The following is a 57,671-nucleotide window of genomic DNA, read 5'->3' on the forward strand; positions in this document are numbered from 1 at the left end:
CCGGAGTGGACGCATCACTGGTGTTCGGGTTGTCATGCCAATGGCACTGCCCGGTAGCTAAATGCGGAAGAGATAAGTGCTGAAAGCATCTAAGCACGAAACTTGCCCCGAGATGAGTTCTCCCTGAGACTTAGAGTCTCCTGAAGGAACGTTGAAGACGACGACGTTGATAGGCCGGGTGTGTAAGCGCAGCGATGCGTTGAGCTAACCGGTACTAATGAACCGTGAGGCTTAACCTTACAACGCCGAAGATGTTTTGGCGATTTGAGAGACAATATTCAGCTTAGATTCAGAGTCCGAAGGATTTTGCGCTGAGACAAGGCGGCAAACGCAGCGACGGAAGGAGCATACACGGGTATGTGACTGACGCTCGCCAGAGCAGCCAACGCAGTATCAGCGCAAAAGACACAGGACAGAGCACAAAGAATTTGCCTGGCGGCCGTAGCGCGGTGGTCCCACCTGACCCCATGCCGAACTCAGAAGTGAAACGCCGTAGCGCCGATGGTAGTGTGGGGTCTCCCCATGCGAGAGTAGGGAACTGCCAGGCATCAAATAAAGCAAAGGGCTCAGTCGAAAGACTGGGCCTTTTGCTTTTTGTCGTCTAAGCCCATCCTGACGAATGGGCTTTTTCGTTAAGGATAATAAAAAATGGTTAGGGATGCGGTCAGATCTGGCTGACTAAGTGTTGTTGCCCCATATTTTCAATATGCCACAACATTTTTGCTTTCAGATACCTTCATATTCTGTTGTCTGAATGCTGAGGAGAGGAAACTTTACCCCTGGCAGTTCGATTAAAAGGTGGCAAATTAATGAAAGGGTTGCCACTGGTTGAGATCTTACTTTAGCTTCTGGAGTAAAACTAACGGATTGTGACTGATAGAACAACGCCTACCTGTTGTACTGCTATCAGTAACAGGCAACTTCATGAGTTATACGGTAATCATGGGTATGATTTTGATAAAAATAATTTATATCATTCACTTCGGGCGGTAACTAAAAGAGCCAATGCTGTGGCGATGCAAGGCAAAAGCTATTCTCAGACATGGTCTTTAAGAACAACATCATTGCTTGAAACTAAATAATAATATTAATTTAATATATAAAATACAATGGGTTACCTTATGGTGTTATTATTTTTTAGTTCTGATAGTGAATGAATATATAGGGAAAAGTCTTAATGTTGAATGTGAATACGGTGTGGCTTATTTTAAGTATAATTATTTAGTTACGATAATATAATTATATTAACAAATGGCGACAATACCCTCGCTTAATGTAGAACAATGGCGTAATGGCTGGACTTTTTCAGACAAATGTCTTAGTGTCCTTAACACTTTGTTAACTCGATCGGATTCAGGTTAATTCAAATCTGATAAAACATAGGAAGCATCACCTGTATGGCGGTGAATCCGATAACGTCTTTTGACGACTGATGTATGTCACCGGCTGGCAATATGAGAATATAGAATATAAATGAAAATTTTGATCAACTGTCCTCCTCTGCGCCAACTGATAATTTATATTCAGGAGCGTTTCACCTTTCTGGTTTTGCTCTGCTGGCCTGCGATTATCTGGCTGGTCTGCCGGGTGCTGGTATGGCTGACGGATGGCGTTATGACTCTGCTGGGAAAGCCTGTAGATCACTCATTTACCGTGTATCTTCAGCCCTTTATGACGCTAAATACGTTGCTGCGAATCTCAGTCAGTTGGGTGCTACTGTTGTTTATCTTATTCAGCATGGCAATGGGGTTCACCTGGCTGCTGCGCCGCTTTATGAACCGTAATAAATAACGCAGATACCACTACCTGATATTGCAATAACGGTACTGGCTCATGCCATTGCACCGATGGTCTTACGAAAGCGCAGTAGCGCAATCGTAAAAAACACACTACCAATAGCCAGAAGCGTCAGAAACTGCGGCCAGACTATTGCGAAATCCGCACTCCGATACAGAATCGCTTGCGCGAGGCTGACAAAATGGGTTGTCGGCATGGTGAGCATGATGTCCTGCACCGCCTGCGGCATACTTTCCCGCGGCGTTGATCCCCCTGAGAGCATCTGCAACGGTAAAAGGACCAGAATCATCAACAAACCCAGTTGCGGCATTGAACGCGCCACCGTCCCCATAAAAATGCCAATCGAGGTGGTGGCAAACAGACTCAGGGCCACCCCCAGCATAAACAGCGGTACGGAACCTTCAATCGGCACTTGAAGAACCCCCTGAACCATCAATATCAGGGATAGACCGGAAACGACCAGCACGACCAGCCCCATTGACCATATTTTCGCCAGCATAATCTCAAACGGCGTGACCGGCATAACTAACAGATGTTCCACGGTGCCGTGTTCACGCTCGCGTATCAGCGCCGAACCGGTAAGAACAATCGCCAGCATGGTGATATTGTTGATAATCGCCATTACCGCACCGAAACGTTCTTGTTCAAGGTTCGGATTAAAACGCATCCTGACGTTCAGCTCAACCGGCAGCGAGCTGTTATTCCGATAGCGAGCGACAAAGCTATTTACCTCACCAGTGACGATATTCTGAATATAGCTATTACCGGTAAACGCCTGACTCATTCGCGTAGCGTCAACGTTAACCTGTAGCTCTGGCTGGCGTCCGGCCAGCACATCGTGCTGAAATTCGGGCGGAATATTAATGGCGAAAGTGTAGCGCCCGGCATCCAGGCCCGCGTCCATTTCATCAGCGGTAATGAGTTCAGGCGGTAAAAACCAGGGCCGATAAAAGCCGTTAATAATACGCGATGAGAGCTGGGATTTATCCATATCAGCGATGGCGATAGGGGCTAAATGCAACGATCCGGGCATCACGGTGGCGGAGGAGTATACCGAGACGGTAAAAGCGAATACGATTAATGTCAGCATTGCTTTATCGCCTAGCAGACTGCGTAGCTCTTTCACGCCCAGATTATAAATATTGCGTAATCCGCGCATCATCCCTCCTGTTTTTTCAGCAGCCATACGCTCAGGCCAAGCACCAGCGGAACAGCAATGAGCAGAGGTATAAAGGACATCCATAGATCTGTCAGATTCAGCGCCTTCGAAAACGTCCCCCGCACAATCGTCAGAAAGTGGCTGGTTGGATAAATTTGACCAATCCAGCGGCCTGGCCCTTCCAGCGAGGCAACGGGATCGATCATTCCTGAAAACTGCGTCGCCGGGATAAGCGTGATGATCGCGGTGCCAAAAATCGCCGCAATCTGGCTTTTCATAAAGGTTGAGATCAGCAGGCCGAGCCCGGTAGCAATAGTGATATAGAGCAGCGCGGCCAGCATGAGAGTCAAAAAGCTCCCTTTATGCGGCACGCCAAAGACAAATACCGACAGCCCGCAAAGCAGAAAGAAGTTGAACATCCCCAGAGCGATATACGGCATCTGTTTACCCAGCAGAAATTCGCTACGGGTGGTTGGCGTCACGTATAAATTAATTATTGAGCCAAGCTCTTTTTCGCGAACGACGCTAAGCGCGCTGAGCATCGCCGGGATCATCATCAATAGCAGTGGAATAACCGCCGGGACAATGGCTGGCAGACTCTTCACATCCGGGTTATAGCGGTAACGGGTTTCGATGGAAATCAGAGAAGTATCGCGCTTGGGGCTCGACTGACGAGCAGCCATTTCCTGTAGCCAGGCCAGATGCATTGCCTGCACGTAGCCGCGTATTGTTTCCGCCCGGTTTGGCATCGCACCATCCACCCACACGCCAATTTGCACCGGCGTACCCCGGGCGATATTGCGGCCGAAATTGGGCGGAATCTCGATAGCCACCGCCAGTTCGCCGTCGCGCATTCGTCTGTCCAGTTCGCTATAACTTTGCAACGGCGCTTGTTCAATAAAGTAGCGTGAGCCGGTGATATTTTGCGACCAGCGTTGGCTACTGATGGTCTGGTCACGGTCGAGCACCGCGAATCGCAGATCTTCAACGTCCATACTGATCCCATAGCCCATAATAAACATCAGGATCACGGTGCCGAGCAATGCCAGGATCGATCGTACCGGATCGCGGCGTAACTCAAGCGCCTCGCGGCGACTGTAGCTAAACAGGCGGGACAAGCTAAATGCCTGACGCGGTTGCGGCATTTCGTTTTTAAGTGCATTAACAGGACCCTGTGCGCGCTCAACCTCTGGTGGCCGGGCGGCGTCTGCTGCCTCCCGTAGCCAGGCGATAAACGCTGCTTCGAGGCTATCCGTTCCACGCTGTTCGACCAGTGCCTGCGGCGTATTACTGGCTAACACCTTCCCGGCATGCATAAGCGAAATGCGATCGCAGCGTTCCGCTTCGTTCATAAAGTGGGTGGAGATAAAAATCGTCACCCGATCCTGACGGGCTAAATCGACCATCAGTTGCCAGAACATATCCCGGGCAATGGGATCGACGCCGGAGGTCGGTTCATCAAGAATTAACATTTCCGGGCGGTGAATCACCGCTACCGCCAGTGATAATCGTTGACGAATCCCCAATGGCAGTGAGGCGGGCAGAGTATCCACAACGTCTTCCAGCATAAAGCGCCGGCTCATCTCAGCAACCCGATCGGGGATCTCGATATCCGGAATATGGAACAGGCGAGCATGCAGTTCGAGGTTTTGCCGGACGGTCAGCTCGCTATAGAGGGAAAAGGATTGCGACATATAGCCGACACGACGACGGGTTTCGATGTCCTTAGGATCCACTGGCTGGCCAAACAGCCACGCTTCGCCTTCGCTGGCCGGTAGCAGCCCGGTCAGCATTTTCATGGTCGTGGATTTACCGCAGCCGTTAGAACCGAGGAAACCGAAAATTTCGCCACGGGCGATGCGAAAGTTAACATGATCAACGGCGATAAAATTACCGAAGCGCATCGTCAGATCGCGAGCTTCAATTGCAATGTCATTCTCCCCGGCGTTGCGCGGCGGAATGAGCACCTCTTTATGCGCCCGGCGCTGCGTCTCCGGCAACAGAGCAATAAAGGCCTGCTCCAGCGTCCGGCTCTCCGTTTGGGCTTTTAATTCTTCGGCGCTGCCGGTCGCCAGTATCTCTCCCGCATTCATCGCGACCAGCCAGTCAAAACGTTCCGCCTCTTCCATATAGGCGGTGGCGACCAGTACGCTCATTTCCGGCTGACGCTGGCGAATGCTGTCGATCAAATCCCAGAATTGTGCCCGGGAGAGGGGATCGACCCCGGTAGTGGGTTCATCAAGGATCAACAACTGCGGATCGTGAATAAGCGCGCAGCAGAGACCAAGCTTTTGCTTCATCCCTCCGGAGAGTTTCCCTGCCGGACGGTCGCGAAACGGCGTCAGCCCCGTGCTGTGCAGCAACGCATTGATCCGGCTTTCGCGTTCGGCCTTGTCATGACCGAATAAGCGGGCAAAGAACTCAATGTTTTCGTATACCGACAAGGAATGATAGAGATTCTTCCCCAGTCCCTGAGGCATCCAGGCGATTTTGGGACACACATTCAGACGGTGACGCGCATCGTGCATGTCACCGCCGAGAACCATGACGCTACCATGCTCAATCACTCGCGCACCGGAAATCAGCGATAGCAGGCTGGATTTACCCACGCCATCAGGCCCGATCAGCCCCACCATACCGCGGGCGGGAATATTCAGCGTAATGTCCTTTAGGGCGACGGTGGCGCCAAAGTGCTGACTCACATTTTCCAGGCTGGCGACCGTTTTCATCGCGGCACCCTCACCGTCAATGCTTCGGGCCACGTCTGCTGGTTATCCAGCCTTACCCAGGCCATGCCGGGCAGGCCCGTTTTCACATACTCAAGATGCTGTACAAGTAATTCAGGCGGAATGCGGGCTTTGACGCGAAACATCAGCTTCAGCCTCTCGTCGCGGGTTTCTACCGTTTTTGGGGTAAATTGCGCTACGCTGGCGACAAAACTGATATTGGCCGGAATGACCAGATTCGGTGCGGCATCAAGGATAATCCGCGCTTCGCTGCCCAGCGCCAACAGACCTGCCTGTTCAGTGGGCAGGAAGAAGGTCATATAGACATCGGACAAGTCGACCATATTTAGCACCCGACCACCTGCTGCCAGCACTTCTCCCGGCTCAGCAACGCGATACTGAATACGGCCATCGCGCGGTGCTTTAAGTTCGCTATCGTCAATATCGGCGATGATTCGACGTTCGGTGGCCTGAGCTGCTTCGACCCGGGTTTTGGCCTGAATAATGTTGGTTCGCGCCGCCTCGATAGCCGCTCTGGCCGCTGACACTTGCGCTTTTGCTGATTCCAGCGCTGCCCTGGCGCTTTCCGCTGTCGCCCGATCGTCGTCAAGCTGTTGAGCGGAGACTGCGCCGCGTTGTGATAGCGTGCTGGAGCGAGCGTGGCGTTTGGCGGCGGAATTTAATTCGGCCTGGCGTTGCTTCACCACTGCTTCGGCGGCGCGCATTTCGCTTTGGCGCTGGTCGAGCAGCGCTTTGGCAGCGGCGATTGCGCTTTCCGCTTCCTTAATTTGTGCGGAGGCTTCCAGGCGCTGTTCGTTGAGTACCCGGATATCCATCCGGGCCAGGACTTCGCCCTGGCGGACAAACTGTCCCTCATTAACCCGAATCGTGGCGATACGTCCGGCGGTTTTTGTGGCGATGTCGACTTCGGTCGCCTCAATTCTGCCATTGCTGCTGGCAAAACCTGCCGGAACCCCTGGCGGGCGTAGCATCCACCATGCCGCGGCGGCTATCACCATCAGTAAAGCCGCAGTGAATCCAACCCAACGCCGTTTGATTTTGTCCATACACGACTCGCTTTGTTCCATTTGCTGAGTGGCGCGTGTTTCTTCTTCGCATAGTGAAGTACTGTCTCTTCAGAGAAGTGAGGAATGAAGGGAAGGGCCAGTCGGCGCAGGGGGGCTGAGGAACTGCTAACCGGTCAGAAGGAGGTGCGATTAATGTGGTCATCATCAGCAATCCTCGCCTTAAATGAAACACGCATATTTTTTCTACCGTCAAGGCAAGACTAGCACCCGCAATAAATATGTCCATATGCAAAGCATGGACTTGTTGCAAGGTTAACAGAAAAACAGCAGAAGAAACCGGGAGCCAATATTCCCCATGATATTTATTGAGATTACGGCTCCGGGCGTCAGTTCATTTTATCTTCGTATCGATAAGCAATGCCTTCATGGCTAATAACCAGAGGATATTATTGGTGGCTGGCTGGCTGGCTGGCTGGCTGGCTGGCTGGCGCATTTTTAATCTGGTTACCCTGGGTGAACTGTTGTATGATCTCCGGCCCTGAAAATACACTAACGCCTGGCGAGTGCTGTATTCAATGAAAGATGAAAGTCAAAAATATATTGCCCTTATTTTTAAGGAGTGGTTGCCGTTGTACGACAGCCTGACGCCGGAAGTGAAGTCGGTACTTAAAAATATTGCGGGGCAGCAGGCGGAAGCGTTAGCGACCCGTTTTTATGACTTTATTTTCCAGGATCCGGATATCGCACGGTATCTCACCTATGATTTAGTCCAGGAGCGGCTCAGTAGCTCGCTGGCCGGGTGGGTGAAAGACCTCCTGACATGTGAGAAAGCGGGCCTGCAGGCGCTGGCGGAACGGCAGTACCTGATCGGCAGCATTCATTCGCGCATCGGGATCCCGGCAGAGGCCGTACTGCGCGGCGCGCGTCAGTTGAAGGCCGGATTGATTGAAACTATCCGCGATAGCGCCATTGACCGTGAAACCAGCATCGCCGCCATCCACTACGCCAGCATGGCGATTAGTATGGCGATAGAGATGATGTGTCATGCTTATACTTTATCGCACTCTCGGGCGACAAAAAATGAAGAGGCTTACCGCCTGTATAGTCTGATGGATAACGTGCCGCTGGAATACGGAAAACAGCAGGCTTCACTCTCCGGATGGGAAAATACCGCTATTTTTAATATTGTCAGCGATAATAAAACGGATATTAACAGTACGTTATTGTCTGATTCGGAGTTTGGTTTGTGGTTCCGCCATAAATGCGTGCGTTATTTTAATAAAAATCCGCAAATGCAAGAAATCGCTGACTTAATTAACAAGGTGGATACTCTGTTATCCGCCTGGAAAGCCTCGGTGGAAGGCTCAGACTATAAAAATACCCAAAGTCTGTTACAGGGTATCCATATCCATTGTCAGCAGATTGGCAGCCAGCTCGCTGTTCTCTTTAGCAGTTTAACGCAGATGCAAGGTGGCAAAGATGCGCTGACCAGCCTGTTGAACCGCCGTTATCTGCCGGTGGTTCTCAAGCATGAAGTCGCCCTGGCGATGAATTATGAGTTGCCGATGACGGTGGCCATTATTGATATTGACCATTTCAAAGAGATCAATGATCACTGGGGCCATATGGTAGGCGACCGTGCGATCAAGCTCGTCGCGGAGCTCATCAGCGATAATATCCGCTCCAGCGACTATATCTTCCGCTACGGTGGCGAAGAGTTTCTGCTGGTGCTGGTGGAGACCGGTGCGGCGGAAGCTTTTACGATTCTCGATCGTCTGCGCCAGAAAATTAGCCAACTGGCGTTTGACGTTGGTGCGGAGAGCGAGGTTTCGCTTACCGTCAGCATTGGCTACGCCGCCCACACCGGTCATCCGGATTACAATCTGCTGCTGCGCGACGCCGACAGCGCATTGTATGTTGCCAAGCGCAATGGGCGCAACTGCGTGAAATTGCACGAAGGCGACAGCGGTCATTAATCCCGGTTTTCGTCTGCGCCCGGGGCGTTCAGAACAGCACCGGTAATCCAAGGCCGCGTTTCACTTCATACAGCGTCTGCTGTGTTAACTGATGCGCCCGCTTGCTTCCCTGGCGCAGCAGTTCCAGTAGCATACCTTTATCCTGAATACAGGTTGCCCGACGTTCACGCATCGGCGCCAGCAATGCCTGAAGACAGGACTCGAGTTCATTTTTGCATTGTCGGTCCCCCAGCCCTCCACGCTGATAGTGCGCTTTCATGTCTGCAACCAATGCCTTATCAGGATGAAAGGCGTCGAGATACGTGAAGACAACGTTACCTTTTGTCTGGCCGGGATCGGCGACCCGGAGATGATTGGGATCGGTATACATGGCGCTGACCGTACGATGAATCTCCTCTTCGCTGGCCGAAAGCGTGAGCGTATTTCCCAGCGATTTCGACATCTTGGCATTGCCGTCGATGCCGGGCAGACGGCTGACTTCGCTGAGGAGGGCTTTACAGTGCCGCAATATCGGTGTTGTCGTCAGGCTATTCATTTTGTGCACGATCTCGTTGGTCTGTTCAATCATTGGCAGTTGATCGTCGCCCACAGGCACCAGCTCGGCTTTGAAGGCGGTGATATCGGCGGCCTGACTAATGGGGTAGGCTAAAAATCCGACCGGCAGCGAACGGGAAAAGCCCTTCTGGGCGATTTCATTTTTAACCGTGGGATTACGCTCGACGCGGGAGACGGTGACGATATTCATGTACAGCGCGCTGAGTTCGGCCAGTGCCGGCAGGGCCGATTGCAGGCAGATGGTGGTTTTCTGCGGGTCGATGCCGACGGCCAGATAATCAGCCATCACTTCAAGAATATTGCTGCTGACTTTTTGTGGGTTATTACCGTTATCGGTGAGCCCTTGCAGGTCCGCAATCAGGATAAATTGTTGATGGTCATGCTGAAGCTGTACGCGCTGGCGCAGGGAGCCGACGTAATGGCCGAGGTGCAGTTGGCCGGTGGGACGATCGCCGGTAAGAATAGTTTGTGTGGTGGTCATGAGTCACTCCTTACGGTGTAATCAGGCCGAAAGGCGCCACTCAGAAACAGCAAAGCCGCCTTCCGGCGGCTTTGAATAGAGGAAACGTAATCATGCCGCCTGTTATACAGGCAGCCACCAACGACGCGAGTAGGCAACGACAACGTTTCTGTTCATAACGGTTATCCTGCCACGAAAAGTGAGGGCAGTAAAAGCAGTTTTTCACTTAGCGATAAACCGGCATCAGGTTAACGCTGGATAAAATATGAATTAGCGCGTTGACGCCGCCAAAGCATAAGATCAGCAGAATCATGGCATTACCGCCCCATACCCGATAGTTTGGGCTGCCGAAACGCCGACGTGAGGTACGCGCCAGCAGAGCAGGTACGATAGCTGCCCAGACGGTGGCGGCAAGACCAGCGAAGCCGATGGCATAGATAAAACCGTTTGGCCACAGCAGTCCGCCGACGATTGGCGGCAGAAAGGTGACCAGCGCGGTTTTAAAACGTCCCAGTCGACTATCGTTAAACTTAAACAGATCCGCCAGATAATCAAACAGGCCGAGAGTCACGCCAAGGAACGAACTGGCGACGGCGAAGTTGGAAAAAACGGTCAGGAGTAAATCCAGCGTCGAACTGTTCAGCAGACCGCTTAAGGTTTGCACCAGTACATCGATATTGCCGCCTTTCGCGGCGATATCGATAAACGCCGGGCGCGGAATATTGCCCATAGTGCCCACCAGCCAGATAATATACAGCACCAGTGCCATCAGCGTACCGAACAGCAGGCAGCGGCGAATGATGAGCGGGTCTTTACCGTAGTATTTCATCAGGCTGGGGACGTTGCCGTGATAGCCAAATGATGCCAGGCAGAACGGCAGCGTCATTAGAACATAAGGCAGATACGTCGCATTGGCTTCCGAGCGGTTGAACAGAATGGCGGGTTCAACATGCCACATCAGGCCGCCAAAGGTCATAAAGAAGGTTATAATTTTGGCACCCAGAACGATGGTGGTCATCCGGCATACCGCTCTGGTACTGAGCCAGACAATAAAGGCGACCACCAGCGCGAACCCCAGGCCGCCTAAGCGCGCTGGTACAGCGAGATTTATTTGCGCGAAAGTATGCTGAATAACTGAACCGCTGGCGGAAATATAGGCGTAGGTCAAAATATATAATACAAAAGCGACGGTCGCACCATTAATAATATTCCAACCGTTTCCCAGTAAATCTTTGGTAATTGTGTCGAAGCTGGCGCCAATATGATAATTCAGATTCGCTTCCAGGATCATTAATCCGGAGTGAAGCATACAAAACCAGGTTAATATGAGCGCCAGCAGCGACCAAAAAAACCAGGCTCCGGACATCACCACTGGTAAAGAGAACATACCCGCGCCAATAATTGTACCGCCAATGATCATCGCTCCGCCAATGAGCGATGGCGTATTTTTTGTAACCGATAATGTAGCCATAAGGTGTATTCCTCATGCGGCTATATTTATTAAATAACAGGCTGCGCAAACAGCTACCCGGACGCAACCCGAGTGATTGAGGGTATTGGTACTGACTTGTGATTAAAGGCGCTCCCGTTGCGGGAGCGCTATGGGGAGGTTATTTCACCGGCTTCAGTCTGGCGACGAAGTGGCGCAGTACCGGTGGTTCATAGGTGAAGGTCAAGCCCTTAATCGTTGCGGCACGGGCCTTAACGGCGAGCAGCGCGTCAGCGATATAGTCCATATGATCGTTAGTGTAGACGCGGCGCGGAATGGTCAGACGTAATAGCTCCATTGGCGACGACTTCTGCTTGCCGGTTTCCGGGTCGCGCCCCAGCAGCAGGGAACCAATTTCCACGCTGCGAATTCCGGCCTCCAGGTAGAGTTCGTTGTTTAAGGCGTGGGCCGGGAACTGCTCTGGCGGGATATGTGGTAGCAGTAGTTTGGCATCGACGAACACCGCATGGCCGCCGGTCGGATACTGAATCGGAATGCCGCTTTCACGCAGGCGTTCGCCAAGGTATTCCACCTGGTTAATACGATAAGCGAGATAGTCCTCGTTGGTCCCTTCTTCCAGGCCGATAGCCATTGCTTCCATATCACGTCCCGCCAGTCCGCCGTAAGTGACAAAGCCTTCCATCGGCACGCAGCGAATGCGCACTTCGTTGAATAACGCTACGTCATCGCGGAAGCAGCACAACCCGCCAATATTGACCATCGGGTCCTTCTTGGCGGACATGGTCAGCATATCGCCGTACTGGTACATCTCCAGAATAATCTCTTTCACCGACTTATCGGCATAGCCCTCTTCACGTTGTTTAATAAACCAGGCGTTTTCGCAGAAACGGGCTGAGTCGATCACCACCGGAATATTATTCTGACGAGCGATCTGATACACCTCGCGCATATTGGCCAGCGATACTGGCTGGCCGCCTGAGCTATTGCAGGTGACGGTCGTAATGATTGCCACCACGTTTTCCGCACCCTGCTCGGCGATGGTCGTTTTCAGCAAATCGATGTCAAAATTGCCTTTCCAGTCATACCAGGAGGTGGTGTCGAAGGCTTTCGGCGTCACCACGTTAATGGCTTTTGCACCGTTGAGTTCGACGTGAGCGGCGGTGGTATCGAAGTGGAAGTTAGAAATAAATACCGGATGCGCCGACTTGCGGCGGGCAATCAGGCTCGGGAACAGGATCTGCTCCGCGCCGCGTCCCTGATGGGTTGGAATGGTGTATGGATAGCCGATGATCTCTTTGACCTTTTCACACAGGTGCTGATAGTTGCGCGACCCGGCATAAGCTTCGTCGCCCATCATCAGCCCGGCCCACTGGTGGTCGCTCATGGCGCCGGTACCAGAGTCGGTTAACAGGTCAATATAAACATCCTGACTATTAAGCAAAAACGGATTGTAGCCCGCTTCTTCCAGGGCTTTCACGCGATCGTCAAAGGTGGTCATACGAATGTTTTCAACCATTTTAATGCGGAACGGTTCAGGGATACGTTTCATTTATTTTCTCCATGGGAATGCTGTGCCGCGTTTAGTTATCTGGCGACAAATAACAGGCGCGACAAATAACGACTAAACGCAGTAATAAATTAATTTTTCAGAGAGTAAGCAGCAGCGGAGAATTAACGAGGGAAGTCGTTGGTGATGCGGTGATCCAAATTATACCAGTCGTCCAGGCCACCCTGGGCGATGAGACGATAAATCGATTTAGGTATCATTACATCGTCCTCTTGTTGGTTAAAGGGTGTAATCAAAATAGGGAAAAAGGAAAAAATAACCGCGATTGAAATCACAAAATGTTATTTATCGATAAGCACAGTGACAAACTTTGACATTCATCGTGTTTCTAGCAGCTTTGATTATCTGGTTGGTTCGTTATGGTTTTTTATTTCTTTGATTGCGGTTGTATGTATTATTTAGTGTATATGTTCAAAAAATAATTCGGGTCGCCCTCGGCTACGGTGACCCGGCTCATCCCTGAGCCTTGCCTTTTTGAGGCCAGCACAAGCGTTGTGCAAACGGTTAATCGTTTTGTCCTGCAACTTGCAGAAAGATCACTTGTGGCTGAGATGAATGCTAAGGCCGCTTTCTCCCGGCGCCAGTTCCGGGCGCAGCGTTAACGACGGGATCAGATAGTCGCCCTGATTCTGGCGGCGGAAGGGAATCGGAGCGGTTTCGGATAACGTATCCAGCCGTCGGGCCAGTTCCTCGCACAATGTGGCGAAGCGTGAATCGTCTATTTTATTTGTACGGTAAAATACCAGCGGTGGCAGTACGTCGAAGCCAGGATAGAACAGGATTCCGTGCTGAATAGGGAACAGGATGTCGTCGATAGAGCCGTTAATCCCCCGAGACGAGTAGTGCTCCGCCCACCCTCCAGCGGTAACGATCAGCATCGCCCGTTTGCCCGCGAACGTCCCTTCACCGTAGCGATCGCCCCAGTGTTTTTCGTTGTGCTCGCCGACGCCGTAGGCAAACCCGTAAGCGTAGACCCGGTCAATCCAGCCTTTCATGATAGCGGGCATAGAAAACCACCACAGCGGAAACTGAAAAATCACCGTATCGGCCCACAGTAGCTTCTCTTGTTCGCGAACGATATCCTCGCGTTGTGTACCATGAGCGAAGGCGTATTGCGAATCCAGCGTCGCTCGCCAGCACGCCCCCACCGGCGGGGCGCTGCTGTCATCGGCATCAAATCCGGCCTTCCAGCGCATGGCGTAAAGATCGGAAACCTGAACTTCGTGACCGGCATTGTGCAGACGCTGCACGGCAAAATCTTTCAACGCGCCGTTAAGGGAACGCGGTTCAGGATGGGCATAAACCAGTAACACATTCATTGAGAGCACCTCTGAGCAATGGAGAACTGCAGAGTAGAGTGGCTGGCGTTATAGTAAAAATGAATTACTTTAATAACAGGTATAGTTATGTCTAATCTCCAGCGTCTGGATCTTAATCTGCTCCGCACTCTTGATGTCCTGCTCAGTGAAAATAATGTGACCCGTGCGGCGCAGCGCCTTAATTTGTCGCAGCCGTCGGTTAGCGTGCAACTGGCAAGGTTGCGTGAAATATTTGCCGATCCTCTGCTGCTGCCTGGGCCGCGGGGTATGCAGCCCACCGCTCGCGCCGATGAACTACGCGGTCCTCTGCGCGATGCGCTACTGGCGCTGGAGCTGGCAGTGACGCCAGCTCAGGGGTTTGATCCGCAGACAGCGGTGCAGACCTGGCGAGTGGCGGCGACGGACTATATGGCATCGGCAATTTTGCTACCGGTGATTAATGCGCTGCGAATTGCTTCCCCGCTCAGTCGTCTGGCGGTATACAGGCTGCAACCTTCCCGGCTGATACAGCAGGCGGAGCGAGATGAAGTGGATCTGTTTTTTCATACTCACGATGGCGCGCCGCCGGGACTACATCAGCGTTTGTTGTTTCGTGAGCGCTACGTGCTGGCGGGCAGAGTGGGGCATTGGGCTCTGCAATCTGCGTTAAGCCTGGAACAGTTCTGCCAGCTGGAACAGGTGATTGTCTCGCCGGAAGGCGGAGGATTCAGCGCCGCGACTGATAGCGCACTGGCCAACCTGGGGCTAACCCGCCGGGTTGTGCTTTCTGTGCCACATTTTCTGTTTATGCTGGAAACCCTGCGCAATAGCGAGCTGGTGGCGGTGCTGCCGGAACGGCTGGTCCGTGGCGCTGGCGGCCTGACGGTGGTCGAACCGCCGCTGGCGGTGGCGGGATTTGATATGCTGATGCTGTGGCATGAACGCTGGCACCGTGACCCGGCGCATCGGTGGCTACGTCAGCAAATCGTGATGTCATTAGAGGATAAGCCATGTTAAGCGGATTGAATCATCTGACCCTGGCAGTCAGCCAACTGGCACCAGCCATTATGTTTTATCAGCAGCTTCTGGGTATGAGATTGCACGCGACGTGGGATACCGGTGCGTATCTCTCCTGCGGCGATCTCTGGCTGTGTCTGTCGCTGGATCCGCAACGGCGCGTTCCCCCGCCGGAGGAAAGCGACTACACACATTATGCGTTTAGCATAGCGGAAGAGGATTTTGCCCGCTTTGCCGCCCGCCTCGAGGTTGCTGGCGTGGCGGTATGGAAGGTGAATAAAAGCGAAGGGGCATCGCACTACTTCCTCGATCCAGACGGTCACAAGCTGGAGTTGCACGTTGGCGATCTCGCCAGGCGTCTGGCGTCCTGCCGGGAGAAACCCTATAAGGGGATGGTGTTTTTTGGGGAGTGAATGGATGAAAACAACGTAGGGACAATATCAGAAAACATGGATTTGTTTCGCGTTGGCGGTGTTGATCTTTGGCCTGGCGCTTTTACTGACAGGAATGCTATGAAAGTGGAAATGAGGTCATTTGTATTATTAGCGCACGGAGGTGAACAGTGATCGAACTTGAACTGAGAAAATTGAGATGCTCACTATGGAGTGTATAAATACAAAGTATAAGTTGTACATTCCGACGTGATGTTGCGCTTAGGTTTTCAATTAAAGTATATGGTGTTAATAAATACTAACCTCAGGAAAAACTATTATTATTTGATGTTCAATAAACAGGATAAATATTCCTGCAGTCTGGTTGGTCAACTTACTGAACGTGGCATAAAACACTCTGCTTTAGTCAGCAAAAGATCATAAAAATCTTTGGCGCATTGTGACAGTTGGCGTTCTTTATCTGTTACCAGATAGATACCGCGCTGTAACGATAAATCACGGAATGGGACGATAGCAATGTCCTTATGTTGGAACTGAAACAACGTCAATCCCGTGACGATACTAACGCCATAGTTAGCCGCTACCAATCCCATCATGGTTGTCAACTGACGCACTTCCAGCACATAGTTAAAACTGTGTGGCGTCATCAGTTGATCAGTGTACTGGCGGATGCTGGTCCCTTGAGAGAATCCAACAAATGTGTATTGTGCAACTTCTGAAACATCTACATTCTGTCGTTGTGCCAGCGGATGAGTTCTGTGGCAAATAAGAAAAAAATCATCAGCAAACAGCATACGTGACCTAAAGGTTCCTGGAGAAGGTTGACCGGCCATCAACGCCAGATCAGCGTGTTTGTCCAGAATTGCTTTCAGGCAGCGATCCCATTGTGTATCCAGTAGTTCCACTTTAATATCAGGATGTTCATGGTGATGTTGAGCCAGCACCTGTGGCAACCATTCCACGGCCATAGACGGTAATAACGCGAGCACAATTTTGCCTTTATAACCAGTGGCATAAGTTCTAATTTCATTTTCTGCATCGTCATGGGATTGAATTAGTCGTCGCGCAACTTCGATAAAATGAATACCGTTGGCATTTAATTGCACCTTGCGGGTATCACGATCGAATAAGCGATAACCAATTTCGTCTTCAAGAGTAGCGATCAGTGCGCTAAAAGCAGGCTGTGAAAGGTTTATTTTATGCGCTGCACGAGTAAAACTTTGAGTTTCCGTTAAGGTAATGAATGCCCGTAATTGTCTAATGGATAAATTCATAACACCTCTATCTGAAATCAAACCTTCAACATTGTCGGATATTAAAATACTCATTTACTGCAAGTAACTTATTATGTTTTTATGATCGGTGCCTCATTTATTAAATCTTACTTGTCAGCAAGATGGAAGAGATAAAGATGATATTTTCAACACATGTCACATCCACGGAAGGTCAATAAGCGTAATTTTCTTCATGATTACACATAAAAAACATTTAGTTACCTATCCATATGAAATGCTTTACTAGTTATCTGTTTGACAAATAAAATGCATGCATTTTTATTTCAAATAAATCTATTCTGATTATGAGTTAGTCTGTTGTCATTCTGGATGGTAAAAAAGATCAGCCAACAATATCTGTTCTGGGATATGCGTTGATTCTGGTTTGTTATGAAAACGATATTTACTTACATCTTATTTAAATAAACGCAACAATCAACGGCGCAACGGTAATAAATAGAATAGAGAGGAGTGCTTTATGTTAGCGTTAATCGGTGTGCTTACCATTGCCACCCTTTTATTTTTCATCATGACCAAAAGAATGTCCCCTTTGGTAGCATTAATTGTCATTCCGATTGTCGGTGCATTGCTGGCAGGTTGTGGTACCGACACAGCAAAATATGTCGTTGATGGTATAACCAAACTGGCACCTATGGCAGCCATGTTTGTGTTTGCCATTTGTTTTTTTGGTGTGGTTACGGATGCGGGAATGTTTGATCCTATTATTCGCGGTATTTTGCGCATGGTAGGTACCAGCCCAGTTAGAATTATCATTGGTACCGGCGTTTTGGCTTTACTGGCTCACCTGGATGGTAATGGTGCGGTTACCTTCCTGATCACCATACCGGCCATGTTACCTCTGTTCAATAAACTGGGCATTGATAAGCGTATTCTGGTCGGCATCACTGCATTAAGCGCAGGTGTTAATTTTCTGCCCTGGACTGGCCCGATGATTCGCGCTTCTGCTGCGCTGAATATCTCCACCCACGATCTGTTCATTCCACTGATTCCGGCTCAGATTTGCGGTTTGGTCTTTATGGTGCTGATGGGCTACTACTGGGGTAAAAAAGAGGAAAAACGCCTCTGTCTGGCGAGGGGGAATTTACCTGATAGAGGCACTGCATCATTTAACGTACAAGAACATGTGAAGGAATTGACTGACGAGGAGAAAGCCTTACGTCGTCCGCATATGTTCTGGATTAACATCGTGTTAGTTTTGTGCGTGATTGGCACTATGGTGTTTACGAAGATATCCCCCACAGTCGCTTTTATGGTCGCACTGACCGTGGCGCTGATAGTGAACTACCCTAATGTAGAAATGCAGAAGGCGCGTATTAATGCTCACGCCAAAGCCGCATTGATGATGGCCAGTATCCTGTTCGCCGCAGGTGCTTTCACTGGCATCATGGGCGGTGCCGGGATGCTTAAAGCGATGTCCGAAGCGGCCGTTGGTTTTGTCCCGCCCTCACTGGCTTCTCATATTCCATTCGTTGTTGGTCTGATATCCATGCCACTCAGCCTGGTATTTGATCCGGACTCATATTACTTCGGCATCATGCCCGTGATCGCACACACCAGCGAAATGCTTGGCGTACCTGCCATCCAGGTTGCGCAGGCATCTGTATTGGGGCAAATGACGACTGGCTTTCCCATTAGCCCGTTGACGCCAGCCACCTTCCTGCTGGTTAGCCTGGCGGGCGTCGATTTAGCCGATCACCAGAAATTCTCAATTCCCGTGCTCTGGGCGGCTAGTGTCGTCATGACAATTGCCTGCGTCATCTTTGGTGTCTTCCCTCTTTAGTCAACCTCGTCGACAACGACATCGATATAAGAGTTGTTTTAAATACAGAAGGTAATGCTATGAAAACTATCCGTATTGGTTCCGGTGCAGGCTATGCCGGAGATCGCATCGAGCCCGCGCTTGAATTGGCTCAGAAAGGCGATATTCAGTATCTCGTTTTTGAATGTTTGGCTGAACGAACTATTGCTATTGGCCAAAAACACAAAAAGCAGAACCCGGAGATGGGTTACAACGAACTGTTGGCAGACAGAATGTATGCGATATTACCGACCTGCCTGGAAAAAGGTATCAAAATAATTACCAATATGGGTTCTGCAAACCCAACAGCGGCCGGAAAGCGTGTATTGGAAATCGCCCGGGAGTTAGGCGCGAAGCAGTTGAAAATCGCGGTGATTACTGGTGATGATGTTCATCCTGTGCTGATTCAAACCGATGCGATACTGGATGATATTGGAAAACCCGTATCATCATGTGGGAAAGAGATTCTCTCCGCTAACGCCTATATGGGCGCCGATGCAATGGTGCAAGCCCTGCGTGACGGCGCAGATATTATCATTGCTGGACGCGTCTCCGATCCGTCCTTGTTCCTGGCTCCGATGATGTATGAATTTAACTGGGCAGCGGACGACTGGGAACATCTGGGCAAGGGTACTTGTTTAGGACATTTGCTTGAATGCGCCGGACAGATTACCGGCGGCTATTATGCTGATCCGGGTTTCAAAGACATTCCGCATCTTGAACGCTTGGGTTTCCCTGTTGCGGAGATCGATGAAAATGGTGACGCGATTATCACTAAGGTGCAAGGCTCCGGTGGTCGTGTATGTGTTGATACCTGCAAGGAGCAGATGTTGTATGAAATCCACCGTCCCGACAGTTATATCACGCCGGATGTGGTTGCCGATTTCACTGCTGTTACTTTTACCCAGGTGGGTGAAGATTGTGTACGTGTTCAGGGAGCCACTGGCCGAGCCAGGACCGATACTTTGAAAGTATCGGTCGGTTATCTGGATGGCTTTATCGGAGAAGGCGAAATATCGTACGCTGGCCCAGGTGCTGTGGCACGTGGTCGTCTGGCGCTGGATGTCGTTAAAGGCCGTTTCGAGCTTTGCGGCTTTGTACCATATGAAGTACGTTTCGATCTTATCGGCATCGATGCTTTGCACGGTACCCGACTCTCTCAGAGCAGCGAACCATATGAAGTGCGCGCCCGCGTTGCGGCACGTTGCGCCACACGTGCTGAAGCGGTGAAAGTGGGTAACGAGGTCGAGACGTTGTATACCAACGGTCCGGCAGGCGGCGGCGGTGTGAATAAAGGCGTCAAAGAGATCCTGGCAATGGATTCCACACTACTAGCCCGCGATCGGGTTACCCCGATGATTAATTACCTGGAGATTAACTCATGAAACTGCGTGAAATCGCCCACTCCCGAACTGGTGATAAAGGCAATACCTCAAATATTTCGCTGATTGCTTACCGCACGGAAGATTATGAGAAAATTAAGAAAGCTATTACGGCTGAGAAAGTGAAAGCCTGGTTTGCCGATATTGTCACTGGCGACGTGGTGCGTTATGAATTGCCTGCGATTGGTGCGTTGAACTTTGTAATGTACGGTGCATTGGGGGGCGGCGTAACTCGCTCTCTGGCGCTGGATATGCATGGTAAAGGGCTGAGCGCTGCTATCCTTGATATGGATATTTGATACCCGCGATATCCGATCGCTGACAATGATATCTATACCCTAAATAATTCGAATTGCATAAAGGCGGCAAACGAGCGAGTCCCCAGTCACTTACTGAAGTAAGTGACTGGGTGAGTGAACGCAGTCAACGTACATGCAGCTTAAAGTATGACGGGTATATGGCACGCAATAAATGAATTAATATGGGCAGGTTTTCCTGCTTATATTAGGAAGTCATTATATCGGAAAGTACGTTGAAATTGTTGCCCGCTTTTGGTGAGGCAGCGTATTGTCCGTGTGAAGGAGTGACTAAATAATGAAAACCAAAATTATTGATGCGGGTTATTTCCATTCTTGCTTAAAGGATGGAATGACCATTATGTTCGGTGGCTTTATGGGTGTAGGTACTCCGGAATTATTAGTGCAGGAAATTATTAAATCCGGTGTCACCCATTTAACCCTGATAGGTAATGATACCGCTTTTCCCGATACCGGCGTTGGCCCATTAATAGCTAACGGTCAGGTAAAGAAAATCATCGTGTCACATATCGGGACTAACCCAGAGACGGGTAAGCGTATGCTCGCTGGTGAAGTGGATGTTGAGCTGGTGCCTCAAGGAACGCTTGCCGAGCGTATACGTTGTGGCGGCGCTGGGCTTGGTGGTTTTCTTACCCCAACTGGAGTGGGTACTGTAGTCGAAGAAAATAAACAGAAAATTACCATTAATAACACCACATACTTATTAGAGTTACCTTTACGTGCCGACCTGGCACTCATTCAGGCAAGCATCTCTGATACCAGTGGAAACCTTGTTTATCATCTCACTGCTCGTAATTTTAATCCTCTTATTGCTCTTGCTGCAAATACTGTAATTGCACAATGCGAGCAGGTTATTCCTGTCGGTCAATTAGCGCCGGAATGTATTGTGACGCCAGCAGCACTCGTTGATCATATATACATGGAGGAATATTAATGGACGCAAAATCGATTATTGCACGCCGCGTTGCCATGGAGTTAAAAGATGGGGATGTTGTCAATTTAGGGATCGGTTTACCCACTAAAGTGGCGAACTACGTACCAAATAATATTGAAGTCACCTTCCAGTCGGAAAATGGTTTTCTCGGTTTAGGTGCCACCACTGAAATCAATACTAATCTGGTCAATGCTGGTGGACAGCCTTGCGGCATGGTTCCGGGCGCAGCCATGTTTGATAGTGCATTTTCCTTTGCATTGATCCGTGGTGGTCATGTGGATGTATGCGTCCTCGGTGGCTTACAGGTGGACGAGCATGCCAACCTGGCTAATTGGGTTGTACCTGGAAAAATGATACCGGGCATGGGAGGAGCCATGGATCTGGTAGTGGGGGCCAGGAAAGTGATAATCGCACTTGAGCACTGCGCGAAGAATGGTACCCCGAAGCTACTGCACAAATGCACTTATCCGCTTACGGCGGTCAACAGAGTTAGCATGGTCATCACTGAACTGGCGGTATTTGAATTTATTGACCAACAAATGGTGCTGCGTGAAATTAGCCCGGAAATCACTCTTGACGAACTACGCCAGAAAACAGAAGCCAGGTTCATCCTCTCCGACAATCTGCAACTGTTAAAAGTCCACTGAGGAGAAAATGATGAATTTGAATAATTCTGTCGTTATTGTTAATGCCAAACGTACTGCTATTGGTAAATTTGCTGGTAGCCTGGCAAATATCCCAGCGGTGGAACTGGCTGCTGCCACGATTAAGGATGGGCTGTCGGCACTGCCTCAAGGTCTGCAGATCGACGAAGTTATCCTGGGTAACGTACTGAATGCCGGGCTGGGGCAAAATCCGGCGCACCAGGCGAGCCAGGCGGCAGGGCTTGGGTTTGAAACTCCCTCATTTACGGTTGGTAAAGTGTGTGGTTCTGGCCTGAAGGCCGTGGCCCTTGGGGCCCAGTCCATTGCCGCTGGTGATAATCAGGTTTGCATTACTGGTGGTATGGAAAACATGAGCGCCGCCCCTTACCTGTTGAAAAAAGCGCGCCAGGGATACCGTATGGGCGATGGAAAACTGGTGGATTCGATGATAACGGATGGCCTGTGGTGCGCCTTCAATGATTATCATATGGGCATCACGGCGGAGAACATTGCTAAACGCTACGGCTTTACTCGTGCCGATCAGGACAGCGTTGCGCTGGTATCGCAGCAAAAAGCTATTGTTGCACAGACCAGCGGTCGTTTCGCTGCCGAAATTACGCCCGTTACGTTGCGTATGAAGAAAGAAACCCGCTGGTTCAGCAAAGATGAGTTCCCGCGTGCCGATACCACGCTGGACTCACTTAGCACGCTGCGCCCGGCCTTTCTGCCCGACGGAACCGTAACTGCAGGAAATGCTTCCGGTATTAACGATGCGGCAGCTACCCTGATCCTGATGCGTGAATCCGAAGCGCGTCAACAGGGGATAGCGCCATTCGCTCGTATCCTCAGTTGGGCTTCTGCAGGGGTGCCAGGCGAAGTGATGGGGCTGGGGCCGATTCCCGCTACTCAGAAAGCGCTGCTGAAAGCGGGCCTGACAATACAAGACATTGATTTAATCGAAGCTAACGAAGCGTTTGCCGCTCAATATCTGGCGGTACAACGCGAGCTGGGGTTAGATCCGGAGAAGGTTAATGTTAACGGCGGTGCTATTGCATTGGGCCATCCGATCGGAGCCAGCGGCGCGCGCATTCTGGTGACGTTGATCCACGCGCTACATAGCTACGATAAAACGTTGGGCCTGGCAACGCTATGTATTGGTGGCGGTCAGGGTATTGCAATGATTGTGGAACGCCTTTAAAGCAGTAGATGAATATATCCAGTATATAACCATGAGCGCACCCGTCTGAATTTAACCTGCCTGGGTTCAATTAAATACCGGACTCAAACAGGTTAATTACCTGACGCAGACTGTCTGACGTTATCAGTATCGTTCAAATCTGGCGCGAATATCAGCGCCCGTTTGCACGTGATGGAACAAGTGGGCGCTGGCTCGCCAGCATCATCGCCAGTGACATTATGTATAGCCAGAATCTATATCCGCACAGGTTCCGCTTGGATGAGCGCGCACTCAGGTCGTCAGCGCCCGCTGCGCATCGCGAAAAGCGTTATGCAATAGTCGCCACATATGATGGGCTGCGGGTGAAAACCGACGGTCGGAGTTGCGTAATAAGTGGCATTGGGCGCTACTGGCGATAGGATGGTCGATGGGGATCGCGGTCAGTATGCCATGGGCGATGGCTTCCCGGGCGGCATATTCGGTCATAAACGAGATCCCCAGACCAGCCTGGCTCAGGCTCATGGCGGTTGAAAAGAGGTTACAGCGATAAGCGGGATGAAACTGTAGTCCGGCGGTTTTAAACATGGCGTTCATATGGCGCTGGAGACCGAAGCTTTCGGTTAGCGCGATCAGGCGATATGGGGTTAACTCGTCAATCGTGACAATAGACTGCGTCGCTATGGGATGCTGCGGAGATACGACCGCGCAGATAGGCCCCCACTGAAAGCTGTGGCGTTTCAGCTCCGGGTTGCCGATGGGGCCGAAGGCCACTGCCATATCCGCTTCGCCGCTGGCGATATCATTAAGCATCTCCTGCATGCTGCTGACGATAATATCGACGAACACGTTCGGCCAGGATTGAGAGAAGGTGCTCATCACCGATTCAATAAAGGTGGTGACCAGTCCTCCGCCAATCCTCACCGATATACTCCCGCCGCGCATGTGGCGTAAATCTTTTAGATGGCTTTCCAGTTTTTCTCGTCGCTGGCGGCTTTCGCAGTAATCCTCCGCCAGCAGACGCCCCGCTTCGGTAAGCACGACATTGCGCCCCCGGCGCTCCAGCAAAGGCAGTTCCAGCGCTCGCTCCAGTTGTGCTATCTGGCGGCTAATGACCGACGGATTGATCCCCAGAATATCGGCTGCCCGCCGAATACCTCCCTGAATACCGACTTCATACAGATAGCTCATGGGCTTCTCGTGTAACATCGTTTCTCACTCCTTTGTTGACCTAAAGTCAACAATAACACCCTTTAGCAGGCATTTATCATCCTGTCTGGTTATAGATAATCGTTATTCGGACAAAAAACAGGAATGGAGGAAAATGCGGGGCGGATAAAACAGCGATACTAATCAGATAACCCAATTATGGGTGCTGATGAATAAGGTATTTATATAAAATAAATAAGATGAATAAGGTTTTGGTATGTCTGCCAGCCTCTTTTAAAAAAGGAAAGCCTTAGTTATCTATGGATGTTATTTCGTCAAAATAATAAGCCAGAAGAATAATAAATTGACAATATTGCACATTACATACAATCGGACAGATATTCCATGATGTGAGAGGATTGGGTATGAGTGAAAATAAAACGTTGGAATGTTCCTCCAACGATACAACAAATGAATGGAAAGTAGGGCCTGGCGCCTGGATTTCGCTGGTAATCGTATTATTGGTTTTCTCAGGGTTATTTTTTAAAGTTGAAGGGATGGCCTGGTTGGGGGCTTTTGACTTCACCACGCTTGGCGGCGCATTTGGGACCATGAAAACGCCAGAAACCAACTCTTTTATCGGCAGTGGTGGGATCAGCGCGAAGGCCGGGTTTTTATTTGCCCTGTCACTGGTACCGACGGTAATGCTGGCGCTGGGGCTGCTGGAAATATTTACTCACTACGGCGCGATCCGCGCGGCGCATAAGCTGCTGACACCGCTATTACGTCCGCTGTTGGGTATTCCTGGGTACACCGGTCTGGCCTTAATTACCGATCTACAGAGCACCGATGCCGGTGCGGCGTTAACGAAAGAGTTGTATGACAGCAAAAAAATTAACCGCAAAGATGTGGTGATTATGGGGGCCTGGCAATATTCCGGCGCGGGCCTGATTAATAACTATTTCTCTATTGGTTCGGCGCTGTTCGCATCGTTAACGATCCCCATTATTATCCCGCTGCTTTTAATGTTTGTCCTGAAATTTGTTGGCGCAGTAATCGTCCGTATGGTTTTGAATACTGCCTATAAAGGAGATTTTGACAATGAGTAATTCGGCAAAAGTCGCCAGTAATCCGTTCGATATTTTTGTTATTGGCGCACGGAAAGGATTTAATATTGCCATCAACAATCTGATGCCGAATGTATTAATGGCCTACGTCATTGCCGAAATGCTTAATTTGCTCGGCGTGATGCAGATAATAGGCCATCTTTGCGCGCCGCTGATGGGGCTGTTTGGCCTGCCTGGCGAAGCGATTACCGTTCTGCTGACCTCCTGGCTTTCCGCTTCCGCGGGGACCGGTGTGGCGGTGAGCCTGCTGAGCAAAGGTACCCTCAATGTGACAGATATCACTATCCTGATCCCGGCGATTTTTCTGATGGGCTCGCAGCTCCAGTACATGGGACGGCTGCTCGGGGTGGCGGATGTACCGAAAAAATATTGGCCGCTGCTGATGGCGGTGAGCATTATCAACGCCGTTATCGCCATGCTGGTCATGCGCGTGATTGCATAATAAAAGACAAGGAGTAAAACGTGTCGCGAACTTTAGAGCATTTCAATTATTTGCATCAAATTCCGGAATTGGGCTTTGAAGAGTACAAAACGTCGGCTTATATCGGCGATGCGCTGGAAGCTGCGGGTTTTCAGGTTTCCCGCAACGTTGGCGGCACCACCGGCATTGTTGCGCAACTGGATAGCGGCAAACCGGGGCCGGTAGTGGCGCTGCGGGCAGATATGGATGCGCTGGGCCATATTATCGGTGGTCGTTTAGAGGCCCGCCATACCTGCGGCCATGACGGGCACTCTTCGGTGGTGTTGACCGCTGCCGAAGAGATCCTCGCTGAAGGTCTGGTGAAGCGTGGGACGTTAAAAATACTTTTCCAGCCAGCTGAAGAACTGGGAACCGGGGCGATAGCGCTGACGGAAGCGGGCGTTCTGGATGATGTGGAGATGTTGTTTGGTTTCCATCTCAGGCCGCTGGAAGAGTGTCCAAAAGGGAAGGCGGTTCCGGCGATGTACTACTCCGCTTCCGCGACGGTAATGGTTGATTTCCACGGTAAAGCCGCGCATGCGGCCCGTCCTCATCTGGGCATTAACGCGCTGGATGCCGCGTCGCATGCTGTGCAGGCGGTAAACGGTATCCACCTGGCGCCTTCGCTGACCTGGAGTGCGAAAGCTACACGTTTTCTTTGCGATGCGGGAGTGACGAATTCTGTTCCGGCTAAAGCGCACGTGTGCTGGGATCTGCGGAGCGCGGAAAATGACGGGATGGCAATGCTGAAAGAGCGCGTAGTCAGGGCGATAGAGAGCAGCGCGGCAGCTTACGGCGCCACAGTGGATATCAGGATCGTCAAAGAGATGCCTGCCGCCATTATTAATGAAGAGGCTACGGCCATTGTCAGCCAGGCGATTCGGGAAACGTTTGGCGATGCGGGCTTAACGGAAGCGAAGAGCACGCCGGGTAGCGAAGATTTTTTCCACTATCTGCGTTTGCGCCCGGAAGTGAAAGGCGGGTTCTGGGGACTGGGCTGTAACCTGGTGCCGGGTCTGCATCACCCGGAGATGCATTTCGATCGCGAATCGCTGGCGGATGGCGTGCGGGTGTTTAAATCTTGCATTCGTCAGGTGCTGGGTTAAGGGAAGAATCCGGCGATTGCGCGCGCATTTTTTCTGCTGGTAGGGTCATGGCCCTATCCTGAAGACAAAACCGTAAAATTCGGCGGTCCGCGTAAACAACGCGCCGCCGACTCATTCCGCATTGTGCGCTCTGCTGCAATGTGCGGGATGTTCTTAAGATCCCTCATGTTCATTGCGGGAAGCGGGTCAGTAGCTGGTAGTTATCCCCGGTGACACAAAATATTGCTTCCGTTTCGCCGGGGATTACCCACTGCTGCTGCTCTCCCGCCTTACAGCTCAGATAAATACAGAGTCCGCAGCCGCCGCGTAGCTGGCGGGGAATATCCTTTACCCGAAAATGCATTTCTGCGGCCTGCAGGGCTTTGCGCATCCTCACCACGCCTACCGTGGAATGAAATAAAAACAGATATTCCGTCATTTGCGACTCCTCTGGCGTAGACCAATCAGCGCCGCACCGATAGCCCCGGCAAACTGAGCGTCGGGGTGGGTATGCACCGCCATGCCGATGTGCCCCTCCAGCATTCGTGCGAATGCCGCGCAATGGCTGACGCCGCCGGTAAACAGCAGTGGACCATGCGCCGAAAGGCGGCCAATAAAATGGGCGCTGCGCCGGGCCATGGCATTGATGACCCCGGCAAGGATCGTCTCTGGCGGCACCCCTGCAGAACGCAGGCTGATGGCCTCGGATTCGGCAAATACCGTGCACATGCTGGTCATCTCATGCGGCTCAATACCCGCGGTGATGCTGTCCAGTTGCTCGACGCTGGCGCCCAGCGTGCGCGAGATCACCTCCAGGAAGCGACCGGTACCCGCCGCGCATTTGTCATTCATCAGAAAGTCGGTCAGATTACCGTCGTCATCCAGTTGGATAACCTTACTGTCCTGGCCGCCAATATCGATGATCGTGCGGGTGGCGGGGGCCAGCAGGCGAGCCCCCAGTCCATGGCAGGAGATTTCGGTGACCTGCTTATCGGCAAAATCCACTAACTGGCGACCATAGCCGGTTAAGGTTAAAAACGGGCGTTCGCTTAACCCGGCACAGAGCGTTTCCCAGGCTTCGACGATGGCGTCGGCGGGGCGAAACGGCGTTGGGCTAAGAAAACGGCGCTGAATGATGCCGTTTTCAAGCAGGATGCCCTTTGTGGCGGTGGAACCGGAATCAATTCCTACGCAAACACTCATGCTTACTCCTCGAGCATTTCAACAAAGGCTGCGACACGCGTGCTGAGCTGGCCGATATCCGCCGTTGAATAGTCGGTCTCGATAGCGATATAGGGAATGTTGTGCTGCTGGCGCACGTGACGTTTAATCGCCAGCGATTCCACCGCGTAGGTATGGCAGGCCTGCAAAATGACATCCACCACGCCATCGGCCTGATACTCGTCAATCATCTGGCTGAGCAGGGTTAAGCGCTGATCATTCGGTGAGATGCAGGAGCAGCCGATGGCGAGATATTTGTCGGTCAGGGCGTCGTAAACGTCGCCGTTCTCCTCCACACAGCGTTCGGTGGCTTTGGCGCCGGTGCAGTTTTCAAAGCCCACCACCCAACCACCGTTCTCTTCAATAGCGCGGACGACTTTTTCCGCCGCGCCGCCAATCGGGCAGCCGGTGATCAGAATACGTGGCCGCGCTTCCAGCCGTTTACCCTCGTGCCACTCCTGGCGAACCCGTTCAGCCATGTTATTGAGTTCATCAATCAACGCCTCTTTATCGAAGCGGAATGTCGCGCCGTAGACCACTTTTAAGATATCGCTGCCGCTGAGCGCGGGAGGATTGAGTTGCCCGACGCGATAGAAATTCGCCAGCGCCCGGCGTTCACGATTCTTGAGGATAATCGCCTCGCGCAGTGCGGCTTCGGTGATCGGCGTGCCAAAACGCGCCTCAACCACCTGCTGCAGGCGCAGAATTTCCGCTTTCCACAGCGCTCTTGAGGCCGCGTCGTTGGCGCTATTGGGCAGTTGCATAATGTGCACCGCCTTAAACTCGGCCATGTATTCGTACATTTTCTTTTTGCCGTCGCAGGTGGTTTCACCCACCACGAGGTCGGAAAAGTAGAAGTAGGGACATTTGTCGGTTTTGCCAAAGCCATAGCTGCTTTTTATCAGCGGACAGAGATTGCGCGGCAGATCTTTTTCCGCCTCTTCAATCGTTTCGTCAGAGGTTGAGCACAGCGAAACGACTACCGCACCTGCGGCCAGCGGGATCTCCTGTGGCATAAAGGTGCAGTAGGTACCAACCAGCGGAATATGGTGTTCTTTAAGCTCCATGACCGTGAGAAAACCCTTCTGGCGGGCTGCAGAGAACTGGTCAAAGATGGCGGGTAGATCGGTGATAAGTGACATGGTTTTCCTTCCCCGTACACGGGAGATGATGAAAGAAGCCACATTATAACCCTGCAAACACTGCGTATTTATTGATCTCCCGCTAATAGATCTTTTTCAGATCCATCTCTTCCTGGATTCGATCGCTCCAGGCAAGGTGAGTGCTAATCGCCGCATCAATCCCGGCATTGTAAAACGTTGGGCCCAGTTCTTTAGTGATAAAGTCGATAAAGAATTCGGCATCAAATTGCTGCAGTTCCAGTTCAAAATTATCTTCGCAGTATTTACATAACTTTTCGCGCAGCAAATCGCGTTGCGCCAGGCTGAGATCGATATCGTTCATTACATTCCTTAATAAATATTGTTACCGTTAGACAGAATTCAAAATTATATCCGATATTAATGATTAACTTGCCCGAAAGCGCGATGTTTTTCCTCATCAGGAAGATATTGATAAAATATGTCAGAGTATAGAACATGATCTGGATCAAATTTCATCGGATTAAATGGAAATAATCAATATTTCTCATAACATCATGAATTTAAATGGGATAGTATCATCTCGCCAGTGTTAGCAACATTTAGTTGTGTTCGCCTTTTTTCAGCATAGTAATATCTATCTGAATATTCTCTGGCCTGATTCTGGATTATCAGGCTGACGGAATTTATCTATATCCGTCATATTTCAAGTTGCTTATGCGTTGACGACGCGCGTTATTCGGTCCGTTCAGGGCTGCTGCAGGCAGCGTTCAAATCTGTTTCTGGCAGATTTGTCTCCCGAATCACTTACTTGCGTAAGCTCATCGGGACACTCTTGCTTGCCGCATGGCCGGTCTTCGGTATCATGTTTCGGAGTCGGCGTATGCGCGTTCAAAACGGTTATCGTTTTGTCCTGCAACTCGAATTATTGAGGGTATATAAGTACATTTTGACAGCGATTCATTTATCATGGGTGAAGGATGAAGCTCGTAAAACTGAATATGAATGTTTTTGACGCTGCCCTGATGCGCTTAGATTGGGTATTTGATACCTTTGATCGGGTGTGTTTATCTTTTTCCGGCGGCAAAGATTCAACGGTATTATTTCATTTGGCTGCCGCCGTCGCGCGGAAAAAAGGGAAGACATTTGCGGTATTGTTTGTTGACTGGGAAGCGCAGTATTTATTAACCATTCAACATGTACAAAATATGAAAGACCGTTATCAGGACGTCGTGAGTCGGTTCTACTGGGTGGCGCTGCCTATGACAACGGTGAGCGGCGTATCGCAACATGAGCCCGAATGGGTTGCCTGGCGTCCAGGGGTGGAATGGGTGAGACAACCGCCTCATGATGCCATCACGGATGCGGCCTTCTTTCCTTTTTATCAGCCAGAAATGACATTCGAATCCTTTGTCCCGGCCTTTGCGCACTGGCTGGCCGCAGGCAAAAGTCTCGCCTCGCTGATCGGTATTCGTACCGACGAGTCGCTGCATCGCTATATGGCGCTAACCTCATCGACGAAACTGCGCTTTGAGGAAGATAAACCCTGGACGACGGCCTCGCCGGAAGGGTTTAGCTACACCTGCTATCCCCTCTATGACTGGCGGACCCGCGATATCTGGATTTTTAATCACAAGTCGAAACTGCCCTACAATCCACTTTATGATCTGATGTATCGTGCTGGCGTGCCATTGAAGAATATGCGCGTATGCGAACCTTTTGGCCCTGAGCAGCGTCGTGGGCTATGGCTCTATCATATTCTGGAACCTGATACGTGGGAGCGCATGTGCCGTCGGGTATGCGGGGCGCACAGCGGCGCGATTTACGCCAATACCAGCGGCGATTACTTTGCGCTGAAGACGAAAATCCGCAAGCCGCCGCACTATAGCTGGCGCGAGTATGCGCTCTTTTTGCTCGATAGCATGCCGGAAAAAACGGCCGAGCATTACCGGAATAAAATCGCGATTTATCTGCGCTGGTACCAGACCCGCGGTTTCCCCGATGATATTCCCGATGAGCAGGAAAAAGATCTCGGCTATCGTGATATTCCCTCATGGCGTCGTATTTGCAAAACGCTACTGAAAAATGATTTCTGGTGTCGGATGCTTTCATTCAGTCCGACGCAGCCTAAGCACTATGAACGGTACTGTCGGCTTATGGGTAACAAACGCAAAGAATGGAGAGTGTTGTGATATCACCGGATGTGGCTAAAACAGTGATTGAATATCTGCAATCGTTTGATGACCTTGATATGAAAATCAAGGCAATAAACGAGCTAAAGAGCCTGATTCATCAGCACAGTCCGTTTCGCCGTGAACCGGTGGACTGCGTTCTCTGGGTGAAGGCGCAAACGGTAGAGGCGAATGACTATAATCCAAACGTGATGGCGAGTGTGGAAAAGCAGCTTCTGGAGCGCTCCATCGAGCTGGATGGTTTTACGCAACCGGTCGTGGTGGCTCGCCAGCAGCAGCGTCATCTGGTTGTGGACGGCTTTCATCGCCATCTGATTGGCCAGCGTCGTCCACAACTGAGCCGACGTCTCCATGGTTATCTTCCGGTGACGCTGATCAATGCCGAACGAGAGGGAGAGAAAGAGCGTATTGCTGCGACCATTCGCCATAATCGCGCCAGGGGCAAACATCAGATCGCGGCGATGTCGGATATTGTGCGCGATTTACACCGTCAGGGGTGGGACGATCGGCGCATTGGCGAAGAGCTGGGTATGGATGCCGACGAGGTGCTGCGCCTCAAACAGATCAGCGGCCTGACGGAACTGTTTGCCGATGAGAACTTTAGCGAGGCCTGGACCGTGGAGTAGCGTTTCTCTACTCCTGCATCGGCGTTGCATCCGGCAACTTGCGCATCCGGTTCAGCAATCCTGCCAGACAGAAAGCGGCTGCTATCCCTGCCGCGACGCCCAGGATGTGAAAAGGCAGTCGGCCGCCATTAAACCACAGCCAGCGCGCTGCTTCGATGGAGAGTGCGCTGACGCTGAGGATCACAATGTTCAGCGAAGCGGAAACGGTGCCTTTTGGCAGATCGTTAGAGAACAGGGTAAAGCGGAACAGCGTCGGGAAAATCAGCCCAATGCCAAAAGCATAGAAGCAAGTGCCCAGCACTGACCACAGCCAGATGTGCGGCCAAAGCAGATTGCCGGCGATCAGTAGCGTCAGACCGGTCATTTGAATGGGTACTGCACGCCAGATAAAGCGTGGGTGGGCCGGATCTTTTACCCAGCGCGCCACCGACAGACTGGCGATAATCACTGAGCTGAATATGGGGGCCTGAGTCCAGGCAAACGCTGCGGAGCTCAACCCGCCGTCATCAATCAGAATAACCGGTGAAACCGCAACCCAGCTCATCAGCGGGATATAGCTGAGCGAGATCGTGGCGGCGCCGAACAGAAAGATTCGGTTGCGAAACGCGTCGCGGAAGTCGCGGACGACGCCGCTGACGCTAAAGGCAACGTCGCCGCGTCGTATGGTTTCCGGCATATTCAGCAATAGCCCCAGCCAGGCGATAAATCCCATCGTGGCAATAATACCGAACAGCGTTTTCCAGTGGATGAAATGCATCAGCGCGGCGCCGGAGAGCGGGCCGATAATCGGGGCGATCAGCACGGTGGAGGTAATAATGGCCATTAGCTTGATCGATTTCGTCTCGCTGAACGCCTCCTGCACGGTGACGTAACCGACTGTAGCGATAAAACAGATGCTGGTGCCCTGGATAAAACGTGTTGCGAGGAATTGCGTCATCGAGGTGGTAAACATCGTCGCGCAGCAGGCAAGGGTAAAAATCAGCGCGCCGGTAAGCAGCACCGGCCGACGACCGACGCGGTCCGATAGCGGTCCGAGCAGCCACTGCAGTATCATTCCGCCAGCCATATACAGGCTAACCGATGCGGGCGCCAGCGCCACATCGGCGTCAAAATCATGCACGACGTGAATGATGCCGGGCTGGATAAGATCGGTGGTCAGGTAAGCGGCGAAATCATACAGGATCAGCGCCACAGGAAAGAACAGCGTGGCGGAATGCCGGGCGAAAAAACGAGTCATTCCTTGCAACATCAGTGGGCTCCTTGTCGAGTCTCTGTACATTTTATCGCCCGGCTCTGGCGTAATCCGCCGCCTGACAGAAATGCGAGCACGGTCTGTAATACTGGTTGGTCATCGGGCTATCAAAACGCACAGCGTTTTGTTCAGGTACGGCCGGGAGGCAAAATGACCAGTGAAATAATCCCGGTGGGATAGGTTCTGAACCGGCGCATGCTATTTCAGCAGTTCACACGGCAACAAATTTAGGGTCAATAGAAATATCCATATTTTTTAATATGTTAATTATCTTTATGATAAAAAGATATTAAAAACAATCTATTACGTCATATATGAAGATGCAGCAGCGACGGAATTTGTGAAAATAGCCACAATACCAGGCCGATAGTACCGCCAACCAGCGTGCCGTTGATGCGGATAAACTGCAGATCCTTGCCAATGTTCAGTTCGATTTGCCGTGACATGTCGCGTGAGTCCCAGCTTTTTACCGTATCGCTAATATGGCGTGTCAGGAACGTCGCAAATTCTGGCGCAACCCGATGCGCCGCCTGCTCAAGATGCTCGCTCAGTGATTCACGCAGCGCTTTATCATGGAGCAGCGTTTCACCAAACCATTGTCCGGCGTCGGCAATGCGCTGCTTAATACGTGAATGCTCGTGATTGACGTCGCGTTTGATCCAGCCGCGCAGGTCGGCCCATACCTCTCCAAGGTAACGATTAAAGGTTTCATCGTTTTTCAGATATGCCTTAATATGATCCGCTTTTTCCGCCATCTGCGGATCGGACTTAAGGTTGTCGATCAACGTCAACGTGGCGCGATCGAAGGCCTTGCGGATCTGATGGGCCCGATCCTGGCTGACTTCGTCAAGTAGCGTATTGACCGCATCGGTGACCATTTCCGCGCTGTGCTCGCCCAGCCATTCGGTGGGTAACAGTCTGGCCTTTAGCGGATGTTCGGTCTTCAGCCAGTGTACGATCCCGCGGGAGATAAATGCCCGTGAACTGTCGCGTTGTAGCAGGGCGATCAACTGGCTAATGAGCGAATCCAGCAGTTTCTGGTGGCGGTTATCGCGGGTCAGCCCTTCGAGCATCATGGCGCTGGTTTGGGTTAAATCAACCTTATCAATCGCCTTATGCACCGCCCGACGCAGCAGACGTTGAATTCGCGCATCATCGGTCAGTTCCAGAAAGCCGCTCATCACTTGCAGCAGATGCTGACCAATCCTGCGAGCGTTTTCCGGCTGGCTGAGCCAGTTGCCGAGCATTAGCGCCGGTTGATAGCGGCGGATTAGCGCCACCAGCGACGGCGTGTCGAGAAATTTTTCCTGCACGAAATGGCCGAGATTGTCCGCAATACGATTCTTATTGCGCGGGATAATGGCTGTATGCCGTGACACAAACGGCAGCGGAATGCGGCGAAATAGCGCCACTACCGCAAACCAGTCCGCCAGCGCGCCAACCATCGCCGCTTCGGAAATAGCCTTCAGCGCACCGACCCACGGAGCCGGCGGCAGCACGAGAGTAGTGATAAAAATAGCGGCTGCGATCAGCAGCAGCAATAACGCCAGTCGTTTGGCGCGTTTCAGGTCAGCGATTTTATTCATAGGGTTAAGCATATAACCTGACGGCGAACGGGTGCAAAAACTGCCACACGATCCAGCAACCAAAAGCCATCAGGACGCCACCGGCTACCTGCTCAATTCGCCAGACGACTGCGGAAAGGCGGCGTTGCACCGACGTGAGTGCCATTAGGGATACCAGTAACAGATCCCACAGCAACACGACGCCGGTCATCCAGACTCCGCTCACCACTTGTTGCAACATCGTGACATTTGGGCCAAGTAGCGAGGTCATCAGCGCGAGGTAAAACAGGGCGTTTTTGGGATTGAGCAGTGAGGAACCGAGCCCCAGAAGCAGTTGTTTTAGCTGCGACGGGCGTGAAGCCGGCGCGCCGCGTAAATCCAGCATTGTCGGGCGACTGCGTACAAGCAAACTGCCAATCCACAGCAAATACGCCGCACCCAGCAGTTCAATCAGCGTAAAAAGCAGGGGGTGCTGGCGCAGAATTTCCCAGCCGATAATCGCCAGCATGATATAGAGGCCATTACCGGCAGCAATACCGACGCACAGCCCGGCGCTGCCGCGCAGCCGATAGCGGATGGCGTAGCCCACCAGCAGGAAAAAATCAGGCCCTGGGCTTAACAAGGCAACAAAATGAGAGAGCGCGAGCGCCGGAAAGGCTGAGGGAAAGAGCGTAGTAAATGTGTTCATAGCAACCTCAGTAATAAACTGAGGCCACCCTACGCCTGCGCGAACGTTAATTATTGTCTGATATTGATCGGCCCTGTGCGTACTGACGCGGCGTGGCGGCGGTATAGCTGACAAAGGTCTTATGGAAGTGACTCTGGTCGGCAAACCCGGCCTGATAGCCGACGTCGGCAATAGTATCTCCGGCGCGCAGGCGCGTTTTGGCGAATTCAATACGCGCTATATTCAGAAAACTGGCAGGAGTCAGGCCAGTATCCTGCTTAAAGACGCGGATCAGCGTCTCTTTGCGCAGGGCGAACTCATCGGCGAGGTTATCCAGCGTAGGCGGAGCCTGCAGGCTTGTTCCCAGACGGTTAAACAGCCGTGAGCTGGTTTGGCTGAGCGCCAGAGGCGCGAGCGGGCGCAGAGGTAGGCACTGAAGTAATCGGGCTATGTTTGCGGGGAGCGTCGCGGTTTGTTGTTGTTTCATCTGGTCCACGATCTGCAGATACTGCGTGAAGAGCCCGCGGTCATGTATTACCGGCTGAGATGTCGCCAACTGGCACTGAGGAGGAATATTCACCAGCTGTTGTCGGCACCAGTTTAAATCGAGGTAAAGCATATGGTAACTGCGCGGCTGATCGTTACGCGGGTTGCAGCTGTGGGGCGTTTGCGCAGGGATGAGAATCAGATCGCCAGTACGCAGTAGATACTCCTGTCCGTTGCAGATACAGCGCGTTTCCCCTTCAATAATCGCCCCGAGAGAGAGTTGTGGGTGATGGTGGCATTTATAGGCCTGGCGGCTGCGCCAGGTGCTGCGCAGCTCCAGCTAGGGAAGCTGCTCGTTGCGCCAGAAGGTTTGCGGAATATCACGGGGTTGCGTCATGGTGCGCTCGTGTTGGCAAGGGATGGTTTGTTATAACACAGATGGAAACATTGTTTGGCCGTAAGCCCTCCATTCCCGAATTAAAGCGTTGTGAACCCGAAGCTGGTGGTTATACGCCAGTAAGCGATCTCTCCGCCTGCCGGAAGAAGGACGTTTCATGTCATTGCCACTTTTATCGCGTTCCCCAATTTTTGCATGACTTCCCGATGTTTCTCATCTGGTGCTAACGCGCAGTTGATGCGCACGCAGTTGCGGTATTTTCCTGATGCGGAAAAGAGCGAGCCCGGTGCGACCTGGATTTTCAGGCGACATAACTGTCTGGCGACGCAGACCATATCAACCTGCTCCGGCAATTCCACCCACAGCATAAAGCCGCCTTTGGGGCGCGTTACGCAGATCCCGCTGGGAAAGTATTCTTGCGCCCAGCAGGTAAATATCTCCATATTACGCTGATAGATCTGACGCATCCGTCGGACATGGCGGTGATAATGCCCCTCACGAATAAAGGCCGCCGCCGCCAGCTGCGTGGCGGGGACATTGGTGCCGATAACAGCGTATTTCATGTGCAGCAGTTTGTCATGATAGCGACCGGGGACGGCCCAACCGACACGCAGACCCGGCGCGACAGATTTGGTTAATGAACTGCACAGAATGACCCGGCCGTCGATGTCCCAGGAGTGAATAGTGCGTGGACGCGGGTATTCCGTTGCCAGTTCGCCATACACATCGTCCTCAAAAATCACAATATCGTGGCGTTGAGCAAGGGACAGTACCGCTCTTTTACGGGCCTCCGGCATGATAAATCCCAGCGGATTATTGCAATTGGGGACCAGAATGACGCCTTTGATGGGCCACTGCTCCAGCGCCAGTTCCAGCGCCTCAATACTGATACCAGTGTCAGAATCGGTGGGGATTTCAATGACTTTTATTCCCAGACCGCGCAACAGCTGCATGGTGCCGTAGTAGGCGGGGGATTCAATAGCGACAATGTCTCCCGGCTGACAAACCGTCAACAGCGCCAGTGACATTGCGCTCTGGCTACCGCTGGTGATCACAATATCATCGGCGTCGATGACTGAACCGCTATCCAGCATCAGGCGGGCAATTTGTTGACGCAGTTCCCGGCTGCCGGGGAGTTGGTCGTAGCCCAGCACCGACTTCAGATTATGCTGCGCCACCCGGCTAAGCTCGCGCCAGAGCGGTTTCAGGCTGGGTTGACTGACATCCGGAATACCGCTACTGAACGGGACAATCGAGCTATCGTGATGGCCCTCAAGCATATCCAGCACCTGATCCCATTGCGTAATTTCTACCGGGCGCTGTACCGGACGTGACATGGGAGGGACTGGCGGCTGCGCTTTCCGCGGCGCGACGAAGTAGCCCGAACGCGGCTGCGGCGTAATGAGCTGCCGCGTTTCCAGGGTCTGATACGCCTGCTGTACGGTACTGATGCTGACTCCGTGTTGCTGGCTCAGACTCCGCACCGACGGCAGTTTTTCCCCGTGGCGATACAGCCCTTGCTCAATACGCTCGGCCAGCAGATTAGCCAGATGTTGGTAACGCGTCACGCTGTATCCCTCATAGATGTCATACAGATAGAAAAACCAGTACAGATGGCGGGAATTAATCCGGTTCAGGTACGGTTTTAACCAATCTGTATGTTAAATAAAAGTATTTTGTGAATCTGTATTATACGGCCTGCAAGCCCTCAGAATGAAGCCTCTGCTAATCATATGGGGAGGTGGCGTGTGGAATTTCATGAGAACAAAGCAAAACAGCCGTTTATCGGTTTTGTGCTGATCTGGCATGCCTACAAAGCGCGGCGACGGCAGGCACAAACCCGGCGCATCCTGCAATGCATGAGCGATGAGAGATTGAAAGATATTGGCTTACGGCGGGATCAGGTCGAGTAGCCATGAGGTCGTTTATAAAGGCTGAACAGGTTGATGTCCGGCCTTTTTATATTCATAAAATTTATCAATTAATGCTTCCTGATAGTTTGTTTCTTGATACTTATCCTGGTAACTATTATTTTCTCTTCAGCTAAGAGGGAAAATACATGACCGAAGATGATCTGTTTGCCCGCCGCCCGATGGGGATGCGTATGGCGATGGTGGTGCGCCAGTGGCGAGCCATTATTGATGCCGCTATCACCGATACCGGCCTGACGCAGTCAAGCTGGACGGTGTTGATGCAACTGCATCAACTGGGTGATAACGTCTCGGTGAGTGAACTGGCGGAGGTACAGGGCATTGAGCTGCCGCCGCTGATGCGTACCCTTACTCAACTGGAAAATCAAGGTTATCTGGTGCGTTCAACATCGCCATATGATAAGCGCATCCGCCTGCTGACGCTAACGGAAGCAGGGCGCTCCCGGCTGGTAGAACTGAACCGGGTGATTGAGATCTATCAACATCGGGTCACGCGTACGCTTCCTGAAGCGGAACTCGCCGCTTTCAGCGCCACATTAAATCAAATCGCCTGCAATCTGCGGTTAATCCGCGAAGAAGACAATCAACACTAAAAATTATGATGACCCCAGAACAAAAATTTGCCCGTTGGGTAAGGGTGAGTATTGCCGCTTTCCTTGCAATATTTACCTGGTTTATCGTTGCCGATATCTGGATCCCGCTGACGCCGGATTCCACCGTGATGCGCGTGGTGACGCCGATCTCTTCGCGCGTTTCCGGCTATGTCTCTCACGTCTACGTACGCAACAATAGCCAGGTGAAAAAGGGCGACCTGTTGTATGAACTGGACCCAACGCCGTTTATCAATAAAGTTGAAGCCGCACAGATTGACTTTGAGCAGGCGAAGCTGAGCAACCAACAGCTGGATGCGCAGATCGCCTCTGCGCGCGCCAACCTGCGCACTGCGCAATATACCGCCCGCAACGATAAACTCACGCTTGACCGCTATCAGCGACTGAGCGCGATGCAGAATGTCTCGCAGTCTGATCTGGATAAGGTACGCACGGCCTGGCAGACCAGCGAGCAGTCGGTGGCGGCGCTGAATGCCAGTATCCAGAACCTGCTGATCCAGCGCGGTGAACGCGACGACAGTCGCAATGTGACACTGCAAAAATACCGCAATGCGCTGGAGGAGGCGCAACTGAACCTGGAGTGGACAAAGGTGCGGGCGGAAACCGACGGGACGGTGAGCAATCTCCAGCTCAACCCTGGGCTTTACGCCACTGCTGCCACGCCTTTACTGGCGCTGGTCAGTCCTGAGATGGATATTGTTGCTGACTTTCGTGAAAAAAGCCTGCGCCATACCCGTATTGGCACGGATGCGGCAGTGGTGTTTGACGCCATGCCGGGCAAAGTGTTTCCTGCGCATGTGACCAGCAGCGATGCCGGGATTCTGGCCGGGCAGGAAGCGGTTAACGGCCAGTTGTCGCAGCCGGAGCAGTCGACGCGCTGGGTACGCGATGCCCAACGGATGCGTATTCATGTGGCATTGAACGAGCCGCTGGAGACCCCCCTGCCGACCGGGGCGCGCGCTACGGTGCAGTTGTATAACAGCGAAGGGCCGTTTGCCCGCACCTTTGCCGGGGTGCAAATTCACCTCGTTAGCTGGTTGCATTATGTTTATTAACTTGCTGGCGTCGATCAACACCCTGGCCCGTGTATTCAACTCGCATGATAATGTGGCCTACACCGCCAATGATTTTCGCCAGACCGTGCGTATTTCCGTTGCCGGGACGATAGCGCTGAGCATCTCGACCTTCTACAACGTGCAGTACGGCGTGTTCTTTGTGGTTTATCCGCTGATGCTGCTGTCGCTGGTGCCGGTGTTTAATCGCCATGTGGCGAGACAGTTTGTATTCAGCGCGGCGGTGAACTGTGTCGAAATGGTGTTGATTGTCGGCTATCTCTCGCAGTGGCCGGTCATTATGACGCTGGTGGTGTTTGGTTTGTACGTGATGCGCTTTCGTTTTATGAGTAAGGGGCCGCTGTTTTTACTCGGAGCGATGGGGGTGGTGTGCCAGAGCACGATGCTCAACTTTATGAGTTACCCCACCACCAACTGGCATACGCTGATGTTCTCCAATATGGAAGCCTGCGTGATGGCGGTAGCCCTGAGCGCGCTGCTGCACTATCTGATCCCCGATGTCGAACCGCGTCAGCCGCCGCCGCGTATTGTGAAAGATGCCACCCGGATTCGCCATGAGTCGCTGCTTTCCGGCACCGTGGCGACGATGATCTTTGTGATCTTTCAGATCTGCGATTTGAGCGATTCGTTGTCGGCGCTGATGGCGGGTATTTTGATTCTGTTTCCGATGCATTATCGCGGGGCGGTGTTAAGTTCTCTCTGGCGCGTGGTCGGCGTGGTCTTGGCCTGTATCTATATTCTGCTGGTGCAGCTGCTCATTTATGACTTCAGCAACCATATGCTGCTGATGATGCCGCTGATCGGTCTCGGGCTGGCCTTTAGCGCTCGTCTGCATGTGATGGAAAAGGTCGGCGCGGGCGTCGGTTTTGCCAGTATCACCACCATCGGGATTATGTTCGGCCAGAACCTGCACCCGGACAGCGATCTGGTGTTCAGCGATCTGTACCGCATCACTTCAGTCACCGTCGCGCTGGTAGCGACGCTGACGATGGTGTTCCTGGTCCACCGCATCCTCAACTGCTTTGCCGCGACGCGGTTTGTGATTACTGAGTGAGTGGGGGGAGTGAGTGCCGGATGGCGGCTTCGCCTTATCCGGCCTGTGTCGTTGATTTGTAGGTCCGGTAAGCGCCACCGGACAATCCAGAATAAGGGTTACTTCTTCAACCCCGAAAATGCGGCTCTGATCTCATCTTCCGGCAACTGAATGCCGATAAATACCAGCGTGCTGTGCGGCTGTTCGTCGCCCCACGGGCGGTCCCAGTCGGCGCTGTAGAGGCGCTGGACGCCCTGGAACAGCAGGCGGTTCGGTTCGCCGTCAATCCACAGCATGCCTTTGTAGCGCAGAAGTTTCTCCGCCGATTCCAGCAGCAGGTTTTCCATCACTCGCGACACGTCGCTGATATCCACCGGATAATCCAGTTCCACCACAACCGATGAAACATCGTTTTGCTTATCGGCGATAAAGTGAAAACGCGGTTTGCTGCTAACCACGTTCTCTTCCAGCATAAAGCCGCTGGTGTCGAACAACAGGGAGAGGTCGATATCGCCGTGCGTGACGGTGTAAATCGGGGCACGGGCGTTGATACGCGCTAAACGCTCACACAGTTTTTCGCTTTCGCCTGCCACGTCGGTTTTGGTTAGCAGAATGCGATCGGCATAGCCGATCTGCGACTGGGCGATGGTGAACTGATTCATCTGCTGGTCGGCATGTACCGCATCAACTAAGGCAATGACGCCGTCCAGCAGGTAACGTTCGCACAGCACTTCATGGGAGAAAAAGGTCTGAATAATCGGGCCGGGGTCGGCCATGCCGGTGCACTCAATTACCAGCCGGTCAAAATGGATGTTGCCCTGGTCGAGGTTGTCGAGCAGGTCTAACAAGGCATCTTCCAGTTCATTGGAGCGGGTACAGCAGATGCAGCCGTTGGTCAGGGTTTTGATCTGGGTGGCGCGATCGCCGATGAGCTGATCGTCAACAGCAACCTCGCCAAATTCGTTTTCGATAACGGCGATTTTAAAACCGTGCTGTTCGTTGAGAATATGGCGTAGTAGGGTGGTTTTCCCCGCGCCAAGAAACCCGGTCAGCAGGGTCACTGCAATCGGTGTCATGTTTGCCTCCATTAACAGCAGCGCATACCGCCTTTGCCATCGCCACCGTAGCGGGCTAGCTGGCGTTCGCGAAAGAATTCATCGTAGGTCATATACGGCTTGTCCGGATGGTTGGTCTGCATATGCTCGACGTAGTTGTCATAATCCGGAATGCCAATCAGCATTTTCGCCGCCTGGCCGAGATATTTTTTTGCCTGACCTAAGTTACCAAACATTTTGCCGTCCCGTTAATGAATAAAGCCGGATGGCGGCTTTCGCCTTACCCGGCCTACGTTAACTGCATTTTGTAGGCCGGATAAGCGTAGCGCCATCCGGCATCAGGTTTAGTTAGTGATGTGAAGAGGTCTCCACACCGCCTTCCGGTACCGGCACGTACGGGGTCTCTTTATCGGTGCGCACTTTATTGTTGCGCACGTTGAGCCAGGTTTTGATGCCGTAGAAGATGATGCTGTAGACCACCACCAGGAACAGAATGCTCAGACCGGCGTTGGTGTAATTGTTCACCACGATATGGTTCATGTTGGCAATCTGCTGTGCGGTCAGTTCACCGCCGGAAGCAATCTTCTCTTTGTACTGCTGAGCCATGAAGAAGAAACCTTCCATCTGCGGGTTGGTGCTGAACAGTTTCAGACCCAGAGCCCAGGTGGTGCACAGCAGCAGCCATACGGCGGGGATGACGGTAACCCAGATGTATTTGGTGCGCTGCATTTTGACCAGCACCACGGTGCCAAGCACCAGCGCCACGGCGGCCAGCATCTGGTTAGAGATACCGAACAGCGGCCACAGGCTCTTCACGCCGCCCAGCGGGTCGACCACGCCCTGATACAGAAGATATCCCCACAGACCGACGCAACCCGCAGTACCGATGACGCCAGCAACCAGAGAATCGGTTTTCTTGAGGAACGGCACGAAGTTGCCCAGCAGATCCTGGAGCATAAAGCGGCCTGCGCGGGTACCGGCATCCAGTGCGGTGAGGATAAACAGCGCTTCAAACAGAATACCGAAGTGGTACCAGAAGCCCATATCCGCCATCGGAACAATTTTGTGGAACACATGAGCAATACCGACAGCCAGGGTTGGCGCGCCGCCTGCGCGGTTCAGTACCGACGGTTCGCCGATATCTTTCGCGGTTTGCAGGATCTGTTCAGGCGAAATCACAAAGCCCCAGGAACTGACGGTTGCTGCGGCGTGCGCGGTCACATCCTTCAGTTGCGCGGCAATCATCGCGGCGTTCTCACCGCCCATTTCATGCAGGTTTGGCATGGTGATGCCAAGGCCAGCAGGTGGGGTATTCATCGCGAAGTAGAGGCCCGGCTCGATAATTGATGCCGCCACCAGCGCCATCACCGCTACAAAGGACTCCATCAGCATCGCGCCGTAGCCGATAAAGCGGGCGTCGGTTTCGTTAGCCAGCAGCTTCGGCGTCGTACCGGAAGAGATAAGGGCGTGGAAGCCGGAGACCGCGCCGCAGGCGATAGTGATAAACAGGAACGGGAACAGCGCGCCTTTCCACAGCGGGCCGGTGCCATCGATATACTGGGTCACGGCCGGCATTTTCAGATCCGGATTGAGAATCACGATACCCAGCGCCAGGCCGACGATAACGCCGATTTTCAGGAAGGTCGCCAGGTAGTCGCGCGGCGCCAGAATCAGCCATACCGGCAGCAGTGCGGAAATAAAGGCGTAGCCAATCAGGGTAAAGGTGATGGTGGTGTCTTTAAAGGTCAGCGCCGGGCCCCAGTACGGGTCGTGCGCAATGATGCCGCCGAACCAGATGGATGCAACCAGCAGAACGATACCGATAACCGACACTTCACCCACCCGGCCCGGGCGCAGGAAGCGCATGTAGATACCCATAAACAGGGCGATCGGTACGGTCGAGCAGACCGTGAACACGCCCCACGGGCTTTCCGCCAGCGCTTTTACGACAATCAATGCCAGCACGGCGAGGATGATGATCATAATCAGGAAGCAGCCGAACAGGGCAATGGAACCCGGTACCGGCCCCATCTCTTGCTTGATCATTTCCCCCAGCGAAGCGCCGTTACGACGCGAGGAGATAAACAGCACCATAAAGTCCTGTACCGCCCCCGCCAGCACGACGCCCGCCAGCAGCCACAGAGTGCCCGGCAGGTAGCCCATCTGCGCGGCGAGAACCGGGCCTACCAGCGGACCGGCACCGGCAATAGCGGCAAAGTGGTGGCCGAAGAGCACGTAGCGGTTAGTCGGTACGTAGTTCAGGCCATCGTTGTTAATGACCGCCGGCGTGGCGCGCGTGGGGTCGAGCTTCATCACCTTTTGCGCGATGTACAGGCTGTAGTAACGATAGGCGACAAGGTAGACGGAAACCGATGCCACTACGATCCACAGGGCACTAACGTGCTCGCCGCGGCGCAGGGCGATGACTGAGAGGCAAAATGCCCCGATGATTCCAAGAATCACCCAGGGTATGTGCTTGAATAACTTTTTAGTATCCATAGTAAAACCTGGCTTAATTAGATGAGTAATAGGCCGAAGCCGTCTGGTTCTGGGTTTAAGTTAGGGGTTGAGGAGATATTGACTCGCTATGCTGGAGACGATCTTGCCAGAACTTCATATGCGTAAAGTTGGGTAAATCTGCGAGTGGTTATATGCGGGGTTAAGCGGTCACTTGCCGGAGTAAGCGGTTGGGTATAAGGCCGACGGGTGGTAGATATGTGATTGAGATCACAACAAATTTTGACGCGAATGAAATAACTATTTTCATTTTTTAGTAATGACGCCAGTGAAGTCTTTACTCAGGAAACTCTGAACCAGAGACTGGAAGAGAAGTCCCCCTGCTTGTATAGGGGGACGAATGATACTAATGAGTAGAGTCGGGGACTGTCATGGCTGCGGATGAGGATTTCCCATGGTTTTTCTCTGGTGACGTATCATCCATATCACGTTTGATACCAATTCTGAAGATTGCTGCAAGCATGATCGCTCCGACAATGGCGATACCACCTAACAGATAAAGTCCTGCTATATTCGACTCAAACACACCTTCAGCCCACACACGGATATTCGGTGCAACAAATCCACCGAGGTTTCCAATTGAATTTATCAACGCAATGCCGGAAGCTGCTGCTGCACCTCCGAGATAACTGGTCGGGAACGTCCAGTAAATTGGTTGTACTGCGAGTAAACCAGCACAGCCAATGCATAATGCGATAAACGCCCATATAGGTGTTCCGGCCAGTGCGCCAGACATGGCAACTCCCAGTCCGCCGAATAATAGAGTGATGGTGCTGATCCAGCGCCGCTCTTTCAGTTTTGTCGAAAGATTGGGGATATACCATGCGGCAAAAAGAGCGCATAGCCATGGGATACCCGATAAGGCGCCAACGATAAAGCCGACTCCATGTCCTGACAGCGCTGCTATCTGAGAAGGCAGGAAAAAAGCAATACCGTATGAGCCAACCTGAATGGTAAAACAAATCAGGCACAGATAGAGTACTTTGGGGTCGCATAGTGATTTTAATATTCCTTGTGGGCCATGGCTAACTTTTGCACGTTCTTCTGTATCCATAACAGCACTGAGTGCCTTTTTCTCTTCTGGTGTCAGAAATGTACATCGTTTATCTGAGGGTTTATTATCAAGGTAGAAAAAAGCGACTATGCCTACCAGTGCAGCCAATAAGCCTTCAACCATGAACATTAATTGCCAGTTATGTAATCCCCACAAATCATGAATAGTTAATAATCCACCGGAAATTGGCCCTCCAAGAATGAAAGCAATTGGTGGTCCGAACCAAAAATACCCAGAAACCTTCGCTCGAATATTGAGTGGGAACCAGAATGTCAGGTATAGCATAACGCCAGGCATAAAACCTGCTTCGGATGCCCCGAGAAGAAAACGTAAGATAATAAACGTTTTTTCATCATGGGCAAACATCATTGCTGCAGAAATAATTCCCCATGTTACCATTATTCGTGAAAGCCATAGACGTGCTCCTGTTTTATATAAAAAAATATTACTGGGAACTTCAAAAATAGCATAGCCGATAAAAAAAACGCCGGCACCAAACGCATATGCTGCATTACTTAAGCCAGTATCGACTTGGAAGGCATCTTTGGCAAAACCGATGTTGGCTCGATCCAGATAAGCCATAACATACATAAGTGCTAAAAACGGCAGTAGTCGAATAATAGACTTTCGCACTGCCGAATTAACAATTTTTTCATTGTCACTTTGGCTCATGATTTTTTCCAATAAAAATGTTCAAAATTGTATTATGGTTTCCATATGGATAATATATAGTTATATTTCCTAATGGATGTGAAAATAGCGAATTATTTACCTGTAAATACAGTTTTTGAAAAAATTCAGATGTTATAATTAACGCTTGATTGTACATCTCTTATCCAAGAGCCCATTCTTGCCCATCTGGCCATGAATAGCGTTGTAATGATTCTGCTTTCATTTTTACGCCATATCCGGGTTGCAACAGAGGGTAATAACGCCCACGTTTAATAACTAATGGTTCGACAAAATTTTCATGTAAGTGATCCACATATTCTAACACTCTGTTCTCCAGTGATGCAGAAACCGCGATATAGTCGAATAGCACAATGTTTAATGAGTATTGGCACAGGCCTACACCACCGCCATGAGGACAAACGGGAACACCAAATTTTGCTGCCATCAATACTACAGCGAGGACTTCATTCAGTCCGCCAAGGCGGGCAGGGTCAAGTTGACAAAAATCCATTGCACCAGTCTGGAAGAACTGCTTAAACATAACCCGGTTATGTGCATGTTCACCCGTGGCAATGCCAATATTGCCGATTCGGGCTTTAATTGCCGCGTGCCCCAGGATATCGTCGGGACTTGTCGGTTCTTCAATCCACAGCGGATCGAATTTCGCCAGTTTACGCATAGCATCAATAGCTTGATCAACTCCCCAGGTTTGGTTCGCATCCATCATCAGATGACGCTCCCAGCCTAATTCTTCGCGTAGGATCGTTGCCCGACGAATGTCTTGCTCAAGGTCTGCGCCCACTTTTTGTTTTAGGTGGGTCCAGCCGTCTTCAACAGCTTGCCGCGCGAGTTGGCGCATTTTTTCTTCGGAATAACCAAGCCAGCCAGCGGCGGTGGTATAGCCAGGGAAACCAGTTTCAAACATTTCCCTTTCGCGCTGAGCCTTACCTTTTTCTACTTTACGCAATAGTGCTATTGCTTCTTCAGGTGTGAGCACATCGGAGATGTACGTAAAATCGATACAACGCACAAGCTCTTCTGGTGACATATCAACAAGCATTTTCCAGACGGTTTTATTCTGCGAGCGTCCCCAAAGATCCCATAAGGCATTAATAATTGCCGCAGTAGCGAGATGAATAACGCCTTTTTCCGGTCCAACCCAGCGTAGCTGGCAATCGCCAGAAACCAGTTCATGCCAGAATAGACCAAAGTTAGCAGTAATGTCTTCTAGCGTACGACCAATAACAAATAACTCTGCTAAAGATTTTACCGCGCTAACGCACAAATCATTTCCACGACCAATTGTGAATGTTAGTCCATAACCTTTTAGCTCTTCTGAGTGGTCAGTTATTAATGTGACATAAGTTGCAGAATAATCTGATATTGCATTCATTGCATCAGAACCATCCAGATTTTTGGATGTTGGAAATCGAATATCTTTTACACATATGTCTTTGATTGTAATAGTCATATTTACTCCTGTGTCGATGCTTTTTTACTAATTATGATTGTAAAAAGATAGCTTTTAAAAACATCCTCAGTGTAAGGGTGGGTAAATAGAACAGTATGAGTTGATAATAATATTGTGGATTATTTTGCAATTTTATGTTTTTAATCTGTTTTTAATCCATGAGCGCCCTGTCTGATTGAGCGAATCATTGATTGTTTAGCGCTTTCCAGGTGAGCACGAAGTGCGAGGACCGCGTCCAGATCGCTGCGGCAGATGAGCGCGCTCAGGATGGTCATATGTTCATCGATGGCGATGATATTGCGCTGTTTAAGGTCGCTCTCATCCCACTGATAGTGAAAGTGGAAAATAACAGAAATAATCTCAAGCGATTGATTAAAAAATATATTATCAGCCGCTGACAGCAGCAGTGAGTGAAAATCGCGATCGAGCTGGGAAAACATGCGAAAGCTGTCGCCGATGCGGTCCCGCAGGGCACGATGGCGTTCAAGCAGAGTTTTTGCCTGCAGCCAGCGGGCGTCGTTGTCCGGCAGGTTGAGGAAGTGCTGAAGCGCATGGGTTTCCAGCATTTCCCGCAGTTCGAACAGTTGTTCCGCCCAGGATAACTCAAACTTCTTCATATTCCACTGGCCGCGCTTTTCGCTTTCAATCAGGTTGTAGCGGCTGAATTTCAACAAAAACTCTCTGACCACCACCGGGCTGACGCCCGCAGCGCGCGCCAGCTGTAGCTCGGAAAACATTTCTCCGGGGCGCAACTGACGTTGGTTAATCATGGTGAAAAACGCTTGTTCAAAGAGGCGATTCTGCTCGGCCAGCGTGGCGCTTGAACCATCGAAGCCGTCACGAACCTCCGGTTGGCGGAGGATCTTGTAATCCTGATTGACCTGATGCAGTACGCCGCGCTCGCATAAGTGGCTAAGGATATGGCGCACGGTGGTGCGGCTGATATTGTACATCTCGGCGAGCGCGCTTTGTGAGGGCAACGGCGACGGGAGAAAGCCGCGCGCCATATCGCTAATGACCTGGTTAATCACGTTGTGACGAAGGTTTTGTGAGCGGCTCATAATGGTTTTCCTGTTTTTTCGCTATTAAAGCCGGATTTAAAACAGTTTTGTGCGCGAGATTTCACAATTTTCACAATGACTTTATCCTCGATTCTATTTTTCATCGATATCTAAGCCAACAAAAACGGAGGCAGTAATTATGACGTCGATGAATACATTAGTGTGTCAGGAACCAAAAAAATTTCACTGGGAAAAACGCCAGATTCCCATTCCAGGTGATGATGAGGTTCTTATTAAAGTAAAAACGGTGGGGATTTGTGGGACGGATATTCATGCATGGGGTGGCAATCAACCTTTTTTTAGCTATCCACGCGTTCTCGGTCATGAAATATGTGGTGAGATAATTGGTCTCGGTAAAAATATTCTTAATCTGAAAAGTGGCCTCCAGGTTGCCGTTATTCCCTACGTCGCCTGTTGTCAGTGCCCGGCCTGTCTGAGCGGTCGGACAAACTGTTGTGAGAAAATCTCCGTGATCGGCGTCCATCGGGACGGCGGGTTTAGTGAATACCTCTGCGTCCCGGTCAAAAATCTGCTGGTGGTGGATGATGTCGATCCTGAAGCTGTGGCACTGATTGAACCCTTTGCCATTAGCGCTCACGCAGTGCGTCGTGCGGCTATCCAGCCGGGAGATCAGGTGCTGGTGGTTGGTGCGGGTCCCATCGGCCTTGGGGCGGCGGCTATTGCCAAAGCGGACGGAGCGCACGTAGTGGTGGCGGATACCAGTCCGGCGCGGCGCGATCATGTGGCTCAGCACCTTTGTCTGGCAACCCTCGATCCTACCGATCGGCTGTTCACCGAGCAACTGCGCACAACGTTTGGCGGTTCTTTGGCGCAGAAGGTCATTGACGCAACTGGAAACCAACATGCGATGAACAACACGGTCAATTTAATTCGCCACGGCGGCAGTATCACTTTTGTTGGCCTGTTTAAAGGTGATCTGACGTTCTCGGACCCGGAGTTCCATAAGAAAGAGACGACCATGATGGGGAGCCGTAATGCGACGGAAGAAGATTTTGTGAAAGTCGGACGACTGATGGCCGAGGGGAAAGTGACTGCCAGGATGATGCTGACCCACCGTTACGATTTCAGGTTGCTGGCGGAAATTTACGAAAGTGAAGTGATTAACAATCGCCAGCTCATCAAAGGCGTCATTCATTTTTAGCAGGAAAGGCTATGAAATCGTTAAACAGAAAAGATTTTCCCGGACCTCAGTACCCGACGCGTGTGATTCAGTTCGGTGAGGGTAACTTCTTGCGGGCATTTATTGACTGGCAACTGGATCTGTTGAATGAGAAAACCGATCTGGCTGCCGGGGTGACCATTGTTCGGCCGATTAACAGTAAGTTCCCGCCATCGTTAAATACCCAGGACGGGCTTTACACCACGGTGATTCGCGGGCTGAATGAGTGTGGCGAGGCAGTGAGCGAGGCGCGGATTATTCGCTCTGTTAATAATGAGATCAATCCATGGCAGGATTTTGCCGGTTATCTGGCGCTGGCCCGTAACCCGGATATTGAGTTCGTGTTTTCGAATACCACGGAAGCGGGCATCAGCTATCATGCCGGGGACCGACCTGACGCCAGGCCGCCAGTAAGCTTCCCGGCTAAGCTGGTACAACTGCTTTTCGAACGGTTCCGATATTTCAATGGCGCAGTGGATAAAGGCTGGACACTTATCCCGTGCGAGCTGATCGACTATAACGGCGAATCACTGAAAGCACTGGTGTTGCGCTATGCCGAAGAGTGGCGGTTGCCCGCGGCTTTTCGCGACTGGGTTGAAATCGCCAATACGTTTTGTTCGACGCTGGTTGACCGCATCGTGACTGGCTATCCGCGCGATGAAGTGGAAAAGCTGGAGACGGAACTGGGTTACCATGATGCTTTCCTGGATACCGCCGAATACTATTGGTTATTCGTAATCCAGGGGGCGCAGGCGCTGGCGGAGACGCTGCGGCTAGATCGCTACCCGCTCAATATCCGTATTGTAGAGGATATCCGGCCCTATAAAGAGCGCAAGGTTGCCATTCTTAATGGCGCGCATACCGCGATGGTGCCGGTGGCGTGGCTGTGCGGTGTGGATACCGTTGGTGAAGCGATGAATGATAAAGCCATTCGCCATTATGTGCAGCAAACCATCGGCGAGGAGATTATTCCGGCGCTGGATTTGCCGGCCGATGAGTTACGCCAGTTTGCCGATGCCGTGACCGGGCGTTTCCTTAATCCCTGGATTCGCCATCAGTTGTCCTCCATCGCCCTGAACGGCATGACCAAGTTTCGCACCCGGATCCTGCCGCAACTGCTGGCGAATATCCGCCGGCATGGCGTTATTCCGCCGCGGTTAACGTTCGCTCTGGCGGCGCTCATCGCCTTCTATCGCGGTCAGCGCGACGGGCAGGCGTATCCATTACAGGATGATGAAGTCTGGTTAACCCGTTTTTCCGAAGGGTGGGCGCAAGTGTCGCGTGGCCGCCCGCTGCATGAACTGGTCACTGAAGTCCTGCAGGATAACGCGCACTGGGGGGAAGATCTCACGGCAATTCCGGGCCTTGCTGAACAGGTCACGCGGTATCTGGAAGTGATGTTGAGCGCGGGAATGCGAGAGGCCCTGAGGCGGCTGTAGTGGGGTTGTTGTGCGGCGTCCGCGGATTTGGGCGCCGTTTTTTTGTGCTCTGAACCGCAAAAATGAATTAAGCGCCAACGGTTGGCGGATTTCCCGCATCATAAGCACCACTCCCATTATAACCGCCAGTTCCTGTTGGTTGATGTCTATCGCTCAAAAACTCAAGCAGGAAGGTCGACAAGAAGGTCGGCAAGAGGGGAGGCAGGAAGGCCGGCAGGAAGGCCGGCAGGAAGGGAGCAGGCGGGAAGCGCTGCGTATTGCCGATAGTATGCTGAAGAACGGTTTAGATACCGAGACGATACAGCGGATTACCGGACTGTCGGCGGATGAGTTAAAGCCGCTGCATGGCTGATTTCCGGCCTTAGTCACCACGACCCGGCACAGAAAGTCGCCGGGCGGGTTTATTTTATCCTTCGCGTTTTACCACTTTGATCTCAACCATACCGATACCGAGCTGGCGTGGGGAGTGACCGAGAATATTGCCCTCGTTGGTTGACTGCGGATCTGGCGGCGTAATGGTCAAGGTATTGCTGCGTGACGGATTATCAAAATGCAGGGTGGTGGTGGTGACGGTGTTAGCCAGCGTGAGCGTTTGCTCGCTGTCGCCAACGCGTACGGGAATTGGCTTATTGGCATTCGGACCATAGGCTTTGGCGGTAATCACCAGATCGAATTTCTCCGGCAGCGGCGCTTTATATTCTATCTTCACGTCACCGCCAAGCTGCGCGTTGGACCAGCGCCCCCATGATTCCGGGCGGGAAATGCCGCTGAATTGTTTCACTTCCTCCGGCGCGCCGGCAACGTTAAAAATGAAACTGTCGGCTTTATAACGAATATCGTTATCGACAATCTTCAGGGTATTAACATTGCTCTTATAGCGCCCCATGTCGATAAGGGTATCGTTGAACGCCGTCTTGCCCTGCCATTGCGCTTTGTCGACACGCTGGACGTGCTGTTCGCCGCCCAACTGTCCCTGCGATACGCACCAGTCCGTAGAGAGCGCCAGCGCCGGCGACCATAGCTGGCCCATCTTGTAGCAGCGATCGATCCAGACGAAGTTGTCGCGCGGGGCAAAATCAGCCAACTGAAAGCGCAATGGCGCAGAGTATTCGCTTTCCGGCAGCGGTTCAACGCGCTTACTGGAGATACGCAGCAGTAACGGCAGGCGGAAATGGCTGCCGGAAAATGAAACCATGTTCTTCTGCGCATCGACGGTGAAATTCTTCATCTCTTTAGGGAAGTTCCACAGCCGGATGATATCTGGCTTCCATGCCAGCACTTTTTCTTTCATGTTCAGGAAAATAGCGGAAAGCGACTCGCCGGAAAGGCTGCTTCGGCCAAGGCCAATAAAGTTATCGCCGCCGAGGATATCAAGCACCGTTGCGCCGTTGTCCATCGTATTACGCTTGACCGTCAGGATATCCTGCTGCGGTTGATCGCCGCGCAGGACGAAAAAAAGATCCCGGCGATCCTGTTTGTTCAGATAATCCCACGCGGTGTTTTTCATCGCCAGGTGATCGGAAGATACGACGATGACCGTGTTTTTGAACCAGGGCGAGGCTTTTATCTTGTTAATCAGCGCGGCAATATGCTCCTGACTACAGGAAACGGCGCTGAAGGAAAGGTTCTTTTTACCATCGATTTCGTAGCTTTTTCGCTGGCAACTGCGGGAGATAAAACCATCCGGATGATGGGTATCGACCGTCAGCGCGAACAGCGAGAAGCGTTTTCCCGATTGTGAAAGGGCGACGAATTTTTTCCAGGTCTCATCAAGAACGGTGTCATCGTAGAATCCCCAGTCGTTACGATAGGTGGGATCGGCGACCGTTGCTTTGAGCTCTTCCGCACCGTACAGATGATCGAAGCCGTGAGATTTGAGGAAGACATCTTTGCCGGCGAAGCGCAGGTTAGCCCCCTGGACGAAGTAGTTTTCGTAGCCGGAGTTTTTCAGGATATCGCCCAGACAGATATTTTGCGGGAAAAAGCTGGAGACCGAGGCCGATGCATTGCCTTCAAACGGCGCAAACAGCGGGATCCCGCACTGGGAGGCGACCATCCCGGCAATGGTGTAGTCGGTACCCGGTAGCTGGGCGGTATTGCTGAAATCCAGACCCTCGTTTTTCAGTTTTCCGAGTTCGGGAGTCAGCTTCGGGAACGCGTCGTTGTCAAAATAAGTCCGTTCAAGGCTTTCCCCATAGATATACACCAGGTTCAGCTTCGGATGTGCAATGCTCTTTGACGGTTCTTTATAGTAAGCCACAAAATCGGGATCGCCATCGCGTGACTGGGATTTGACCAGTTCGCTAATCTGGCGAAAGGCGGGGCTGGCATCGACTGAGGCCATCGCCAGAACCAGTGCGGCAAGGCTGTAGCCAAAATGATGAGGATGATGCTGACGACGGCGCAGCACCCAGCCGAGCGCAGCAAACACCGCAACCAGCGCGATCACCAGCCCAATACCTGGCAAAATATATTTGCTCACGCCTGCGCCCGTCAGGCTGTTGGTCAATGTATAGAGTACTGCATCGTTGATACCGTCGCCGGTGAAGTAATCGCTGGCGTAAAGGGTAATATTCAGAATAACGAACAGGCCCAGTACGGTGAGCGTGACGGCGAACCACCAGGTATTACGACCTGCTTTTAATGCGTAAATCATCACCGAGGCAAGAAACAGGGCGATAGATAACAACTCAGACACAGCTCATCCTCATTCATGCCAGCTGTCGGCTGGCCGGGGCAGATCATTTTCCACACTACACTGTAATTGCCGCTTCATATTGCTGCAATTATAGGGTCATGAAATTGTGCTTTGGTTCAGAATTGGTTTAGAAAACGCCGTTTTTGATCTGCTTCACATCGTGCCCGGAGGGGGCTCAAACTGACATCTGTGCAACAAATTGCCATGACGGCCGCGCTGGCGGAGCTAAGTCGCCAAACGCGGCATAATAAGGAAGGGATCAGGAGAGGAAGTTAACGCCCTGTTTTAAGACCAGATCGCAGGCTTTAGTTTTCACTTTTTCCGCCAGTGGGCTGCTGCCAAGGCTATTCAGATTCAACTGCTGGCCGTCTTTGCTACTTAATAGCCCCTGAAGGCCCTCAAGGTAGTTGGTGTCCTCTTTTTGCTTCTCCTCAGTGTTGAGGCCCAGTTTATCCAGAACCTGGTTTTTGATGTTTTCGCCATTAGTTACCGATGCCAGCTTCTGTTTCGCACAATAGGACATAATCCCGGCGGCATTATTCATGCTGCTGGAAGTCAACGACTGGCTTCCGCCGTTTAGTAAGCCGGTGAGCGAGGAGAGGGATATACCGCTGCTTTGCTGGCTATCGCTCTGGGCGCTGAGCTGGTTAGCGGCGCTGGAAAGAGAATCCTGCCAGGAGCTGGCGTGGGCGCCGAAAGTCAGTAAAGCGGCTGACACCATCGCCGTGCGGAACAACATTTTTGTAGATTTCATAGACATACTCTTCGCCGTGATTTAACGATCGTGTAATTATAGCGCTGGCAGGGTTCAGAAATATCTTAATACTCTTTCCCGGTCACACGGTCGCGATAACTGTCCCAGTTAAAATTGACCCACAGGCTGTTGCCGAGTCGCATGCGATCCATAACGCGCTCGCCAAGCAGTTTATTCATTTCGTCCATATTGCTGTTAGTCAGCATGCCGGTAGGGCGTTTTGATGAAGAGCGGCGGTCGACAATCTGGTTGATGATGACCTTCTCGTAGCGCGATTCCGTTTGCATGCCGATTTCGTCAATCACCAGCAGATCGACCTTACTCAGGTCAGTAAGGAGCTGCTCTTCGCTGGTTTCCCGGTTGCTAAATGTTTCTTTCATCGCCGACATAATATCGGCGACGGTAATAATTAATACTGACTTACCGCGTAGCAGCAGTTCATTGCAGATTGCGGCGGCGAGATGATTTTTTCCGGTGCCCGGTTTGCCGGAGAAGATAAAACTGGCGATGTTGCCGTCGAACTCCTCGACGTACTGTCGCGCCCTGGATAGCGCGATCATCTGGCCTTCGCACTCTACCCGGTAATTATCCAGCGAACAGTTCTGATGCAGCGGGCGAATGCCGGAGCGGTTAAACGTGCGCTGCATTTTCATGGCGCGGTTTTCACGCGCCAGCGCTTCCGAACGCAGTTTGCCCTGCTCTTTTTGCCAGGCCAGCAGTTCTTCACCTGTTTTAAACGCGGGTTCGATATGGGCTGGCATCATTTTTTGCAGGCGCTTCATTAAATCGCCGACATTTTTCATGCTCATCCTCGGAATCCTCGTGGAATATGGTTATCAGGTTCGCTGATCGCGTTGACATCGCGTCGCGGCTGACCCCCGTTGCTGGCCCGGCCAATCTGCACGCTGCGCGCCAGCTTCTGTTGCCACTGGACATGATGAAAGACCTTGCCTTCCGCCTGCCAGTAAGCGATGAACGCGGCCAGTTCTTCCGGCGTGACGGGCTGGCTCAGGGCAATGCCCCAAAGCGCGGCCAGACGCTGGAAATCCGCATCCGGCTGCCAGTCGGCATACATTGGAAATTTACCCATCGGCACGACGCAAGGTTCCGCCTGAGGAGGCTCGGCAAAAAACTGCGCGTCCAGCGCAATATCGCTACCAGGGCGCGATAGTCTGGCCTCCAGTTCCAGCAACGTTGCCAGACGTTCCGGCGTGAGCGCATAGAATGCGGGGGCATTGTTGGCGAAGACGGCGACGACGCCGCTGGCCGATTTTGCCAGTACCGTTGCGTGATCCTGCATGAAGTCATCCAGACCGCTAAAATCGGTAGTTAATATGCGTGAAGACATAAATCAATCTCAACTCTGAACGACAATGAAAGAGGGGAACTGCACACATAGTAGCATAGGGTGCGCTCAGGAAGGAGCGCCGCAGGTGACCCGGCGGCGCGAACCGTTATACGCGCGGACGTTTGCGGTAGAGCCACAGGCCTGGAATAGAAAGGCCGATAGATAATGCGCCAACAATAGACGAGGTCTTAAGAAAGTTGCTCAAGAGCATCACCATCATCTCTTGCGAATAGCCAAAGTGGCTGATTTTTACCGCTGAAATCATCGCGGTATAGGCGGATATACCGGGAAACATAGGGATGACGGCCGCAACGGTGAAAATTTTCGGGTGCGCCAGATACCAACGGGACCACTGGATCCCGATGCAGCCAACCAGCAGGGAGGCCATAAATGTCGACCACTCAATATTAACACCCGCCGTCATCATCACCATGCGCGAACCGTGGCCGATGGCCCCCAGCAGGGCGCACCAGCGCAGCGCGCGCTGCGGCACGTTAAATACCATGGCAAAACCTACGGCAGGAATAGCCGCCAGGACCATATCCTGCGCAAGGGCGAGGAGATACATGATTATACCCATCCGCGTAACCCCCATATGGTCATTGCCATCACCACACCAATGCAGGTGGCGAGCGTTAGCAGACTGGCGATGGCCCAGCGTGCAAGACCGGTATTGATATGCCCTTTAAACATGTCGGCAACGGCATTAATCAGCGGAAAACCGGGAACCAACAGCAGTACACTGGCGGCCATCGCGATTGTCGGCGTACCGGCAAAAGCCGGAAGACGCAGCATCAGTCCGGATATTGTGGTGGCCACAAAGGCGGTAAGGCAGAAGTTAATCTGCGGATGCATTGAGCGGTGAGTGAGTACCTGGCGAATATACATGGCCACCGCGCTGGCGCAGAAGGTCACCAATGCCCCGTCCCAACCGCCATTGTTGAGTTTACAAAAGCAGGCGCAGGAGAGGCCGACCATTAAAACCAACTGCCAGCGCGGATAGCGCAGCGGTTTGATTTGCGCGAACCGCTTTTCAACATCCTTATAATCCAGCAGCTTATGCTCCGCCATAATCACAATATGTTGAACTTCCGTAACGACATGCATGTTGATGCCGCGATCGGCATTTTTCCGCGTTGACGTCAGACATTCACCATCTTTAATGGTGGTGAGCACAATCGCGTTGGAAGAGATGGCGCTTTCAACGCTATCCATTCCCAATGCCCGTCCCAGGCGGATTGAAAGCTCCTCAACCAGTGCGCTCTCTGCGCCATGTTGTAATAAGAAAAGACCACATTGAATGCACAATCGCGTGATTGCGCGTTGAGTTGCCTGCGTTGCTTGCATAAATACCTGCTGTCCGTGATGCCTGATGCTGTCGTGTCTGGCGATACTTTTACCTGAAGTCTTGTTTTAGCTGAGCGGTCAGGATCAAACAATGTGTAAAAAATCGCCCGTCTGTTGGCCTCTGGAATTTG

Annotated in this window: 52 protein-coding genes, 2 rRNA genes and 1 pseudogene; 24 read left to right on the plus strand and 31 right to left on the minus strand. The window is 51.9% G+C overall.

Annotated elements, in window-relative coordinates; all coding sequences use genetic code 11:
• The 3 genes from ABK821_RS02240 to ABK821_RS02250 all read left to right on the plus strand — a co-directional run.
• Positions 1–239: ribosomal RNA gene (locus tag ABK821_RS02240) — 23S ribosomal RNA — on the plus strand; the annotation flags it as partial.
• Positions 240–431: 192 nt separating this feature from the next.
• Positions 432–547 (plus strand): 5S ribosomal RNA (gene rrf / locus ABK821_RS02245).
• 926 nt (positions 548–1,473) lie between these two features.
• Positions 1,474–1,791 carry a hypothetical protein gene (locus tag ABK821_RS02250; RefSeq protein ID WP_138361788.1) on the plus strand — a complete coding sequence of 106 codons (318 nt, stop codon included), beginning with the start codon at positions 1,474–1,476 and terminating at the stop codon, positions 1,789–1,791.
• A gap of 40 nt (positions 1,792–1,831) precedes the next feature.
• Here ABK821_RS02250 and ABK821_RS02255 read toward each other — a convergent pair whose 3' ends face one another.
• The 3 genes from ABK821_RS02255 to ABK821_RS02265 are packed head-to-tail and all read right to left on the minus strand — an operon-like array spanning position 1,832 to position 6,749.
• Positions 1,832–2,956, minus strand: a complete 1,125-nt coding sequence (locus tag ABK821_RS02255; protein WP_343178665.1) for an ABC transporter permease — start codon at positions 2,954–2,956, stop codon at positions 1,832–1,834.
• Positions 2,956–5,685, minus strand: a complete 2,730-nt coding sequence (gene rbbA / locus ABK821_RS02260; protein ID WP_343178645.1) for a ribosome-associated ATPase/putative transporter RbbA — start codon at positions 5,683–5,685, stop codon at positions 2,956–2,958. Before rbbA ends, ABK821_RS02255 begins: the two co-directional genes overlap by 1 nt.
• Positions 5,682–6,749 carry an HlyD family secretion protein gene (locus tag ABK821_RS02265; RefSeq protein WP_142503074.1) on the minus strand — a complete coding sequence of 356 codons (1,068 nt, stop codon included), beginning with the start codon at positions 6,747–6,749 and terminating at the stop codon, positions 5,682–5,684. Before ABK821_RS02265 ends, rbbA begins: the two co-directional genes overlap by 4 nt.
• A 536-nt stretch (positions 6,750–7,285) precedes the next feature.
• Here ABK821_RS02265 and ABK821_RS02270 point away from each other — a divergent pair.
• Positions 7,286–8,686, plus strand: a complete 1,401-nt coding sequence (locus ABK821_RS02270) for a diguanylate cyclase (RefSeq protein ID WP_138361791.1) — start codon at positions 7,286–7,288, stop codon at positions 8,684–8,686.
• Between the two features lie 28 nt (positions 8,687–8,714).
• Here ABK821_RS02270 and trpS read toward each other — a convergent pair whose 3' ends face one another.
• From trpS to ABK821_RS02295, 5 genes are all read right to left on the minus strand, one after another.
• Entirely contained in the window at positions 8,715–9,722 is a 1,008-nt protein-coding gene (gene trpS, locus ABK821_RS02275; protein ID WP_138361792.1) for a tryptophan--tRNA ligase, read from the minus strand.
• Positions 9,723–9,927: 205 nt separating this feature from the next.
• Positions 9,928–11,172 (minus strand): tryptophan permease, encoded by a 1,245-nt coding sequence (gene mtr, locus ABK821_RS02280; protein ID WP_343178646.1) that lies wholly within the window; start codon positions 11,170–11,172, stop codon positions 9,928–9,930.
• A gap of 139 nt (positions 11,173–11,311) precedes the next feature.
• A complete protein-coding gene (tnaA, locus tag ABK821_RS02285; protein WP_138361794.1) occupies positions 11,312–12,700 on the minus strand; it encodes a tryptophanase in 1,389 nt (462 codons plus the stop codon).
• A gap of 122 nt (positions 12,701–12,822) precedes the next feature.
• Positions 12,823–12,918: a tryptophanase leader peptide gene (tnaC, locus tag ABK821_RS02290; protein WP_138361795.1), complete on the minus strand. Its 96-nt coding sequence runs from the start codon at positions 12,916–12,918 to the stop codon at positions 12,823–12,825.
• Between the two features lie 336 nt (positions 12,919–13,254).
• Positions 13,255–14,037 (minus strand): NAD(P)H-dependent oxidoreductase, encoded by a 783-nt coding sequence (locus tag ABK821_RS02295; protein WP_138361796.1) that lies wholly within the window; start codon positions 14,035–14,037, stop codon positions 13,255–13,257.
• A gap of 87 nt (positions 14,038–14,124) precedes the next feature.
• On the opposite strand from ABK821_RS02295, the gene ABK821_RS02300 reads away from it, so the two are divergent.
• Entirely contained in the window at positions 14,125–15,033 is a 909-nt protein-coding gene (locus tag ABK821_RS02300) for a LysR family transcriptional regulator (protein WP_138361797.1), read from the plus strand.
• Positions 15,027–15,446 (plus strand): FosA family fosfomycin resistance glutathione transferase, encoded by a 420-nt coding sequence (locus ABK821_RS02305; RefSeq protein WP_138361798.1) that lies wholly within the window; start codon positions 15,027–15,029, stop codon positions 15,444–15,446. Before ABK821_RS02300 ends, ABK821_RS02305 begins: the two co-directional genes overlap by 7 nt.
• 347 nt (positions 15,447–15,793) lie before the next feature.
• Here ABK821_RS02305 and ABK821_RS02310 read toward each other — a convergent pair whose 3' ends face one another.
• A complete protein-coding gene (locus tag ABK821_RS02310) occupies positions 15,794–16,699 on the minus strand; it encodes a LysR family transcriptional regulator (protein ID WP_142503069.1) in 906 nt (301 codons plus the stop codon).
• Positions 16,700–17,177: 478 nt separating this feature from the next.
• On the opposite strand from ABK821_RS02310, the gene ABK821_RS02315 reads away from it, so the two are divergent.
• From ABK821_RS02315 to ABK821_RS02340, 6 genes are all read left to right on the plus strand, one after another.
• Positions 17,178–18,500, plus strand: a complete 1,323-nt coding sequence (locus ABK821_RS02315; protein WP_343178647.1) for a citrate:proton symporter — start codon at positions 17,178–17,180, stop codon at positions 18,498–18,500.
• A 59-nt stretch (positions 18,501–18,559) separates the two neighbouring features.
• Entirely contained in the window at positions 18,560–19,903 is a 1,344-nt protein-coding gene (locus tag ABK821_RS02320; RefSeq protein ID WP_343178648.1) for an acyclic terpene utilization AtuA family protein, read from the plus strand.
• Complete coding sequence (locus ABK821_RS02325) at positions 19,900–20,199, plus strand: hypothetical protein (RefSeq protein ID WP_142503066.1); 300 nt, start codon at positions 19,900–19,902, stop codon at positions 20,197–20,199. The genes ABK821_RS02320 and ABK821_RS02325 overlap by 4 nt, the downstream gene beginning before the upstream one ends.
• Before the next feature lie 295 nt (positions 20,200–20,494).
• Positions 20,495–21,151 (plus strand): acetate CoA-transferase subunit alpha, encoded by a 657-nt coding sequence (atoD, locus tag ABK821_RS02330; protein WP_142503065.1) that lies wholly within the window; start codon positions 20,495–20,497, stop codon positions 21,149–21,151.
• Complete coding sequence (locus ABK821_RS02335; protein WP_142503064.1) at positions 21,151–21,798, plus strand: 3-oxoacid CoA-transferase subunit B; 648 nt, start codon at positions 21,151–21,153, stop codon at positions 21,796–21,798. Before atoD ends, ABK821_RS02335 begins: the two co-directional genes overlap by 1 nt.
• 10 nt (positions 21,799–21,808) lie before the next feature.
• On the plus strand, positions 21,809–22,993 hold the full coding sequence (locus ABK821_RS02340) for an acetyl-CoA C-acetyltransferase (protein ID WP_185929289.1): 1,185 nt from the start codon (positions 21,809–21,811) through the stop codon (positions 22,991–22,993).
• A 270-nt stretch (positions 22,994–23,263) separates the two neighbouring features.
• Here the strand turns inward: ABK821_RS02340 and ABK821_RS02345 are convergent, their stop codons facing one another.
• On the minus strand, positions 23,264–24,178 hold the full coding sequence (locus ABK821_RS02345; RefSeq protein ID WP_343178649.1) for a LysR substrate-binding domain-containing protein: 915 nt from the start codon (positions 24,176–24,178) through the stop codon (positions 23,264–23,266).
• Between the two features lie 365 nt (positions 24,179–24,543).
• On the opposite strand from ABK821_RS02345, the gene ABK821_RS02350 reads away from it, so the two are divergent.
• The 3 genes from ABK821_RS02350 to ABK821_RS02360 are packed head-to-tail and all read left to right on the plus strand — an operon-like array spanning position 24,544 to position 26,811.
• Positions 24,544–25,227, plus strand: coding sequence for a nucleoside recognition domain-containing protein (locus tag ABK821_RS02350; protein WP_138361800.1), 684 nt, complete (start codon positions 24,544–24,546; stop codon positions 25,225–25,227).
• Positions 25,220–25,687: a YjiG family protein gene (locus ABK821_RS02355; protein WP_138361801.1), complete on the plus strand. Its 468-nt coding sequence runs from the start codon at positions 25,220–25,222 to the stop codon at positions 25,685–25,687. The genes ABK821_RS02350 and ABK821_RS02355 overlap by 8 nt, the downstream gene beginning before the upstream one ends.
• Before the next feature lie 20 nt (positions 25,688–25,707).
• A complete protein-coding gene (locus ABK821_RS02360) occupies positions 25,708–26,811 on the plus strand; it encodes a M20 peptidase aminoacylase family protein (protein WP_138361802.1) in 1,104 nt (367 codons plus the stop codon).
• A gap of 169 nt (positions 26,812–26,980) precedes the next feature.
• Here the strand turns inward: ABK821_RS02360 and ABK821_RS02365 are convergent, their stop codons facing one another.
• The 4 genes from ABK821_RS02365 to ABK821_RS02380 form a co-directional block, all read right to left on the minus strand.
• Complete coding sequence (locus tag ABK821_RS02365; RefSeq protein WP_138361803.1) at positions 26,981–27,229, minus strand: DUF3343 domain-containing protein; 249 nt, start codon at positions 27,227–27,229, stop codon at positions 26,981–26,983.
• Positions 27,226–27,993 (minus strand): putative 2-hydroxyacyl-CoA dehydratase activator YjiL, encoded by a 768-nt coding sequence (gene yjiL, locus ABK821_RS02370; protein ID WP_308564519.1) that lies wholly within the window; start codon positions 27,991–27,993, stop codon positions 27,226–27,228. Before yjiL ends, ABK821_RS02365 begins: the two co-directional genes overlap by 4 nt.
• A 2-nt stretch (positions 27,994–27,995) precedes the next feature.
• Positions 27,996–29,153, minus strand: a complete 1,158-nt coding sequence (locus ABK821_RS02375) for a double-cubane-cluster-containing anaerobic reductase (RefSeq protein WP_138361805.1) — start codon at positions 29,151–29,153, stop codon at positions 27,996–27,998.
• A gap of 82 nt (positions 29,154–29,235) precedes the next feature.
• Positions 29,236–29,475, minus strand: coding sequence for a DUF2164 domain-containing protein (locus ABK821_RS02380; RefSeq protein ID WP_138361806.1), 240 nt, complete (start codon positions 29,473–29,475; stop codon positions 29,236–29,238).
• Between the two features lie 616 nt (positions 29,476–30,091).
• Between ABK821_RS02380 and ABK821_RS02385 the strand changes: the two genes are divergently transcribed.
• Positions 30,092–31,303, plus strand: coding sequence for a phosphoadenosine phosphosulfate reductase (locus ABK821_RS02385; protein ID WP_138361807.1), 1,212 nt, complete (start codon positions 30,092–30,094; stop codon positions 31,301–31,303).
• Positions 31,303–31,929: a ParB/RepB/Spo0J family partition protein gene (locus tag ABK821_RS02390; RefSeq protein WP_138362049.1), complete on the plus strand. Its 627-nt coding sequence runs from the start codon at positions 31,303–31,305 to the stop codon at positions 31,927–31,929. The genes ABK821_RS02385 and ABK821_RS02390 overlap by 1 nt, the downstream gene beginning before the upstream one ends.
• Positions 31,930–31,936: 7 nt before the next feature.
• Here ABK821_RS02390 and mdtM read toward each other — a convergent pair whose 3' ends face one another.
• The 5 genes from mdtM to ABK821_RS02415 form a co-directional block, all read right to left on the minus strand.
• Positions 31,937–33,178, minus strand: coding sequence for a multidrug efflux MFS transporter MdtM (gene mdtM / locus ABK821_RS02395; protein WP_343178650.1), 1,242 nt, complete (start codon positions 33,176–33,178; stop codon positions 31,937–31,939).
• A 311-nt stretch (positions 33,179–33,489) separates the two neighbouring features.
• Positions 33,490–34,779 carry a DUF445 domain-containing protein gene (locus ABK821_RS02400; RefSeq protein WP_138361809.1) on the minus strand — a complete coding sequence of 430 codons (1,290 nt, stop codon included), beginning with the start codon at positions 34,777–34,779 and terminating at the stop codon, positions 33,490–33,492.
• Entirely contained in the window at positions 34,772–35,434 is a 663-nt protein-coding gene (locus ABK821_RS02405; RefSeq protein WP_343178652.1) for a LysE family translocator, read from the minus strand. Before ABK821_RS02405 ends, ABK821_RS02400 begins: the two co-directional genes overlap by 8 nt.
• 46 nt (positions 35,435–35,480) lie before the next feature.
• A complete protein-coding gene (locus ABK821_RS02410) occupies positions 35,481–36,239 on the minus strand; it encodes an AraC family transcriptional regulator (protein ID WP_343178666.1) in 759 nt (252 codons plus the stop codon).
• A 212-nt stretch (positions 36,240–36,451) separates the two neighbouring features.
• The gene (locus tag ABK821_RS02415) at positions 36,452–37,864 is read right to left on the minus strand and encodes a PLP-dependent aminotransferase family protein (RefSeq protein WP_343178653.1); all 1,413 of its coding nucleotides are present in this window, start codon (positions 37,862–37,864) and stop codon (positions 36,452–36,454) included.
• Between the two features lie 180 nt (positions 37,865–38,044).
• On the opposite strand from ABK821_RS02415, the gene ABK821_RS02420 reads away from it, so the two are divergent.
• From ABK821_RS02420 to ABK821_RS02435, 4 genes are all read left to right on the plus strand, one after another.
• Positions 38,045–38,209, plus strand: coding sequence for a DUF1127 domain-containing protein (locus tag ABK821_RS02420; RefSeq protein ID WP_343178654.1), 165 nt, complete (start codon positions 38,045–38,047; stop codon positions 38,207–38,209).
• Between the two features lie 146 nt (positions 38,210–38,355).
• Entirely contained in the window at positions 38,356–38,820 is a 465-nt protein-coding gene (locus ABK821_RS02425) for a MarR family winged helix-turn-helix transcriptional regulator (protein WP_138361814.1), read from the plus strand.
• Positions 38,821–38,825: 5 nt separating this feature from the next.
• Positions 38,826–39,893 (plus strand): HlyD family secretion protein, encoded by a 1,068-nt coding sequence (locus ABK821_RS02430; RefSeq protein WP_343178655.1) that lies wholly within the window; start codon positions 38,826–38,828, stop codon positions 39,891–39,893.
• A complete protein-coding gene (locus ABK821_RS02435; RefSeq protein ID WP_343178656.1) occupies positions 39,883–40,965 on the plus strand; it encodes a DUF2955 domain-containing protein in 1,083 nt (360 codons plus the stop codon). Before ABK821_RS02430 ends, ABK821_RS02435 begins: the two co-directional genes overlap by 11 nt.
• A 98-nt stretch (positions 40,966–41,063) precedes the next feature.
• Here the strand turns inward: ABK821_RS02435 and yjiA are convergent, their stop codons facing one another.
• The 6 genes from yjiA to ABK821_RS02465 form a co-directional block, all read right to left on the minus strand.
• Positions 41,064–42,020, minus strand: a complete 957-nt coding sequence (yjiA, locus tag ABK821_RS02440) for a GTPase (protein ID WP_142503055.1) — start codon at positions 42,018–42,020, stop codon at positions 41,064–41,066.
• Positions 42,021–42,031: 11 nt separating this feature from the next.
• Entirely contained in the window at positions 42,032–42,235 is a 204-nt protein-coding gene (locus ABK821_RS02445) for a YbdD/YjiX family protein (RefSeq protein ID WP_138361818.1), read from the minus strand.
• Positions 42,236–42,347: 112 nt separating this feature from the next.
• On the minus strand, positions 42,348–44,498 hold the full coding sequence (gene btsT / locus ABK821_RS02450; RefSeq protein ID WP_142503054.1) for a pyruvate/proton symporter BtsT: 2,151 nt from the start codon (positions 44,496–44,498) through the stop codon (positions 42,348–42,350).
• Between the two features lie 364 nt (positions 44,499–44,862).
• Positions 44,863–46,242 (minus strand): MFS transporter, encoded by a 1,380-nt coding sequence (locus ABK821_RS02455; RefSeq protein WP_308564542.1) that lies wholly within the window; start codon positions 46,240–46,242, stop codon positions 44,863–44,865.
• A 160-nt stretch (positions 46,243–46,402) separates the two neighbouring features.
• Positions 46,403–47,713 carry an enolase C-terminal domain-like protein gene (locus ABK821_RS02460; RefSeq protein WP_138361821.1) on the minus strand — a complete coding sequence of 437 codons (1,311 nt, stop codon included), beginning with the start codon at positions 47,711–47,713 and terminating at the stop codon, positions 46,403–46,405.
• A 140-nt stretch (positions 47,714–47,853) separates the two neighbouring features.
• Positions 47,854–48,774: a GntR family transcriptional regulator gene (locus tag ABK821_RS02465; RefSeq protein ID WP_138361822.1), complete on the minus strand. Its 921-nt coding sequence runs from the start codon at positions 48,772–48,774 to the stop codon at positions 47,854–47,856.
• A 139-nt stretch (positions 48,775–48,913) separates the two neighbouring features.
• Between ABK821_RS02465 and ABK821_RS02470 the strand changes: the two genes are divergently transcribed.
• The 3 genes and pseudogenes from ABK821_RS02470 to ABK821_RS02480 all read left to right on the plus strand — a co-directional run.
• Entirely contained in the window at positions 48,914–49,936 is a 1,023-nt protein-coding gene (locus ABK821_RS02470; protein WP_138361823.1) for a zinc-binding alcohol dehydrogenase family protein, read from the plus strand.
• A gap of 11 nt (positions 49,937–49,947) precedes the next feature.
• Positions 49,948–51,393 (plus strand): tagaturonate reductase, encoded by a 1,446-nt coding sequence (locus tag ABK821_RS02475; protein WP_138361824.1) that lies wholly within the window; start codon positions 49,948–49,950, stop codon positions 51,391–51,393.
• 139 nt (positions 51,394–51,532) lie between these two features.
• Positions 51,533–51,745: pseudogene (locus tag ABK821_RS02480) on the plus strand (ISNCY family transposase); the annotation flags it as partial.
• Positions 51,746–51,799: 54 nt separating this feature from the next.
• Here ABK821_RS02480 and opgB read toward each other — a convergent pair.
• The 6 genes from opgB to ABK821_RS02510 all read right to left on the minus strand — a co-directional run bounded on the left by opgB (position 51,800) and on the right by ABK821_RS02510 (position 57,540).
• Positions 51,800–54,091 carry a phosphatidylglycerol--membrane-oligosaccharide glycerophosphotransferase gene (gene opgB, locus ABK821_RS02485; protein ID WP_343178657.1) on the minus strand — a complete coding sequence of 764 codons (2,292 nt, stop codon included), beginning with the start codon at positions 54,089–54,091 and terminating at the stop codon, positions 51,800–51,802.
• Between the two features lie 259 nt (positions 54,092–54,350).
• Positions 54,351–54,845, minus strand: a complete 495-nt coding sequence (locus ABK821_RS02490; RefSeq protein ID WP_138361826.1) for a DUF2501 domain-containing protein — start codon at positions 54,843–54,845, stop codon at positions 54,351–54,353.
• 65 nt (positions 54,846–54,910) lie between these two features.
• Entirely contained in the window at positions 54,911–55,648 is a 738-nt protein-coding gene (gene dnaC, locus ABK821_RS02495; RefSeq protein WP_138362050.1) for a DNA replication protein DnaC, read from the minus strand.
• 2 nt (positions 55,649–55,650) lie between these two features.
• A complete protein-coding gene (gene dnaT / locus ABK821_RS02500; RefSeq protein ID WP_138361827.1) occupies positions 55,651–56,193 on the minus strand; it encodes a primosomal protein DnaT in 543 nt (180 codons plus the stop codon).
• Positions 56,194–56,299: 106 nt separating this feature from the next.
• Positions 56,300–56,773, minus strand: a complete 474-nt coding sequence (locus ABK821_RS02505) for a threonine/serine exporter (RefSeq protein ID WP_138361828.1) — start codon at positions 56,771–56,773, stop codon at positions 56,300–56,302.
• A complete protein-coding gene (locus tag ABK821_RS02510; RefSeq protein ID WP_343178658.1) occupies positions 56,764–57,540 on the minus strand; it encodes a threonine/serine exporter ThrE family protein in 777 nt (258 codons plus the stop codon). The genes ABK821_RS02505 and ABK821_RS02510 overlap by 10 nt, the downstream gene beginning before the upstream one ends.
• Between the last annotated feature and the right edge of the window lie 131 nt (positions 57,541–57,671).

It is taken from the genome of Klebsiella sp. KE9456 (genome assembly GCF_043832615.1).
GTDB classification, from domain to species: Bacteria; Pseudomonadota; Gammaproteobacteria; order Enterobacterales; family Enterobacteriaceae; genus Klebsiella; species Klebsiella indica.

Bases quoted from the DNA above. Each gene is read 5' to 3' on its own strand.
- ABK821_RS02465 (WP_138361822.1), bottom strand. From the start codon at position 48,774: ATGAGCCGCTCACAAAACCTTCGTCACAACGTGATTAACCAGGTCATT.
- dnaT (WP_138361827.1), bottom strand. From the start codon at position 56,193: ATGTCTTCACGCATATTAACTACCGATTTTAGCGGTCTGGATGACTTC.
- ABK821_RS02435 (WP_343178656.1), top strand. From the start codon at position 39,883: ATGTTTATTAACTTGCTGGCGTCGATCAACACCCTGGCCCGTGTATTC.
- trpS (WP_138361792.1), bottom strand. From the start codon at position 9,722: ATGACCACCACACAAACTATTCTTACCGGCGATCGTCCCACCGGCCAA.
- ABK821_RS02445 (WP_138361818.1), bottom strand. From the start codon at position 42,235: ATGTTTGGTAACTTAGGTCAGGCAAAAAAATATCTCGGCCAGGCGGCG.
- ABK821_RS02405 (WP_343178652.1), bottom strand. From the start codon at position 35,434: ATGAACACATTTACTACGCTCTTTCCCTCAGCCTTTCCGGCGCTCGCG.
- tnaC (WP_138361795.1), bottom strand. From the start codon at position 12,918: ATGATACCTAAATCGATTTATCGTCTCATCGCCCAGGGTGGCCTGGAC.
- ABK821_RS02300 (WP_138361797.1), top strand. From the start codon at position 14,125: ATGTCTAATCTCCAGCGTCTGGATCTTAATCTGCTCCGCACTCTTGAT.
- ABK821_RS02490 (WP_138361826.1), bottom strand. From the start codon at position 54,845: ATGAAATCTACAAAAATGTTGTTCCGCACGGCGATGGTGTCAGCCGCT.
- ABK821_RS02270 (WP_138361791.1), top strand. From the start codon at position 7,286: ATGAAAGATGAAAGTCAAAAATATATTGCCCTTATTTTTAAGGAGTGG.
- ABK821_RS02375 (WP_138361805.1), bottom strand. From the start codon at position 29,153: ATGTCACTTATCACCGATCTACCCGCCATCTTTGACCAGTTCTCTGCA.
- ABK821_RS02460 (WP_138361821.1), bottom strand. From the start codon at position 47,713: ATGACTATTACAATCAAAGACATATGTGTAAAAGATATTCGATTTCCA.
- ABK821_RS02400 (WP_138361809.1), bottom strand. From the start codon at position 34,779: ATGCTTAACCCTATGAATAAAATCGCTGACCTGAAACGCGCCAAACGA.
- ABK821_RS02455 (WP_308564542.1), bottom strand. From the start codon at position 46,242: ATGAGCCAAAGTGACAATGAAAAAATTGTTAATTCGGCAGTGCGAAAG.
- ABK821_RS02350 (WP_138361800.1), top strand. From the start codon at position 24,544: ATGAGTGAAAATAAAACGTTGGAATGTTCCTCCAACGATACAACAAAT.
- ABK821_RS02470 (WP_138361823.1), top strand. From the start codon at position 48,914: ATGACGTCGATGAATACATTAGTGTGTCAGGAACCAAAAAAATTTCAC.
- ABK821_RS02325 (WP_142503066.1), top strand. From the start codon at position 19,900: ATGAAACTGCGTGAAATCGCCCACTCCCGAACTGGTGATAAAGGCAAT.
- ABK821_RS02345 (WP_343178649.1), bottom strand. From the start codon at position 24,178: ATGTTACACGAGAAGCCCATGAGCTATCTGTATGAAGTCGGTATTCAG.
- ABK821_RS02380 (WP_138361806.1), bottom strand. From the start codon at position 29,475: ATGAACGATATCGATCTCAGCCTGGCGCAACGCGATTTGCTGCGCGAA.
- ABK821_RS02315 (WP_343178647.1), top strand. From the start codon at position 17,178: ATGTTAGCGTTAATCGGTGTGCTTACCATTGCCACCCTTTTATTTTTC.
- tnaA (WP_138361794.1), bottom strand. From the start codon at position 12,700: ATGAAACGTATCCCTGAACCGTTCCGCATTAAAATGGTTGAAAACATT.
- ABK821_RS02320 (WP_343178648.1), top strand. From the start codon at position 18,560: ATGAAAACTATCCGTATTGGTTCCGGTGCAGGCTATGCCGGAGATCGC.
- ABK821_RS02335 (WP_142503064.1), top strand. From the start codon at position 21,151: ATGGACGCAAAATCGATTATTGCACGCCGCGTTGCCATGGAGTTAAAA.
- ABK821_RS02340 (WP_185929289.1), top strand. From the start codon at position 21,809: ATGAATTTGAATAATTCTGTCGTTATTGTTAATGCCAAACGTACTGCT.
- mdtM (WP_343178650.1), bottom strand. From the start codon at position 33,178: ATGTTGCAAGGAATGACTCGTTTTTTCGCCCGGCATTCCGCCACGCTG.
- rbbA (WP_343178645.1), bottom strand. From the start codon at position 5,685: ATGAAAACGGTCGCCAGCCTGGAAAATGTGAGTCAGCACTTTGGCGCC.
- ABK821_RS02310 (WP_142503069.1), bottom strand. From the start codon at position 16,699: ATGAATTTATCCATTAGACAATTACGGGCATTCATTACCTTAACGGAA.
- ABK821_RS02475 (WP_138361824.1), top strand. From the start codon at position 49,948: ATGAAATCGTTAAACAGAAAAGATTTTCCCGGACCTCAGTACCCGACG.
- ABK821_RS02250 (WP_138361788.1), top strand. From the start codon at position 1,474: ATGAAAATTTTGATCAACTGTCCTCCTCTGCGCCAACTGATAATTTAT.
- ABK821_RS02425 (WP_138361814.1), top strand. From the start codon at position 38,356: ATGACCGAAGATGATCTGTTTGCCCGCCGCCCGATGGGGATGCGTATG.
- ABK821_RS02255 (WP_343178665.1), bottom strand. From the start codon at position 2,956: ATGCGCGGATTACGCAATATTTATAATCTGGGCGTGAAAGAGCTACGC.
- ABK821_RS02510 (WP_343178658.1), bottom strand. From the start codon at position 57,540: ATGCAAGCAACGCAGGCAACTCAACGCGCAATCACGCGATTGTGCATT.
- ABK821_RS02305 (WP_138361798.1), top strand. From the start codon at position 15,027: ATGTTAAGCGGATTGAATCATCTGACCCTGGCAGTCAGCCAACTGGCA.
- btsT (WP_142503054.1), bottom strand. From the start codon at position 44,498: ATGGATACTAAAAAGTTATTCAAGCACATACCCTGGGTGATTCTTGGA.
- ABK821_RS02295 (WP_138361796.1), bottom strand. From the start codon at position 14,037: ATGAATGTGTTACTGGTTTATGCCCATCCTGAACCGCGTTCCCTTAAC.
- ABK821_RS02385 (WP_138361807.1), top strand. From the start codon at position 30,092: ATGAAGCTCGTAAAACTGAATATGAATGTTTTTGACGCTGCCCTGATG.
- yjiL (WP_308564519.1), bottom strand. From the start codon at position 27,993: ATGAGTGTTTGCGTAGGAATTGATTCCGGTTCCACCGCCACAAAGGGC.
- ABK821_RS02430 (WP_343178655.1), top strand. From the start codon at position 38,826: ATGATGACCCCAGAACAAAAATTTGCCCGTTGGGTAAGGGTGAGTATT.
- yjiA (WP_142503055.1), bottom strand. From the start codon at position 42,020: ATGACACCGATTGCAGTGACCCTGCTGACCGGGTTTCTTGGCGCGGGG.
- ABK821_RS02365 (WP_138361803.1), bottom strand. From the start codon at position 27,229: ATGACGGAATATCTGTTTTTATTTCATTCCACGGTAGGCGTGGTGAGG.
- ABK821_RS02355 (WP_138361801.1), top strand. From the start codon at position 25,220: ATGAGTAATTCGGCAAAAGTCGCCAGTAATCCGTTCGATATTTTTGTT.
- mtr (WP_343178646.1), bottom strand. From the start codon at position 11,172: ATGGCTACATTATCGGTTACAAAAAATACGCCATCGCTCATTGGCGGA.
- atoD (WP_142503065.1), top strand. From the start codon at position 20,495: ATGAAAACCAAAATTATTGATGCGGGTTATTTCCATTCTTGCTTAAAG.
- dnaC (WP_138362050.1), bottom strand. From the start codon at position 55,648: ATGAAAAATGTCGGCGATTTAATGAAGCGCCTGCAAAAAATGATGCCA.
- ABK821_RS02505 (WP_138361828.1), bottom strand. From the start codon at position 56,773: ATGGGTATAATCATGTATCTCCTCGCCCTTGCGCAGGATATGGTCCTG.
- ABK821_RS02265 (WP_142503074.1), bottom strand. From the start codon at position 6,749: ATGGACAAAATCAAACGGCGTTGGGTTGGATTCACTGCGGCTTTACTG.